This is a genomic window from Halomonas saccharevitans (assembly GCF_032333995.1).
GTDB lineage: Bacteria > Pseudomonadota > Gammaproteobacteria > Pseudomonadales > Halomonadaceae > Halomonas > Halomonas saccharevitans.
In genome coordinates this window covers 977,278-1,033,045 of the sequence record NZ_JAVXUR010000001.1, presented here as the reverse complement: position 1 = coordinate 1,033,045, position 55,768 = coordinate 977,278, and the positions used below count along the sequence as shown (strand labels likewise).

Below are 55,768 nucleotides of genomic sequence, written 5' to 3'. Positions count from 1 at the left end.
CCCTAGGCCGTTGGCTCCTGGGCCTGGCGTTGCTCAACGCCATGCTGCTGACACCCGTGTGGCTGCTGTACGGCGACCCGGCCTCCCGCTGGCTGGCCCTGGAGGCCTGCCTGCTGACGGGGCTGCTGGCGCTGCTGCCGTCTTCCGGCCTCCTTGCCGGGCTGCGCTGGGGGGTGGTGGCCCTGGTCATGGCCTTCCTGCTGGTCGGCCTGGGAGACCTCGCGACCCATCTGGCCTTCGGGCGATCCCTCAACCTCTACCTCGACCTCCCCCTGCTGCCGGCCGTCTTCAACCTGCTCGAGGGCAACCTGGGGTTCCCAGTGGCCTGCCTGGTCGTCCTGGGCGCCGTGGCGCTGCTGGCCCTGGCGGCCTGGCTGCTGGCGAGGCTGGCCGGGAAGCTGCAGGGCACCGCCCGCGGTGGCCCGGCAGTGGTCGGCGCCCTGCTGCTGATGGTGGCGAGCGGCGCGCTGATCGCCGCCGAGCTCCAGCAGGTCCGGCCGCTTCCCGGGGCCCGGGCGCCGCTGGTGGACACACTGCGGTTCCAGGGGCGGCAGCTGGTCGAGACGAGGCGCGCCCACCGCGACTTCGCCGCGCGGATGGTTGCCGAGCCCGACCGGGTCACCGCCATGCCGGGGCTGGCGGGACGCGACGTGCTGCTGGTCTTCGTGGAGTCCTATGGCATCTCGGCGCTGTTCGATGAGCGCTACGCCCGGGTGTTGGAGCCGCGCCTCGACGCCATGGCCGAGCGGTTCGACGCCGCTGGCCTCTCGGCGGCCTCCGGCATCCTCGAAGCGCCGATCCGCGGCGGCCAGTCCTGGTTGGCCCACGCCACGGCGCTCAGCGGCCTGCGGATCGACAACTCGCTCTGGTACCGGCTGATGCTGGACAGCGAGCGCACGACCCTGGTGGATGACTTCCGCGCCACGGGCCACCGCACCCTCGCGGTGATGCCGGCCATCACCATGGCCTGGCCGGAGGGGCGCGCTTACGACTTCGACGAGATCCACGCCGCCGCGGACATCGACTACGCGGGCCCGCCCCTGAACTGGGTGACCATGCCCGACCAGTACACCCTGCACCATTTCCAGACGCGAATCCGCCCGGACGCCGGGGCGTCGCCGCTGTTCGCCCAGATCGCGCTGATCAGCAGCCATGCGCCCTGGACCCCGATCCTGCCGGTGCTCGATGACTGGGACAGGGTCGGCGACGGCAGCGTCTTCGCGCGCTGGGAAGATGCCGGGGAGCCACCCGACGAGCTCTGGCAGGACCTTGAGCGCGTGCGCGACCACTACGCCAGGTCGCTCGACTATGCCCTGGGGGCCGGCGCCCGCTGGACCGCGGACTTCGTGGACGACGAGACCCTGGTCATCCTGCTGGGCGATCACCAGGCGGCGCCCCTGATCACCGGCGACAGCGCCCGCGGGGGCGTGCCGGTACACGTGATCAGCGGCGATGCCGGCCTGCTCGAGCCCTTCCTGGCCCGCGGATTCGTCCCCGGTACCCATCCGCCCGGCCCCGAGCACTATGCCCAGGGCGGGGTCGCCGGCCAGGAGGACCTGCGCGGCTGGCTGCATGAGGCGTTTGGCGCCGACGAGGCGCCGGACACTTCCACGATCCCCTGAGCGCGGACCGACGGGTCCGGGAGGCAAGATGACACGACGTATTCCGAAGAGAGCGGGCGCCCTGTCCGTCGTCCTGCTGTCTGGCCTTCTTGGCCTGACGGGGCCGGCCATGGCCCAGACTCAGACCCAGACTCAGGCACAGGCCTGGGAGCTGGATCGCGATGCCAGCCGGATCGCGCTGATCGCCACGGCCGAGGGCCGCGAGGCGATGACCCGCGTCGAGGACTTCGACATCGACCTCGAGGGCGAGCTCGACCGGCCCGCCGAGGCCGAGCTTACGCTGACGCTCCGGTCGGAGAGCATCACCGGCGGCAACGACATCGTCGATGGCCTGCTGCATGGACGTCACTGGTTCGACGTCGAGGCCTATCCCGAGATCGTCTTTCGCAGCACCGAGATCCAGGCGCCGGCCGAGGGCGAGTGGCGCGTCGAGGGCGAGCTCGAGCTGCGCGGCGACACCTATCCGCTGACGGTGCCGGTGCGCTGGACCCGGCAGGGCGAGCGGGTCCGCGTGACCGGCCGCTTGGCCCTGGACCGCACCGACTTCGATATGGGCCGCGGCGCCTGGCGCTCCGACGGCACGGTGAAGCACGAGGTATACGTCGACTTCGCCCTCGAGCTGCTGGCGCCGTCGGGTTCCTGATCTTTCATTTCCCGGCCTTCAAGGAGACTTGCCCGTGTTCACCCCCGTGATCCTGGCCGGCGGTAGCGGTGTCCGGCTCTGGCCGCTGTCGCGCCGGCAGCGGCCCAAGCAGTTTCTCTCCCTGGACGGCGAGAGCAGCCTGCTGGCCAATACCCTGGCCCGGCTCGAGGGGCTCGACACGGCCCCACCCATCGTCATCTGCCAGGAGGCGCATCGTTTTCTCGCCGCCGAGCAGCTGCGCCAGGCGGGCGCCTCCGAGGCGAGACTGCTGCTCGAGCCCGAGGGGCGCGGCACGGCCCCGGCCATCGCGCTGGCGGCCCTGCTGGCTCGCCGGGAAGGGCGCCGGGAGTCGCTGCTGGTGCTGCCGTCGGACCATCACCTGGCGGACGACGAGGCCTTTCGCTCGGCGCTCGAGCGTGCCGAACGGCTCGCCGGCGCGGGCCACCTAGTGGCCTTCGGCGTGGTGCCGACCCGTGCCGAGACCGGCTACGGCTATCTCCAGGCCGGCGAGGCGCTGGGCGAGGATGGCTTTGCGGTGGCGCGCTTCGTGGAGAAGCCCGACCCGGCCACCGCCGAGCGCTTCCTGGCCGACGGCGACCATTTCTGGAACAGCGGCATGTTCGTGCTGCGCCCCGAGGACTACCTCGATGCCCTGGAGACCCTGGCGCCGGCCACGCTGGCCGCCTGCCGCGGCGCCATGGACGGGGCCGTGGTCGACCTCGATTTCCTGCGGCCCGAGGCGCGGGCCTTCCTGGAGAGTCCCGCCGACTCCATCGACGTGGCGGTGATGGAGCGCACCGACCGGGCGGCCATGGTGCCGCTGGCCGCCGGCTGGAGCGATATCGGCTCCTGGCAGGCGCTGTGGGAGACGCTGCCCCATGATGCCGACGCCAATGTCCTGCGCGGCGACGTGGTCTGCGAGGCGAGCCGCGGGCTGATGGTCCACGCCGAGTCGAGGCTGGTGGCCACCCTGGGGCTGCAGGACCTGGTGATCGTGGAGACCGACGATGCCGTGCTGGTGGCCGACCGCGCCCGCAGCCAGCAGCTGCGGGGCCTGGTCGAGCGACTGGAGGCCGAGGGCCGGGGAGAGACCCGCGTCACGACCACCGTGCATCGCCCCTGGGGCCACTACCGGACCGTGGACGCCGGGCCGCGATACCAGGTCAAGCGCATCACCGTGCGCCCCGGTGCACGGCTCTCCCTGCAGCTCCACCACCACCGGGCGGAGCACTGGGTGGTGGTCCGCGGCACCGCCCGGGTCACCCTGGACGAGGAGGTCTTCCTGGTCGGTGAAAATGCCTCGACCTTCATTCCGATGGGACGCGTGCACTGCCTGGAGAATCCCGGCCTGATCCCGCTGGAACTCATCGAGGTGCAGTCCGGCTCCTACCTGAGCGAGGACGACATCGTGCGCCTGGACGATCGCTACGGGCGTGAGTAGGCCCTCCCGCCCCGAAGGCGCTGGCGGGGAGGTAGCGCGTCATTCCGGCTCGGCGTCCAGAAGCTCGAACCACTCCCTCCGCTCGGGAAGCGTCATCTCGCTGGCGGGCTGGCCACTGGCATACCAGTCGCGGACGTTGCGCAGCTGCCATCGCCGGCGCTCGCCATCCAGCTCGATGCCCAGCCGGAAGGGCCCGACACGGGCGAGGGCGCGGCCCGCCAGATGGGCGTCGCGCAGGGCGACGTTGGCCAGCAGCTCCAGGCGACGGCCGCCCCGCACGGCCAGATCCTCCAGGCGCAGGGTGTCATCGTCGAGCATCATTCGCACCTCGCCGCGCACCTCGCCGAGGGTCAGCCGGTCGCGCAGCCAGCGCCGTTCCCGGGCCGCGTCGAGGAACAGGTTGACCAGCAGGCCGCTGTCGCGCATGGCCAGGTCGAGCCGGGCGTCGAGGGCGAGCGGTGCCACCCAGCGCATCTCTCCCTCGGGGACCTCGAGGCGCGCCCACCAGCCGCGGGTCTGATCGCCGGTAGCGTTCTCCAGGCGCACGTCGCTCATGCGAAGCTCCGAGCCTGCGACGTCGAATCGCAGCGTCTCCAGGTCGCCATCGGAGAGGCGCGTCTCCAGTGCCAGGGTGCCCTCCAGGATCTGCTCATCGAAGGCGAGGCGGGCGTCGGAGGCGTGAAGCGTTAGGCTGCCCTCGGCCCCCAGGCCCTCCAGCCGCAGGTGAGTGGCCATCGTCGCCTGGCCCGAGAGGAAGGCGATGCCGGCATCCTTCGGCAGGTAGTCGTTGAAGGCGGCGAGGTCCGCTATCGCGACATCGGGCATGTCGATGCGCGTGCTGAGTGCCTCCAGGCCCTCGCTGGGGTCGAGTCGCCGCGCCCGGCTGCGGATCTCCAGCAGACGGCCCTCGATCAGAGAGTCGCTCCCCTCCTGGCGCCGTAGGCCGAAGCGGGGCAGGGAGAGGTGCAGCTTGGCGCCGGGGTCGGTGGTCTCCAGCACCAGCGAGCCGTCGCCGAAGGCCTCATAGTGCAGGAAGCGCACGGCGAGCCGTTCGGAGTGCACGCGAAGCTGGCTTTCCGGCATCACCTCGCCGTTCGCCAGGTCGAGGTCGAGGCTCAGGCGTCCGCCTCCCTCGACGCCCAGGCCATGCTCGTCGGGCAGGAAGGCATTGAGGAAGCCGAGCCGGTCGAGCTGGCCATCCAGCTGCAGGGTGCCGGCCAGCGGGCGGCGTGGCGCCTCCCTGCCGGGCCAGTCGAAGCCGCCCTCGAGGCGCGCCCGGGGCAGCACCAGCAGGGTGCGAAGCGTCTCTCCGCGACTCGACGAGGCGGTCAGTGCCAGCCGGCTGCCGGACAGGTCGACTCGCTGGCGGTCGAGAACGATCTCGCGCAGCTCCAGGGTCACGTCCAGCTCGCCTTGGAAGTCCTTTTCCAGCAGGCGGCCCCTGACCTCGTCGCCGGCCAGGGTGATGCTCCCACGGCCCCGGTCGTCCTTGAGCATGATGCGCCCGCGGCTGTCGGCCCATCCGGCCGCCAGCCGCAGCGGCACCGCCTCCGGCAGGTAGTCGTTGAGCACCGCTACGTCGGGAAGGCGCGCGTCGTGCCACGCCACCGTCAATGAGGGCAAGCGCGAAGGTTGCGGTCCCGCACTCGCCGTGCCGGTGAGGGAGAGTTGCTCGGCCTGGAAGAGCCGACGGCCATCCGCGAGGCGGGTGAGGTCCACCTCATTGAAGACGAGCGTGACGTCGGCCTGTGGATAGGGATCATCGGGGCGCAGGGTGAGGTGCGCCCGACCATCGCCGCGCGCCTGGACACCCAGGAAGCGCGCCCCCAGCGCCTCGGAACGCACCGCCAGCTGGCTGCCCGCAAGCGGCTGCCCGTCCCGCAGGTGCAGGGTCCCGTCGAGCCGGCCGCCGCCTTCCAGGGCCAGTCCGCCGCCGAATCGTCCAGTGAGCAGGGGGGCGAGCAAGGGGTCGAGTACGCCGAGGTTGGCCACCCGACCGTGCAGTTCCACCTCCGCCGACCAGGGCGTGGCGCCGCCGAGCAGGGGGGCGTCATCCAGCGCTCGCCAGGCCAGCGGTGACTGAAACCGGGCTGTGGGCAGTCGCAGCTCGGTGGTGAGCGGCTGCGTCTCGCCCGGGGCGGCGGCGTCGATGTCGAGGCGCGTGCCGGAGATGTCCACCCTGCCGCGTTCGAGGTCGAGCTCGGCAATCGGCAGGTGCAGGCCGAGTCGTCCCCGCAGCGGCTGCTCGCCGAGGCGCATGGCCAAGGCCTCGCCGGAGAGGTCGATCCCACCGCTCAGACGCTCGCCATCAAAGGTCAGCTCGCCATGCAGCCGCGCTACGCCCCCTTCCAGTGTCAGGGGCACCTCGGCGGGGAGATAGCGGTCGAGGGCGGCAATGTCGCCCACGTCGGTGTCGAGCCAGCGCAGCCGGGCCCGAACATGACGCGCCTCGAGATCCTGGTCGTAGGGCGCCTGAAGGCGCAGGGCAGGGGCGGTGAGGTCGAGCCGGAAGCCGTCGCCGCGCAGCAGGGGCGCAGACGCGGTGGGAGCGGCGCTATCGGCCATCTCGATGCCGTCGAGATCGACTTTGAGGCGGGTGCGCTCCTGCATCTCGGCCACCACCGAGCCGGAGCCCTCGATGCGGTAGCGCGCCCCCCGCTCCAGCCAGTGGCGCTCGTCGAGACCCACGCTCAGCTGCGGGGAGTCGAGGCGCAGGCGGCTGCCAGGCTGTATCTCGCCGCCTTCGATCGTGACCTCGCCTTGCAGGTCGCCGCGGCCACCGACCTCCAGCCAGCCAAGCGAGGCGAGGTAGGGATTGAAGACGGTGTAGGCATCGCTGCGACCGGCCAGGGTGACGGTGCCCGAGACGGCGCGTCCCGCCACGGCGCCGGTGGCCTCGGCCAGCGCCAGCGGGGCGAGGGTCAGGTCGGCCTCCAGGGTGACGCCTTTCACCAGCCGCGTGTCGTCCTTCAGCACGGCGCCGTCGTCCAGGGACAGCCGAAGCTTCCTCGCGGCCAACGTGCCCGCGTCCCAGTGAAGGCCCGCCAGGTGCAGGCGGCCGCTCCCTTGGAGGCGGTACCCATCCAGGCTGACGTGGCGGATGCCCTCGGCATCGAGGCGGCGAAGCCGGACCTCACGGCCGAGCAGCGGGGCCAGGGAGACCTCCAGCGTGGCGGTCTCCGCCTCCAGCGCGATGCGGTGTTCGGCGGCCGTGCCGGAAAGCTGGAGCTGCCTCACCCGCAGCTGGCCGGGAAAGGCCGTCCAGGCCCGCTCCCAGCTCAGCGTGATGTTCGCCGTGCGCTCGAGCTGGCGGCGCCCCCAGTCGCTGTTGAGCAGGGCGTTGGCGGTGACGAGATAGAGAACATAGAGGGCCGCCAGGAAGAGGGCGAGCCGGGCTAGCGTCCTGAGCGGCGTGGCGCGAATCATGGAAGGCGCTTTGGTGCTAGATGCATGGGGCCACCTTCAGGTCGGACGGCAACGGCCGGGATCAATAGAGCCGGAAGCGCTTCCAGCCGGGTCTGCCCTCGGCCTCCTCGGGGGTCTTGCGATAGCGCTTGTACTCCCACTGGTACTGGGCCGGGTCCAGGGCGATGGTCGACTCCACGCAGGCGTTGACCCCGGTGGCCGAGACGGCCTCGTCGGGATCGTAGACCCGCTCGTCGGCGGCCAGGAAGTGCAGGGCGTAGCCCCGGCCGGGCAGCCGCAGGGCCACGCCGGTGACGACCCGCGCCTCGGTGCGGGCCACCAGCTTGGGCAGCAGGGTGGCCGTGTAGGCGGGCCGGCCGAAGAAGGGCGCGAAGACGCCGCTGCCCCAGCTGGGCACCTGGTCGGGCAGGATGCCCACCGCCTCGCAGCGCTTTAGCGCCTTGAGCAGGGCGGCCACGCCGCGGGGATTGGTCGGCACCAGCCGTGCGCCGCGGCGTTCGCGGCCCTGGCGGATGATCGGGTCCAGCGGGGCGAGCTTGGGGGGCTCGTACATGGCGGTGAAGGGGAAGTGCCCGGAGAGCCAGAAGTTCAGCACCTCCCAGTTGCCGAAGTGGGGCGCCAGCACGATGACGCCGCGGCCCTCGGCGCGGGCGCCGTCGAGAAGCTCACGGCCGTGGACCTCGACGATCGACGCCTCGACCCGCTCGGGGTCGCCCATCCAGGCGAAGCCGAGCTCCAGCATGGTAGCGGTTGAGTGGGTCAGGCTCTCGCGCGCCAGCCGCCGCCGCTCGGCGTCGCTGCGCGCGGGATAGGCCTCGGCCAGGTTGATGCGAGTGACCTTGCGCTCGCGGCGGCTGAAGCGCTCGACCAGCGGGCCGATCACCCGGGCCAGCCGCCACAGGGTCGTCAGGCGCCGATTGGCGAGGCCGCGCCATAGGGTGGCGATGGCGCGCGCCTGGCCGGCAGCCGCGCGGGGTTCATCGTCGCGCATGGCTCACACCCACCAGGTGTCGACGTTGTCCGGCGCACGTCGCTCGTTCAGCGTCTTGAGCCCCTTCACGCAGCGGATCACCAGCCACACCACGGCGGCCAGCCAGGTCAGAAAGCCGATCAGTACCAGGGTGAGCAGGCCGGAGATGCCGAAGTAGAGCAGGGCCAGCCAGAAGGTGCGGATCTGATAGCGGTAGTGCTCGTCGAGCCACGCAGGCCCGTTGCCGCGGTAGACGTAGGCGATCACCACGGCCACCAGCGAGGTCAGCCCGCCGGTGACCATGCCGGCCAGGTGCAGCACGTACACCACGATGGGAATGGTCGTGTCGGGGGCGCCGCCCTGTTCGGCGACGGCCCGGTCGTCATCTCGATGCAGGTTGTCGTTCATGGCTCGTCCCTGATGGTGGCTTGACTGTCGCCAATGATACCGACCGGCGTCGACAATGACACCGGGTCGGCCCTGGCGTCAGTGGCCGGGTGCAGGTTGGGGCTTCACGGGGCGGCTGATCTCGATGAGGTTGCCGTCGGGGTCGCGCAGGTAGAGCGAGGCGAGCTCGCCCGTGGCGCCCTGGCGCGGCACCGGGCCGAGCTCTACTTCCACGTCCAGCGCCTCCAGATGGCGCTGCACCTCATCCAGCGGCAGCAGGCTGCGCACGCAGAGATCCAGGCTGCCCGGCGTCGGTGTGGCGGCGCGGGGCGTGATGTCGGTGGCGGTCCAGTGCAGGCGCAGGGCCATGTCGCCCAGCATCAGGTCGACGCGTTCACGGTCGCGGTAGCGGACCTCGAGCCCGAGGACGCGAGAATAGAAGTCCACGGCGCGGGAAATGTCGGTCACGGTGATGACCAGATGGTCCAGACCTGACAGCATGCATGTCTCCTCGGAATGATGGCCTGGCAAGAGAATACGATGATGCTGATCTGTCCGCTATGTGCGTCGGTCGATGCCGCGCCCTTTCACCGCGACGCACGGCGTGACTACCAGCGCTGCGGGTGCTGTGCGCTGGTCTTCGTGCCGCCGGCGCAGCGCCTCGACCCGGCGGCGGAGCGAGCGGTCTACGACCAGCACGAGAACTCTCCCGACGACCCGGGCTATCGGCGCTTCCTGTCGCGACTCTTCGACCCGCTGCGTGAGCGGCTCGCCCCGGGCGCTCGCGGGCTCGACTTCGGCGCGGGCCCGGGGCCGACCCTCTCGGTGATGTTCGAGGAGGCCGGCCATCCGATGGCCATCTATGATCCCTTCTACGCGCCGGATGCCGCGGTGCTCGAGCGTGGCTACGATTTCATCACCGCCACCGAGGTGGTGGAGCATCTCTTCGCCCCCGGCGAGGAGCTCGACCGGCTGGTCGAGCTCCTCGAACCCGGCGGCTGGCTGGGGCTGATGACCAAGCGCGTCGCGAGCCCCGAGGCCTTCGCCGGCTGGCACTACATCCTCGACCCCACCCACGTCTGCTTCTTCAGCGAGGCGACCTTCACCTGGTTCGCCCGGCGCCACGATCTGCGGCTGCATTTCCCCGCCGCCGACGTGGTATTGCTGCAGCGCACATGACAGGGCACCTTTCGATAACGTGTCGTTATCATTAGGGAAAAGGCCTTGATTCGGCCTCGATAAGGGGATTGGCGGCGCTCGGCGCCGGGCGTATATTCGCTATTACAAGTGCCTCCTGCGCGTCCGCAGCGGCGCCCCTCCCACACCGTTCGTTTCGAGATCCTTGCCCATGTCCCGGCAGCTGCTGCTCATGGCCCTGGCACCCTTGCTGGGGCTCTTCATTCTGGGGATCGGCAACGGTTTCCTGGCCACCGTCATCACCCTTCGCCTGGACGCCGCCGGCGAATCGCCGGTGGTGATCGGCTGGGTCTCCTCCGCCTACTTCGTCGGCCTGGCGCTGGGCGCGATGCTCAACGACCGGCTGCTGCTGCGCATCGGCCATATCCGCGCCTACGGCAGCTTTGCCTCGCTGGTGGCGGTCACCGTACTGCTGCAGGGCCTGGTGGACGAGCCCTGGGCCTGGTTCGCGCTGCGTCTGATCGGCGGCTGGGCCACGGTGGGAGTGTACCTGGTCATCGAGAGCTGGCTGCTGGCCTCCGGTGATGCTTCTGTGCGCGGCCGCCTGCTGGCGCTCTACATGATCGCGCTTTACGCCGCCGGCGTGCTCGGCCAGCTGCTGCTGGGTGTCACCGAGGCCATGGGCGGGCCGGCGTCGTTCATGGTGATCGGCCTGCTGGCCTCGCTCTCGGTGCTGCCCATGGCGATGATCCCGCGGGTCTCGCCGCTGATCGAGAAGGCCGAGCCGCTCTCGCCGCTGCGCCTGATCACCCTGACCCCCACCGGGGTGATGGGTAGTTTCGGCTCGGGGCTGGCGGTGGCCGCCGCCTACTCGCTGCTGCCGCTTTATCTGCAGCGTACCGGGCTGACGGTCGACCGGGTCGGCCAGATGATGGCGGTGGTGGTGCTCGGTGCCATGCTGCTGCAGTACCCGGTGGGGCGCTGGTCGGATCGCCACGACCGCCAGCTGGTACTGATCCTGATAGGCGCCTTCTGCACCCTGATCTCCGCGGCAGTGATCTTTCTGCCGATGAACACGGCGGTGCTGGCGGTGCTGCTGTTCCTGCTCGGCGGCGGCATCTTCTCGCTCTATCCGGTGGCGGTGGGCCACGCCGCCGACCGCGCCCCGGCCGGTGCCCTGGTGCGCATGAGCCAGGGCCTGCTGATGATCAATGCCATCGGCTCGGCGGTGAGCCCGCCGCTGGTCTCGCCGGTGATGAGCCTGCTCGGCGATACCGGCCTGTTCTGGTCCTTCGGGGCCATGGGGCTTTTCCTGGTGCTCTTCTTCGGCTGGCGGCGCAGCGTGCGGCCGGCGCCGGTGCCGGTGGCGCCGTTCTCTGCCTCTACCCCGATGTCCTCGGCGGGCGCCGAGCTCGCGGTGACCGAGGAGTGGGTGCAGGGCGCCCGGGAGCACGAGCACGTGGAGGATCTCTCCGGCGCCGTGGCCGAGGTCGAGGTGGCAGAAGCGCTGATGGGCCCGCCGCCGGAAGATGAGGCGCATATCGCCTACTACGACGAGGAGGCGGATCCCGAGGAGGCGCCCCCCGCGCAGGCGTGATGCCGCCCCTTCGATGAACCGCCGAGCCCGCTGCCCCGCAGCGGGCTTACATGGTTTCGCGATCGAGCGTCGTCGAGATCGGCCGACGCTAAGAGCGAGCAGTTTCGGCATCGACCTTGGGCTAATGGCCAACGAAAAGTAGTGAATCTACTATCGTTGCTATCATTTTTCCCAGAGGTGCTCCATGACCCCCTATGCCGCTCCCGTCCGCGACTTCCGCTTCGTGCTGGAGGAACTGCTCGAGCACGGCTCGCTGGCCCTGCCCGGCTTCGAGGAGGCCAGCCCCGATCTCGTCGAGGCGGTGCTCGAGGAGGCGGCGAAACTCGCCGGCGACGTCTGGGCTCCGCTCAATGCCAGCGGCGATCGCCAGGGGTGCACGCGCCGCCACGACGGCTCGGTCAGCGTGCCCGATGGCTTCATCGAAGCCTACCAGGCCTACGCCGAGGGCGGCTGGAACGGCATCGGCGTGTCCGAGGCGCGGGGTGGGCAGGGGCTGCCCGAGGTGGTGGCCAGTGCGGTGCAGGAGATGCTGCACGGCGCCAACATGGCCCTCGGGCTCTGCCCGATGCTCACCGCAGGCGCGATCGAGGCGCTGGCCCACCACGGCAGCGATGAGCAGCAGGCCACCTACCTGCCGAAGCTGGTCGACGGCACCTGGACCGGCACCATGAACCTCACCGAGCCCCAGGCCGGCTCCGATCTCTCCAAGGTGCGCACCCGCGCCGTGCCCCAGGAGGACGGCAGCTACCGGCTCTTCGGCCAGAAGATCTACATCACCTGGGGTGAGCACGACGCCGCCGAGAACATCCTCCACCTGGTGCTGGCGCGTACCCCGGACGCCCCCGAGGGCAACAAGGGCATCTCGCTGTTCCTGGTGCCGAAATATCTGGTGGAGGCCGACGGTTCGCTCGGCGAGCGCAATGACGTCACCTGCGCCTCCATCGAGCACAAGCTGGGCATCCACGGCTCGCCGACCTGCACCCTGAGCTTCGGCGAGAACGCCGGTGCCATCGGCTACCTGGTGGGCGAGCAGGGTCGCGGCCTCAACCACATGTTCACCATGATGAACGAGGCGCGCCACAAGGTGGGCGTGCAGGGCATCGGCGTGGCCGAGCGGGCCTGCCAGCACGCCTTCGCCTACGCCCTGGACCGTGTGCAGGGCAAGCGCCCGGCCCACCGCGGCGGGGGCGAGTGCGCCATCAGCGACCACCTGGACGTGCGGCGCATGCTGCTCTCCATGCGCGCCCGCACCGATGCGCTGCGCGCGCTGGCGCTCTATTGCGCCGCCCAGCTCGACGTGGCGCGCCACGCCGACGAGGAAAGCGACCGCCAGGCCGCCCAGGCGCGGGCCGAGGTGCTGATCCCGGTGGTAAAGGCCTTCTCCACCGACCAGGCGGTGGAGATCGCCTCGCTCGGCGTGCAGGTGCATGGCGGCATGGGCTTCATCGAGGAGACCGGCGCCGCCCAGCTGCTGCGCGACGCCCGCATCGCGCCCATCTACGAGGGCACCAACGGCATCCAGGCCCTGGACCTGGCCGGGCGCAAGCTGCAGCGCGACGGCGGCCGGGCGCTGGGGGGGCTGATCGATGAGGTGGAAGGCACCGCCCGGGCGCTGTGTGCCGCGCCCGGCCTGGCGCCGCTCGGCGAGGCGCTGGCCGCCGGCGCCGCCGACCTCACCGCGGCGCTCGCCGTGCTGCTCGAGCAGGGCAGCGATCCCGAGCGCGGCCCCGATGCCGTCCAGGCCTACGCCACCCCCTTCCTGAGCCTCGCCGGCCACGTGCTCTGCGCCTGGCAGATGGGACGCTCGGCGCTGGCGGCCACCGCCGCCCGCCAGGCCGGCAGCGACGATCCCGGACGGCCGGACCCCTTCTACACGACCAAGCTTGCGAGCGCCGACTTCGCCCTGCGCCAGTGGCTGCCCGTGGGACGCGCCCAGCGCGCGGTGATCGAGGCCGGCATGGAAAGCCTCGTCGCCTTCGAGCCCGGCGCCCAGTAAGCCCCGAACCGTGAGCCTCTTCGTCGCCGGCCCCGCGCCGGCGACGACCCACCGGAACCTCCGTGGAGCCCATCATGACCCAGAGCATCTTCGAGCAGGGCCTGCCCCAGACGCCGGCCAACCACGTGGCGCTCTCGCCGCTGACCTTCATCGAGCGCAGCGCCAGCGTCTATCCGGACTACCCGGCGGTGGTGCACGGCGAGATTCGCCGCAGCTGGGCCGAGACCTGGGAGCGCTGCCGGCGCCTCGCCTCGGCGCTGGAGCGCCGTGGCATAAAGCCCGGCCAGACCGTGGCCGCCATGCTGCCCAACGTGCCGGCGATGTTCGAGGCGCACTTCGGGGTGCCGCTGGCGGGCTGCGTGCTCAACACCCTGAACATCCGCCTGGACGCCGAGGCCATCGCCTACATGCTCGAGCACGGCGAGGCCAAGGCCGTGCTGGTCGACCCCGAGTTCGCCGACGTGATCGAGGCAGCGGTGGCCGGGCTTGCGCACCCGCCGCTGCTGATCGACGTCGATGACGCCCTCTTCGAGGGCGAGGCGCGCCGCATCGGCGAGGTGGAGTACGAGGCCCTGCTGGCCGAGGGCGACCCCGACTACGCCTACGCGCTGCCCCAGGACGAGTGGCAGGCGATCTCGCTCAACTACACCTCCGGCACCACCGGCAAGCCCAAGGGCGTGGTCTACCACCACCGGGGCGCCTACCTGAACGCGGTGAGCAACATCCTCGAGTGGGCCATGCCCCACCATCCGGTCTACCTGTGGACGCTGCCGATGTTCCACTGCAACGGCTGGTGCTTCCCCTGGACCATCGCCGCCCGGGCCGGCGTCAGTGTCTGCCTGCGCCGGGTCGACCCGAAGCGGGTCATGGACCTGCTCGCCGACGAGGGGGTGACTCACTTCAGCGGCGCGCCGATCATCCTCAACGGCCTGGTCAACCTGCCCGAGGAGCAGAAGCGCGACTTCGACCACCCGGTGAAGGTCACCACCGCCGGCGCGGCGCCGCCCGCCTCGGTGATCGCCGGCGTCGAGCAGCTCGGCATCGAGGTGACCCACGTCTACGGCCTGACCGAGGTCTACGGCCCGGTGACCGTGTGCGCCTGGCGCGAGGCCTGGGACGAGCTCTCCCTGGAGCAGCGCGCCCGGATCAAGTCCCGCCAGGGCGTGCGCTACCACATGCTCGAGGCGCTCTGCGTGGCGGACCCGACCACCATGGAGCCGGTGCCCAAGGACGGCGAGACCATCGGCGAGATCCTGATGCGCGGCAATAACGTCATGAAGGGCTACCTCAAGAACGAGGCGGCCACCGAGCAGGCCCTCGACGGCGGCTGGTACCATACCGGCGACCTGGCGGTCTGGCATCCGGACGGCTACCTCGAGATCAAGGACCGCTCCAAGGACATCATCATCTCCGGCGGCGAGAACATCTCCACCATCGAGGTGGAGGACGCCGTCTATTCGCATCCGGCGGTGGAGGAGGCCGCCGTGGTGGCCAAGCCCGACGAGAAGTGGGGCGAGACGCCCTGCGCCTTCGTCAAGCTCAAGGTGGGCTACGGCGAGGTCACCGAGCAGGAGATCATCGAGCACTGCCGGAAGCACCTGGCCCGCTTCAAGGTACCCAAGACGGTGATCTTCACCGAGCTGCCCAAGACCTCCACCGGCAAGATCCAGAAGTTCGTGCTGCGCGACGAGGCGCGCAAGCAGTAATCCGACAGGAAGCACGGTTCAGTGCTTTCTGCAGCGAGAGGCGCCGGGAACAGGCCGAAGAGGAGGTCTTTTGCCAGGGAAGGCAAAAGTAGCGCCCAGGGACGGGTTTACAGCGCCTCCTTGGAGGCCTGTTGCCGGCAAAGCTTCAAGCGAGTCAGACCGCTGCGTTAGACCTGCCAATGACACCAAGGAGAGTGCAATGAGTGAGCAACCGATCGGCGTGGTCGGCGCCGGCACCATGGGCCAGGGCATCGCCCAGGTGCTGGCGGCGAGCGGCTTCGAGGTCAAGCTCTACGACGTGGCCGACGAGCAGCTCGGCCGCGCCACGGCGGCCATCGACAAGGGGCTTTCCAAGCTGGTGGCCAAGGCGAAGCTCGGTGAGGCCGACAAGGCGGCCGCCATGGCGCGCCTGGACACCACCACCGCGCTGGACGCCCTGCGCGAGTGCGAGGTGATCATCGAGGCCGCGCCCGAGCAGCCGGCGCTCAAGGAGAAGCTGTTCCGCGACCTGAGTCGCCTTACCCACGACGCGATACTGGCCTCCAACACCTCCTCGCTGTCGCTGACGCGCCTGGCGGGCGTCTGTGAGCGTCCCGAGCGGGTCGTCGGCATGCACTTCTTCAACCCGGTGCCGGTGTTGAAGCTCGTCGAGGTGATCCGCGCCGAGCAGACCAGTGACGCCACCGTGGCGCGCATCGAGGCGCTGACCGAGGCGCTCAACAAGACCGCCGTGCCGGTGGGCGACTCCCCGGGCTTCGCGGTCAATCGCCTGCTGGTGCCGATGATCAACGAGGCGGCCTTCCTGGTGCAGGAGGGCGCGGCTACCCCCGAGGCGATCGACGAGGCGATGAAGCTCGGCGCCGCCCATCCCATGGGGCCGCTGGCGCTCGCCGACCTGATCGGCCTGGACGTCTGCCTGTCGATCATGGAGGTGCTGCAGGAAGGCTTCGGCGATCCCAAGTACCGGCCCTGCCCGCTGCTCAAGCGCATGGTCGATGCCGGCTATCTGGGGCGCAAGTCCGGGCGCGGCTTTCACGTCTACGAATAACTCGCCTCGACAAAGAGGGGATTGCCGCCCAACCAAGCGTTCGCTAGGGTTGGGCGGTCTGCTTTCAAAAACGCCTTCCCTCTCAACAACAATCTCAGGAGCCATTCCATGAGCGAGACCCTGATCGAGGTCGCCGACAACGCCGGCATCGTCCGCCTGACCGTCAGCCGCCCCAAGGCGCTGAACGCCCTCAACAGCGCCGTCATCAGTGAGCTGGCCGGCGTGCTGGACGACCTGGAGCAGCGCGACGACCTGCGCGCCGTGCTGATCACCGGGGCCGGCGAGAAGTCCTTCGTCGCCGGTGCCGACATCGCCGAGATGCGCGACAAGACCCCGGAGCAGGCCCGCGCCTTCGCCGGCCAGGCGCTGAAGACCATCAAGCGCCTGGAGACCCTGCCGGTGCCGGTGGTCGCGCTGGTCAACGGCTTCTGCCTCGGCGGCGGCTGCGAGCTGGCCCTGGCCTGCGACTGGGCGGTGGCGAGCGACAACGCCATCTTCGGCCAGCCCGAGGTGCTGCTCGGCGTGATTCCCGGCTTCGGTGGCACTCAGCGCCTGCCGCGCCGCGTCGGCCCGGCCATGGCCATCGACCTGGTGACCACCGGCCGCAAGATTGATGCCCAGGAGGCGCTGCGCATCGGCCTGGTCAACCGCGTGATGCCCCAGGCCGAGCTCGAGGCCTACGCCGAGGAGCTCACCAAGCAGCTCGGCGGCAACGGCCCCGAGGCGGTGCGCGGCGCCAAGCAGGCGGTGCACGACGGCCTGGACCAGGACCTGGACAGCGCCCTGGCGCTTGAGACCAGCCTGTTCGCGCTGTGCTTCGCCGGCGAGGAGCAGCGCGAGGGCATGAGCGCCTTCGTCGAGAAGCGCAAGCCGAACTTCTGATTCTGCTGCCTCTGTCCGGACACAGCGCGGCCGTGGCCTTCCCGCCACGGCCGCGCTGTTTGTCGAGCGCATCGCCCACCGCTACCCGCTGCAGATGAGCGTCGACGCCTACGACCGCTTCTCCCACCAGCCCGATGGCGTGCTCAAGGTTGCCCTCGAGGCATCGTCGATTTTCGCAGCGCTTCTTCGAGTCCGATCAAGGGGCTCAATCACACCCCATAAACTCGAGTGTGAACTCAGAGCGTCTTTCCCCAATCTTGCCGTTTCTGAGCCGCCACTTGCCGATTTTTACGCAGCCTAATTGTCGGTTTCCCCCGCTTCGGGAGCCACCGGATCAGTCTCGAGTTAGGCATTCTAAGCCATTTGCTTAGTAAACCTCTCTTTACAGCTAGCCTGCGGCGTTCCTATTCTTTCGATTAAATCCCGCTGCCGTGATCGAATGTTTTTTCGAGAGCATGGCTGAAATGCTGGCTAAATAATTTAGCTGGCAGGAAGCAGTAGGTTTATGCGTGATAGTGTTAATTGATTATTGAAGGAATGGCCATGTCTACTACAAAAAAGCGTATTCTCGTTGTCGGCGGTGGGATTGGTGGTACGATGACCGCGAATCATCTGGTTGCAAAGTTTTATCCTGAAATTCTCAAGGATGAAATTGAGGTCATGATGCTCTCGAATTCCCCCGATCATGTTTACAAGCCGGCCAACATGTATGTGGCTTTCAATAGCTATCATCCTCATGAACTGGTTCGCAAGCAGCGCTCGCTGTTGCGGCCCGAGATTGTCTTTCATGTAGATGGAGTCGAAAGTTTCGAATTCGATAAAAGTCGCGTCTCTTGTGATAGCGGCAAGCGCTACGATTATGAGTATCTCGTCATTTCAACTGGCTGTATCCCCTCGCCAGAACGCATCGAAGGGTTGAAGGAGGCCGGAGATCATTTTTATCAGACGAGGCCGGCCCAGCAACTCGCCAAAAAGCTGAGTAGCATTAATGAGGGGCGTATCTTTATTACGGTCAATTTCCCGAAGACGCCTAATGTTCCTCACCAGTGCGGCATCGCGCCCATCGAAACCACCTTGATGCTCGATGAGTATTTGCGTAAGCGCGGTGTGCGAGATCGCGTGGAGATCATATATAGCTACCCGACAGTGTCTCAGCTTTTGCGCAACTGCCTGTTCTTGCAAAAGCCGACCTGCGAGATATTACCCGGCATTTTCGATAGCAAGAACATCAAGTATCAACGTGGCTTTACCCTGGACAAGGTCGATCCCGAGTCCAAGATAGCCTATTCGGAGGAAGGGGCTTCCCAGGAGTTTGATATTCTGATGGCGACGCCGCCTATCCGGGCGGTCGATGCCGTCATAAATTCAGGGAAATCACAAGCCCAGAATAATGAAGGCTGGCTGCCCACCGACTTCGAAACGTTGAAGATGTACGGTGCCGATAACGTCTATGTCATGGGAGATACCGTTGACTTGCCTGTGAGTAAGGCAGGAGGCTCATGTCATAACCAGTCGCCCATCGTTGTGGAAAATATAGCCTCGGAAATCCGTCGTGGGTATACCTCTGCTATCTATGACGGGAAGGTTCAGGCAATCGCCCAGATGGGATTGGAGGCCGGCATGCCGCTCTGGTACGACTACAAGAGCGATGTCCAGGTCGCGCCACCTACCAAGCTGGGGGGCTTGATGCGAAAAACGTTCAATCGCGGTATTTATTGGGCCGTTGCACGTGGCATGGTTTGATTAACCAGGAGACTTTCATGTCTGATCAAGAGCAGTTGGCCATGGGCTTGGAAAAACTTGCATCCGAGACGGCCCTTAATGACGATGCCACTATCGACGGCCTCAAGGCCTTGATCGATAAGGCAGCACCATTAGTGCAGGCTGGCCGGTTGAACAATATCATTGATTTGTTATCGGTCATCTCGGACAACATCGAGTTTTTAGACGAAGCGGCATTGGAAAAGACCACCAAGGTGGGTGAGGAGGTCTTGGCCCTGGGCTGGACGACCGGCAACGCCATGCGTATGGCGAATGCCCAAACCCAAGCCTTGGACAAGCCGCCGGGTCTGTTCCAATTGATGAGTTCCCTGAAGGATCCGGATGTGCGCCGTTCCTTGCACTTTCTCATCGGGACGATGCGCATTATCGGCAGACAGATGAAACAGGATTGAGCCCCTCGTTCCCCAGGCCGCCTGGACGCTCGCGTCAGCGCGATGGTGTGCTTGAGGTCGGCCTGGGGGATCCCGAGAGGCCCCCAGCGCCACCATGGCCGTGCAGCGCAAGGCGAGTGCGCGGCCATGAGAGGCAAGCTTGTAAGGTAACGCGCTCCTTCGCCGACTGCCCGGGCGTTTCTGCGGCGCGCGGAATGCGTTCAGGCGATTGGGCAGGTTCAATCCCTGGCAGGGGATCTCGGGGGGATCGCCGCCCCCGAGGAGAGGGCGCCGAGGTATCGTCGGATCCGGCCGTGGCGCAATCGCCACGGCCGTCTTGCGTCTGGCATAGACTTATGGATAATCGCGACCGCAAACGTTTGCGTCCTACGCTGAAGCTCATTATCGCGATACATCGCCTGGATGTGCCATGAAACGCCAAGGCCTTCTCAATGCCCCCCTCGCCAGGCTCATCGCCGAGCTTGGCCATACCGATACCTTCGTGATCGCCGATGCCGGGCTGCCGATTCCGCCGGGCGTGCCCCGGGTCGATCTGGCGCTGCGTCCCGGCCTGCCCGGTTTCCTCGAGGTGTTCGATGCGCTGGCCGACGAGCTCTGCCTGGAAGGGGTAACCCTGGCCAGCGAGCTTTGCGAGGCCAGCCCCGACCTGCATGGCAAGCTCATGGCGCGCCTCGATGCCCTGGACGGCCGAGACAAGGGCCCGCTTGCGCGCCAGCGGGTCTCCCATGAGGCCTTCAAGCGCCTGCTGCCCGCGGCGCGCTTCGTGGTGCGCACCGGCGAGTGCACGCCCTACGCCAACGTCGTGCTGCGCAGCGGGGTGCCGTTTTGAGCTCCTCGGATAACGCGATCGAGGCCGCGCTGCCGCGCATGGCGCTGCAGGGCATCGGTAAGTCGTTCGGCGCGGTCACCGTGCTGCAGGACGTCGACCTCGACCTCTATGCCGGCCACGTGCTGGCGCTGGCCGGCGAGAACGGGGCCGGCAAGTCGACCCTGATGAAGGTGCTGAGCGGCGTCCACCAGGCCGACGCCGGGGCGATTCGCCTGCACGGCCAAGAGGTCCGCTTCACCACCCCGCGCCAGGCCATGGATGCCGGCATCGCCATCATCCACCAGGAGCTCAACCTGGTGCCGACCCTCTCCGCCGGCGAGAACATCTTCCTCGGCCGTGAGCCGCTGACCGCCTGGGGCAGCGTCGACTGGCGGCGCCTGTTTCGCGAGGCGGCGGCCCTGCTCGAGGAGCTCGAGCAGCCCATCGATCCGCGCGCGCCGGTGTCGCAGCTGAGCATCGGCCAGCAGCAGATGGTCGAGATCGCCCGGGCGCTGTCGCTGGATGCCGAGATCATCGTCATGGACGAGCCCACCGATGCGCTGACCGACATCGAGACCGCGGTGCTCGAGCGGGTCGTCGCTACCCTGCGCGCCGCCGGCAAGTCGCTGGTGCTGATCACCCACCGGCTGGCCGAGATATTTCGCATGTGCGACGACGTCGCCGTGCTGCGCGACGGCCGCCTGGTGCATCAGGGCCCTACGGCAGAGTCCAACGAGGATCGGCTGATCCAGCAGATGGTCGGCCGGGAGCTCGCCGACCGCTATCCCTACGAGCCGCCCCAGGCCGGCGACGTGGTGCTCGAGGTCGAGCACCTGGTGGCGCCGGGCGTCGAGGACGTCTCGTTCACGGCCCGCGCCGGCGAGGTGCTCGGCTTCGGCGGCCTGATGGGCGCCGGGCGCACCGAGATGTGTCGGGCGCTTTGCGGCGACGTGGCGCGCCGCGCCGGCCGGGTCAAGGTCAAGGGGCGCGAGGTGCGCTTCACCTCGCCCCAGCAGGGCCTGAAGGCCGGCCTGGTCTATGTGCCCGAGGACCGCAAGCAGTCGGGCCTGGTGCTCGAGCACTCGGTGGCCGACAACATGTCGCTGACCGCGCTGCCGGCCTTCTGCGGCCCGCTGGGCGTCATCCGCCACGGCCGCGAGACCAGCGCCATCGACCACTACATCGAGGCCTTTCGCATCAAGCTGAGCGACGCTGGCCAGCCCGTGAAGACCCTCTCCGGCGGCAACCAGCAGAAGGTCTCGCTGGCCAAGGCGCTGATGCCCGAGCCCGAGATCGTGATCCTCGATGAGCCCACGCGCGGGGTCGATGTCGGCGCCAAGCGTGAGATCTATCTGTTGATCAACCGGCTCAAGCGCGAGGGCAAGTGCGTCCTGCTGATCTCCTCTGAGATGCCGGAACTGATCGGCCTGTCCGATCGCATCCTCGTGCTGGCCAACGGGCACATCAGCGGTGAGTTCGACCGCGATGAGGCCACCCAGGAAAAGATCATGACCGCGGCGGCACATGTCGCCACGTCGATGGAGACTTGAGAGACCATGACTGCTACTCCCATGAAGCGATCGGCGGTGCGCCTGCTGATCGATAACAAGGCCTTCCTGGCCCTCGTGCTGCTGGTCGTGGTCAGTGCCGCCATGAGCGACAACTTCCTGACCGGGGACAACCTGCTCAACGTCCTGCGCCAGACCAGCATCAACGCCATCATCGCGATGGGCGTGACCTTCGTGATCCTGACCGCCGGCATCGACCTCTCGGTAGGCGCCGTGCTGGCCTTGAGCGGTGCCTTCGCCGCCTCGATGACCGCCTCGGGGCTGGCCCCCTGGATCAGCGTACCCGGCTCCATCGCCGCCGGGGCGGCGATGGGCATGGTCTCCGGCCTGTTCGTGGCCTTCGGCCGGATCCAGGCCTTCGTGGTCACCCTGGTCGCCATGACCGTGGTGCGCGGGGCCACCCTGGTCTACACCGACGGCCGGCCGATCTCGATCGGTGGCGGCGACGTCGCCGATGCCTTCTGGCAGCTCGGCGGCGGCTACTGGATGGGCATCCCCATTCCCATCTACCTGATGTTCTTCGTCTTCGTGCTCTGCTGGGCGGTGCTGCACCACACTCGCTTCGGCCGCCACGTCTACGCCGTGGGCGGCAACGAGCAGGTCGCGCGGCTGTCGGGCATCAACGTCAACCGCATCAAGGTCAGCGTCTACGCCATCGCCGGGGCCTGCGCCGCCCTGGCCGGCGTGGTGCTGACCGCGCGCCTGGGCTCGGCCCAGCCCACCGCCGGCATGACCTATGAGCTCGACGCCATCGCCGCCGTGGTCATCGGCGGCACCAGCCTGATGGGCGGTCGCGGGCGCATCTTCGGCACGCTGGTCGGGGCGCTGGTGATCGGGGTGCTCAACAACGCCCTGAACATCCTCGGCGTCTCGTCCTACTTCCAGATGATCGCCAAGGGTGCGGTCATCCTGCTGGCGGTATTGATCGACAGCCGCTCGCAGTCCTCGTCCTGATTCGCGCCGAGTCCGGACATCCGACAACAAGACCTCAGGAGCCTTGCCACATGAAAAAGCTGATTCTGGCCACCGCCGTCGCCGCCACCGTGGGTCTGGGAACCGCCCAGAACGCCATGGCCGACCGTATCGCCCTGGTGATCTCGACGCTCAACAACCCCTTCTTCGTGACCCTGCAGGAGGGCGCCCAGGCCCAGGCCGAGGAGCTTGGCCACGAGCTGATCGTGCTCGACTCGAGCAACGACGCCGCGCGTGAGCTCTCCAACGTCGAGGACGCCCTGTCGCGCGACATCGACGTGCTGCTGATCAACCCCACCGACTCCGATGCCGTGGTCTCCGGGGTGCGCACCGCCAATGCCCGCAACGTGCCGGTCATCACCCTGGATCGCAGCGCCAACGGCGGCAACGTGGTCTCGCACATCGCCTCCGACAACGTGGCAGGCGGCGAGCTGGCCGGCGAGTTCATCATCGAGCAGCTCGGCGGTGAAGGACAGGTCGTGCAGCTCGAGGGCGTGCCCGGTGCCTCGGCGACGCGCAACCGCGGCGAAGGCTTCATGAACGCCATCGGGATGATGGACGGCATCGAGCTGGTGGCCACCCAGCCGGCCAACTTCAATCGCAGCGAAGGCCTCAACGTCATGGAGAACCTGCTCCAGGCACACCAGGGCATCGACGCGGTGTTCGCCCAGAACGACGAGATGGCCCTCGGCGCCCAGCGTGCGCTGCAGGCGGGCGGCCTCGACGACGTCGTGCTGGTCGGCTTCGACGGCACCGACGACGGCATCCAGGCGGTCAACGACGGCAAGATGAGTGCCACCATCGCCCAGCAGCCGTCGCGCATCGGCGAGTTCGGCGTGATCGCCGCCGATCGCCTGCTCAACGGTCAGGAAGTGGACGCCAACATTCCGGTGCCGCTTCAGCTGGTGGCTGAGGAATAACACGGGTGACCCAGGCGTAACGGCGGCCAAGCCATGATTCGTCTCAAGGACGTCGCCCGGCAGTCGGGCGTATCGGTGACCACGGTATCGCACGTGGTCAACGGTACGCGGCGCGTTGCCCCCGCCACCCAGGTGCGGGTGCAGCGCGCCATCGCCGAACTCGGCTATCGGCCCGACAGCATCGCCCGGGCCCTGAAGTCGAACCGCAGCCGCACCATCGGCATGATCGTGACGGCCGCCAACAACCCCTTCTTCGCCGAGATCATTCGCGGCGTCGAGGATCACTGCTTCGCCCACGGCTACAGCCTGATGCTGTGCAACACCGGCGATGCCGACGCCCGGCAGCTCTCCTACCTGCAGGCCCTGCGCGACAAGCGCGTCGACGGCCTGATCGTGATGACCGCCCATAGCGGGCCCGATTTCCTGGCGGCGCTGGCGCGCCAGCCGCTGCCCACCGTGCTGATGGATGCCGATCCGACCAGCGGCGAGGACATCGCCGTGGTCAACGACGACTCGCGCCTGGGCGCGAGGCTCGCCATCGAGCATCTTCTTTCGCGCGGCCTGACCGACATCGCGCTGCTGACCGGCCCGGCCTCGCACCCGCGTTCACGCGAGCGCCTGGCCGGCGCCCTGGCCGCGTTGGAGGCGGCGGGGCTTCGCCCGCCGGCATCGCGCATCGTCGCCACCAACCTGATGGCCGACGGTGGCCATGACGCCATGCGACGGCTGCTCGCAGGATCGTCGCCTCCCCAGGCGCTGTTCGCCTTCAACGACCTGGTGGCCATCGGCGCCATGCGGGCGGCCCGCGAGCATGGGCTCTCGCTGCCCGACGACCTGTCGGTGGTGGGCTACGACGACATCGAGCTGGGGCGCTATCTCACTCCGGCCCTGACCACCGTGCACCAGCCGGTCTACGAGCTGGGCGCGATGGCCAGCGCCCAGCTGATCGAGCGCCTGGAGCACGGAAGGCCCCTGGAGCCGGTGCTGCGGCTCGATCCCTGCCTGGTCGTGAGGGAATCGGTAAGAGAGTCGTTAGGGGAGCCGTTAAGAGAGTCGGTAGGCGAGCCGGTGCAAGAGTCGGCGGTCGAGTCGGTCAATTCTCCCTCTTCCTCTCTCTCTCCCTCGCCCTCTCACTGAGGTCTCGTCGCCTCAGGTGCTCCACCCGTGCTTCCATCCGCGAGACATGGCTGCCGTGCCAGTAGAGCCGGCCGCACGCCTCACACTCGAGAAACGTCTCCACATGGCGCCGCGTCAGCGGCTCCAGCCGGTGGATCACCGACGCCTTGTCGACGCTGGCCAGCCGACCGTTGCAGCGCGCGCAGCGGGTGAAGGGGGCAAGGGCCGGGACGAGGTCGAACTCGTCGCACACCTCCTCGACCTGACGCCAGGGATCGGTGTGACGTACCCAGTGGGCGAGACGGATCCGCTTGCGCTTGAGCAGGGGGCGGTCGCGGGTCAGCGCCACGCGGGTCTCCCGCTCGGCGATGGCGGCCAGTTCGGCATCGCCGATGTCGGGGCGGTAGTGGCAGTCGAAGCCGAGCAGGCGCAGGTAGCGGGCGAGCCGGCCGAGGTGGGCATCCAGCACGAAGCGCGGGCATGTTGGGGGAGCGGGGCGCAGGTGGCGGGCCGCTCGCGGAGCGCGGGGCCAGGGGTAGACCTCGACCCGCTCGCCGCCGGAAAGGATGTGCCCGAAGCCCACCGAGTCGCCATCGACCAGGATGACGTCGACCTCGGTATGGGGCACGCCCAGCGACTCGATCAGGTCCTTGATCGCGGCCCGCCGCGTCACGTCAGGGGTGAGCGGTCGGCCGCGCCGAGCCGGCGGCAGCAGGTCGTTCAGCCGATCGTGGAAACGGATCTCGACGGTGGCCATGGCGTCTCCTGTCCGCGGGGTCTGTTCCCGGTCAGTCTATGCTATCGCCCGGCGGCGCAGCCGGATCATCCGCGTGGCGATGGCGGTGCCCGCCAGGGTGATCGCCATGCCGGCGAGGATCTGCAGGCTGAGCCCCTCGTCGAGCAGCAGGTAGCCCCATAGCAGGGCGCTGACCGGCACCAGGAAGGTGACGGTGGAGGTCGCGGTGGCCCCCGCACTGGCAATCAGGCCGAAGTAGAGCAGGAAGGCCAGCGCGGTGCTGAGCACCGCGAGCGCCAGGCCATTGCCCCAGGCCAGGCCGCTGATCGGCTCCGCCGGCCACAGCACGAGCCCCGGCACCAGCAGGATCAACGCCGAGGCGCTGGTGCTGCCGGCCGCCAGCACCCGCACCGGCAGGTGGGCGAGGTGGCTCCTGGCGTAGTTGCCGGCCACGCCGTAGCAGAAGGTGGCGCCCAGCACGGCGAGGATGAACCAGCCATCGCCGCCCAGCGCGAAGTCCAGCCGGTCCGCCGAGAGCACATAGACGCCGAACAGCGCCAGGGCGAGCCCCAGGTACTGCTGGCGCTGAATCGGGGTGGCGAAGAACAGTGCCCCGATCAGCGCGGTGAAGATCGGCGTGGTGGCATTGATCAGCGAGGTGAAGCCCGCCTCCAGCCGGGTGGTGGCGAGCGCCAGCAGCGAGAAGGGCAGCACGTGGTTGATCAGGCCGAGCAGCAGCAGCCGGCCCGCGTGGTCCCACACCAGGCGCAGGTAGCGGGCGCTCAGCAGCAGCGGCACCAGCAGCAGCGCCCCGACGCCCATGCGTAGCAGGATCAGCGGCACGGGGCCGAACTCGGGCACCGCCACGCGCATGAAGATGAACGACATGCCCCACAGGGTGGAAAGCAGGATCAGGCGAAGGGTATCGGCCGCTGACATTCGACGTCCTTGAGGTTGGCAGAGATCAGGTGGTAACACGGGAGACGCGTCGATGCTTCCTTGACGTGCATCAAGGGCAAGAGCGGCGTGTGGCTGCTATAGCTTAACCGCTTGTATTCTAATGCATGCCAGGAGCCCTTCATGCCCACCATGATGAAAGCCGCCGTCTTCGTCGAACCCGGCCGCATCGAGATCGACGACAAGCCGCTGCCGGAGATCGGCCCCAACGATGCCCTGATCCGGGTGACCACCACCACCATCTGCGGCACCGACGTGCACATCCTCAAGGGCGAGTACCCGGTGGAGCGGGGCCTGACCATCGGCCACGAGCCGGTGGGGGTGATCGAGAAGCTCGGTGCCAATGTCCAAGGCTATGCCGAGGGCCAGCGGGTGATCGCCGGGGCGATCTGCCCCAGCTTCACCTCCTACGCCTGCCAGGACGGCTGCAGCGCCCAGGACGGCGGCCATCGCGGCCATGGCTACAAGCCCATGGGCGGCTGGCGCTTCGGCAACACCATCGATGGCGCCCAGGCCGAGTACCTGCGCGTGCCGGATGCCCAGGCCAATCTCTCGCCGGTGCCCGACGGCCTCACCGACGACCAGGTACTGATGTGCCCGGACATCATGTCCACCGGCTTCGCCGGGGCGGAATCCGCCAACATCAAGATCGGCGACAGCGTGGTGGTCTTCGCCCAGGGGCCCATCGGCCTGTGCGCCACCGCCGGCGCCCGGCTGCGCGGCGCCGGACTGATCATCGCCGTGGACGGGGTCGACGAGCGCCTCGAGATGGCCCGCAAGATGGGCGCCGACGTGGTCATCGACTACCGCAAGGTCGACGTGGTCTCCGAGGTCCTCAAGCTTACCGGCGGGCGCGGCGTGGATGCCTCCATCGAGGCGCTGGGCCTGCAGCAGACCTTCGAGTCCGCCCTGCGGGTGCTCAAGCCCGGCGGCACCCTGTCGAGCCTGGGCGTCTACTCCGAGGACCTGACCCTTCCCCTGGACGCCTTCAGCGCGGGCCTGGGCGACCACCGGATCGTCACCTCGCTCTGCCCCGGCGGCAAGGAGCGCATGCGCCGGCTGATGCAGATCATCGACAGCGGCCGCCTGGATCTCGGCCCCATGGTCACCCATCGCTACCCGCTGGAGCAGATCGTCGACGCCTACGACCTCTTCTCTCACCAGCGCGACGGCGTGCTCAAGATCGCCCTCGAGGTGTCCTGAGCCTCGAGGGGGCGATCGCTGACGTTCGCGCCTCGTCGGCGGTGTTCAGCCCCGCGGCAGGGGGGTACCATGCCCCCCTTCGCAGGGCCACTTGTCGGCAGAGACGCCGAGTCGAAACGATGCCGCCCGAGCCCCCCAGGGGGCTCGGGCGGCGCGCGCATCGACAAGGGGTCGAACTTTCTCGTAGCGAACGGTGTGTCACACGTGGTCGATTATCTGGTAGAACTGGATCCGGTCTGGCAAGCGCTTCTCGCCACCCTCTTCACCTGGGGCGTCACGGCGGCCGGTGCCGCCCTGGTATTCTTCACCCGCACCGTCAATCCCCGGTTCATGGACTGCATGCTTGGCTTCGCCGCCGGCGTGATGATTGCCGCCAGCTTCTGGTCGCTGCTGGCCCCGGGAATCGACATGGCAGAGCAGCTGGGGCAGGTCGCCTGGCTGACCGCCGTCATCGGCTTCATGAGCGGCGGGATCTTCATGCGGCTGGCCGACCGAATCCTGCCGCACCTGCATCCCGGCCTCGGCATGGACAAGAGCGAGGGCATCAAGACGACCTGGCAGCGCAGCACACTGCTGGTGCTGGCGATCACCCTGCACAACATCCCCGAGGGGCTGGCCGTGGGCGTGGCGTTCGGCGCGGTGGCCGCCGATCTTCCCTCGGCTACCCTGGGCGGCGCCCTGGCACTGGCGATCGGCATCGGCATCCAGAACTTTCCCGAGGGCACGGCCGTGGCCATGCCGCTGAGGCGCGAGGGCATGAGCAAGCGCAAGAGCTTCTTCATGGGGCAGGCCTCCGGCGCCGTCGAGCCGATCGGCGCCGTCATCGGGGCGCTGTTCGTCTTGAACATGCAGAGCATTCTGCCCTACGCGCTCTGTTTCGCCGCCGGGGCGATGATTTTTGTCGTGGTCGAGGAGTTGATTCCGGAATCTCAGCGTCAATATGAAAATATCGACCTGGTGACCATGGCCACCATGGCCGGCTTCACGATCATGATGATGCTGGACGTATCGCTGGGGTGACGCCGCCCCGATGAATCAACCTGCCGCATGCGCGCGGCCTACGGAGCAACGATGGAAACAGAACTGAGCGAATTCGAACAGGTGATGCGTCGCCAGATCGAGGACTTCATGAGCCCCAAGCAGGGCACGGTGAAGGGCCGCGATGCCAAGTCGGCGCCTGCCGCCGCGGCGGCACCCAAGGCGCCTCGCAGCAAGGCCGCCGGCGCGCCGAAGACCGGCCACCTGGTCAAGCTGGCGGTGCGCACCAAGCCGCTGGAGATGGATACCGTGTTCGAGCACGCCTCCACCAGCATCTCCAAGATCGAGGCCCAGCTCGAGGCCGAGAAGGCCGCCAAGAAGGCCGGCTACCCGATCATCGGCTACGTGATCGAGACCCAGCGCCTCTGAGGCCGCTTCCTCGGGGGCACGTCGACACCCGCCTCGTCGCCCCACGCCGACCCGCCCGTTGACGCACCCGCGCCGCGAGCCCCTTTGCCCGGCCGCCCCGGCACGGCACGATAGGGGCCCCATCGGCGAGAGGCACGACCCGTGAAGATCACCCAGCTCAATATCTACCCGGTGAAGTCGCTGCGCGGCATTCCCCTCGAGCGCGCCGAGCTGACCGAGCGCGGCCTGGCCCATGATCGGCAGTGGATGGTGGTCGACGACATCGGCCGCTTCGTCACCCAGCGCCAGCTCCCCGGTATGGCCCAGATCGGCGTGCGCCTGACCGACGAGGCGCTGGTGCTCGAGCATCCCGACGCCGCGCCGCTCGCCATTCCGCTCGACCGCGCGGACCAGCCGCGCCTGCCGGTGCACGTCTGGGACGACCAGTGCCAGGCGCTGGACGAGGGCGCTGAGGCCGCCGCCTGGCTCGGCGCCGTGCTCGGCGACGTCAAGGGCAGCGGCCTGCGCCTGGTACGCTTCGCCCCGGACCAGCGTCGCGACGTCGAGGCCCACTACCTGGCCCCCGACGAGCGAGCCCATACCGCCTTCGCCGACGGCTACCCCTTCCTGGTGGTCACCGAAGGATCGCTTGACGAGGTCAACCGCCGCCTCGCGGCCAAGGGCCTAGCGCCCGTGCCCATGGCGCGCTTCCGGCCCAGCATCGTGGTGGACGCCGCCGAGCCCTTCGCCGAAGACGGCTGGGGCGAGTTCGCCCTGCACGAGGGCGCGGTGCGCCTGGGCCTGCGCAAGCCCTGCCAGCGCTGCAAGATCACCACCGTCGACCAGGCGACCGGCGAGATCGCCGTGCCCGGCGAGCCGCTGCGCACCCTGGTGGAGATGAACACCCGCCTCGCCCCGGGCGGCTACTTCGGCCAGAACGCCATCCTGCTGGCCGGCAGCGGCCGCTCGCTCGCCGTCGGCGATGCCCTGGCGCCGAGCCCGCGGTGAGTCGGCAGTAACTCTGGAGTAAGCCGCTCGGTCCCGCCACCGTTTCCTTCCTCGGGGCCGGGCTATACTCGGAATGTGGGCGGGCAACGTGACGTCCGCCGCTTCCTATCGACGCCCGCAGCCCGCCTGCCCCCGTTCTCATCGGGGGTAGATAGGGGAGGGCGCACGATGAATGACACACCGATGACTCAGGAGATCGAGGCGGCCCGCGCCTATGAGGCGCTCTTCGTGCCAGCGCTCTTTCGGCAGTGGGCCACGCCGCTGCTCGACCTGGCGCGGGTCGCGACCGGCGATCGCGTGCTGGACGTGGCCTGCGGCACGGGGATCCTCGCCCGCGAGGCCCAGCCCCGCGCCGCCCCCTGCGGGCTGGTGGTCGGCCTGGATGCGACGGGCGGCATGCTCGAGGTGGCCCGCGAGCTCGCCCCGGAGATCCTCTGGCGCCAGGGCGACGCCCAGCAGTTGCCCTTCGAGGACGAAGCGTTCGACGCCGTGCTGTGCCAGTTCGGGCTGATGTTCTTCATCGACCCGCGGGCGGCGCTTGGCGAGATGCACCGCGTGCTGGTGCCGGCGGGGCGGCTCGCCGTGGCGGTGTTCGAAGGCCTGGACGGCAACCCCACCTACGCCCGCGAGGTCGCCCTGCTGGAGCGCATCGCCGGCCCCGCCGCCGCCGAGGCGCTGCGCGCCCCCTTCGTGCTCGGCGACGCCGCGGCGCTTTCGGCCATGGCCCGCGAGGCCGGCTTCGAGGACGTGGCGGTGACCACCCGTCAGGGTATTGCCGACTTCCCCAGCATCACCTCCCTGCTCGAGGCGGACCTGCGCGGCTGGCTGCCGGTGATGGGCGTGCACCTCGACGAGGCCACCATCCAGCGGGTGCTCAGCGAGGCCCAGGTCGAACTGGGCGACGTCATCGATCCTCGCGGCCGCGCCGTGTTCGAGGTCTCCGCGCACCTGCTCAGCGCCCGCCGCAACTAGCGCCACCTTCTTCTAAGCTGGCAACCACCGCACGCTGAAACACTCCCTTCTAAGACCTATGCATTAGCCACTTCTCACACAGCCGAAGAAATCTTTGGTAGCCTATGTGTTACCAGATGTTTCCGCGCGGATGTCTGCTGTCTCAGGATGGAGACGCTTCTTTCCCATAGCGGCCAGGAAGGCGGCACCTCACGGGCCTGTCGTGGCGGTAGCGTGGCTCGTACTTTTAATGCCAGCTACGTTGGCCCACGCGTGTGTGGGCAATGTTTCTCGCCAGGCTTTGGCATTACGGCATTACAAGCTGCTATCACCCTAGATATGTCGTTTCGAAAATAGCGGTAGGTACGTTAGCACTTATATGGTTTTTCCTTATTTTGTTAAATGACTAAAAATTTGCATTGGCTTTCGGAAGAAAACCTTTGATGGGAATTTGTGTCGTAGCGCTATTTAAAATATAAGAGCGTGCTTCATGTTGATTTTTATATTAATTGTAAAGGGGTGGGTTAATGACTATTAGTCATCGAGCTGAAATCAACCCAGAACTTTTAGTATGGGCTAGAGAAAGTATACGGATGGATGTGGCCTATGCCGCCAAGAAATTAAGAATTACAGAGGAAAAGCTTAAGAATTGGGAGGCAGGTGTTGAGCGGCCAACAGTAAGGCAGTTAAGAGGTGTTGCTAAATCTTATAAGATAAACTTTGGGGCGTTTTTTCTTCCTGAGCCGCCAGAATTATTCAAATCACCAGTAAAGGATTTTAGAAGGCATCACGGAAGCACTGCTTTAGATATTAATCCGGAAATATATATTGACCTAAGGAGTAATTTAAACTCAAGAGAGATTGCTGTGGAGCTTGAGTCTGAGCTTGGTGAAAATCAAGAAAGTTTCCAGTTGTTTTGCTCTTTAGAAGAAAGTCCGAGCGAAGTGGCAAAGCGAATTCGGAAATCAATAGGAATGTCGTTTTCTAAACAGAAAACTGCAAGAACCAGTCGCCAAGCATTTAACATGTGGCGGGAATTAATTGCTGAACTTGGTTGCCTTGTTTTGCAGTCAACTAAGATTGATTTGAATGAAATGCGTGGTTATTCAGTGTTTTTCGATTACAAACCTCTGCTAGTGGTTAATAGGAAAGACGCTTATTCAGCCAGAACATTTACTCTTCTTCATGAGCTCACCCATATTCTTCTGCGATCAAGTGGGTTGTGCGACTTGAGCAGCAATACTAGTATGCCACCTCATGAGCAAAAACTTGAGGTGTTTTGTAATAAAGTGGCATCACAAGCTCTAGTTCCTGATGAGTACTTGCTATCTTATCCTGCTATTAGAAACACTGAACCTGAAGGATGGAACGATCAGATACTTTCTCCTATTTCGAGAGACTTTGGTGTTAGTAGGGAAGTGATTCTGAGAAAATTACTAGATCATAATCTAACCACTCAATCGTTTTATGAAGAAAACAGAGAAAGATATCGGCAAGATGCAGAGATTGCTAAGAAAAAGAGTAAAGGTGGGTTTGTTACACCTTCAGTTGATACTGTGAGTTCTAAAGGAAAACAGTTTGTATCGCTTGTTTTTGATGCGATGAATTCTTCATTGATCACATCAAGCGATGCTTCTGATTACCTTGGTGTCAAAGCAAAGCATTTTCCAAAGATTGAATTAAGTGTGGAGAGCTAGTATGAACGATGCAAGATATGTAATCGATACTTGCTCTTTAACAAAAATGAGGCATACTTATCCTAAAGACGTTTTTCCAACGGCATGGGCTAAGTTAACAGAGATTTCTGAAGCTGGAGTAATAATATCAGCAGAGGATGTGTTAGAGGAGTTAAGTGCTTTTGATGATGAGGTTCTTGAATGGGCGCAAGGCCAATCTGAATTTTTTTATCCCCTTGATCAAAAAGTTCAAAGGGCGGCTACCGATATATTAGGAAAATATCCTGGGTTGCTCGATTTAAAGAAAAACAAATCAAGTGGCGATCCATTTATAATAGCTACTGCCTTATGTAATAAGTGTTCAGTGGTTACTGAGGAGAAGTTTAGTAATTCACCAGTTAGACCTAAGATCCCCAATGTTTGCAAAGCAGTTGGAGTAGAGTGTATTACCATTGTAGATATGTTTCGGAGAGAAGGGTTGCGAGTTTAGCCAATTATAAATATAAAACCATATTAATTGGCTAAGTGAATTCCTCTTAGTGTTTGTTAGGTGCATTGATCAAGGAGGAGAAAAACGACAGCTCCAGTATTAACGATGAAGCAGCTACTGAGCGGAGTGGGAAAATGCAAAGCGTGAGTCCGTCATTGACGGCAAACTTTGAATAGAGTTGACAGGTTTTTATTGATTTCTGGTGAATCATACCCTCTGAAGTAAGCTTATGCTCTAGCAGCCAATTTCCCACCTGCAAAATATACCACGAATCAAATGAAGGCGGTCTTGAAAAAGCTTTCAGTAGAGTTTTTGAGTATGAAGCAGCAAAAAATATAAACAATTGGAGCAGATCCAATAAACGTTGAAGAGTGAAATGAGGCTCTGTCCCCTATTTTCCTCCATGCAGCTCCTCGTCATCAGGGGATATTATGTTAGGTATTTGTATTCGTTGCCCTTCTAAAGATTGCGAAAAATCGGAGGTGGGCACATTTGAATTTTGCCAATACGGTGTTGCGTTTTACAATACTGGGAGTGTTATCAAGAAGAAAGAAGAATCTGTTACTTTAAGGCATATATCTCATAATTTAAGGCATGAGTTAAACAAAGTTCTTCAAGCGATTGTTGCAGAAGCGTCTCTCATAGACCCTACGGTAAGCACTAAAAGGATTGATCTTGAAAACCCCGCTAGTAAAATTGTTGGTGCGACGGTAATAATTGATCAATTTATAGAAATGATTGCAGGAGTCAATGAGTTCCATCCAAGCTCTCATTACTCCGCAAACCTGGATAAAAAGGTCAATCTTTTAAAGGTTTTGGATAAGTACTCAAAAGTGTTTTCTTTGATTGTTAATACTCGCAGGTCTAAAAATATTAATTTCCAATTTGATGTTGATGAGAAGACCAATATAACCTTTGCCTCACACATGATTGAGTATATAGTCTCGATAATGATGGATAATATTTGGAAATATAGTATTGATGAAAGCACTGCAACTATTAGTGCCAAGGAAAACAAAAACCATGATATTGAGCTAAGGTTCACTAATGTATCTAGGCCAATTATCGATCCAGGGGTTATTTTTGAAAAAGGCTTTCAATCAAAAGAGGAGTCTGAAGGCTTTGGTTATGGTTTATATTGGGCGCAAGTACTTATCCAGCACTATAACGAGCTTAGCAAAAGAACTTCTGACCTCTTAGAGCTTGTGCATGAGCAAGAGCTCATGGATGACGAGAAAGCAAAGCAGGTATTTATAATCAGGAATTTAAGAGCATGAAGCATAAGCCACTGAAAGGGTTTGGTAAGTTTCTGATGAGAATAAACAATGTAAATATTTGCATTGTGGATGATGAAGATATCTATTTCAACCCAAGAATGTTGGGTATAGCCAAAAATGCGGGTTTTGGTAAAATTGAAAGGTACTCAAAAATAGATACTCCACTGCTCAATAAGCTGCAGAACAAACCTTATGATATTGTAATATTAGATGTGCAAGGGATTACGGAACCTGACGTGGCCAAAGACGGAATGCAAATAGCTTCTTTGCTAAGTAGAACCACTAGCAGTTATATCGTAGTGACATCAGCACATCAGTTCCATTTGGTGAACGATATGACTAAAGTTGACTACATAATGGAAAACAAGATTCAAACCACGGTAGATTTTGTTGATGAGTTAATCGAGATAGTAGACGATTTTCTGGATAAAAAATCTTCTTTTTATAAAAAGTCTCTATTTAAAGCTGGTTTTTTCTTGGTTAAGAGGAGTGCTGCATGACGAGTTTTTTAATATAATCCAAAATTTTCCTCTTGCTCCGCTGTTTTATCTGGCAATTATTTTTCTTTGAATGACGTGTTTTAGTAGTGCTGAACTATTGTTTGTGCCCGTTTATGGTCTCGTTCTCATATGCGGCTTCGATAACGAGGCTGCTACTTAGTTTAAAGACCGTGGGGTGGCCCAATATTCTTTCGATGCGATTCAATCGAGTTGCTGTGCCGCTCACTGACCGACGGCACTATGCACTTCGAACGCTCCCCGCCTGCTCAAACGAGCGTCGACGACGACCCACCAATACACAAAAGGGCCCGCGATCTCGCGGGCCCTTTTCGTTGCGGTACCGAAGCGTCTGTCTAGGCGACGTCGGCAGCCGTCTGGAAGTGCGCCCTGGCGTGGTGGTAGAGCACGCCGGCGTAGCCGTTGCGCTGCATGACCTTGAGGATCTTCGCCGGGTTGTTGTCCTCCAGCGCCTTGTGCAATTTTGCCCGCTGCTCGGCATCGAGGGCTTCGTACCAGTGGAAGGGCTCGCCTTGCGCGTCGCCTTCCTCGGCCTTGGCGATGAGGTCCATCTCGACGCGTCCACCGAGGCGGTAGAGGATGTCGTAGCCCTCCTGCAGGAGAGTCGACGGCACGTCGCTCGGCTTCTCGAGACCTTCCAGCACGTTGTAGTAGTAATAGCTCAGCGGTTGCATTTGGCTCCTCCGGGGGTAGGCCATGGATCCGTCCCTGGCGTGTTCTCCTGAGTCTTCATCCTGCCTGAGCCATGGCGAGGCGCTCAATAGAAAAATGCGCCTGTCTCTGCCCCCATTGCCTCACCCCCCGAAGATATCCGGCCAGTGCGCGTCGGCCGCCTCGATCTTGCCGGGAATGTCGCGCTCCCAGCGCCACTGAATCCACTTGCTGTAATTCAGGTAGAGCCTGTCGTCGACGATCTTCCACGCCTCGGGCACGGTCGAGGCGGCCTCGCCGTTGGCCGCCGCCCAGGCGCACCAGCCGCCGTACTGCGGGGCATAGGCCTCGGGGTCGGCCTGGAACAGGTCGCGATGCTCGGCCGAGGCGAACTGCCAGGTGGCCTCGTGCCACTCCCACTGGAACTCGGGGGAGCCCGCCACCGGCTCGCCCTGGGTGAAGTAGGCCACCGGGTCGGTGCCGCCGATGGCCAGGCCATCCCGGGTGAAGATGCGCCCGTCGGCGGCTGCGCCCAGCGACCAGGCCAGGCCGATCGACAGGGCGAAGGCCATCCACCAGCGTTTGAGATTCATGATCGGTCTCCTCTCGCGTCTGCGTGCATGGCGCTCTGTCGCGATGCGGCTCCCGGCCTTACAGGCGGGCTCGGTGAGGCGCCTCTCATATATGGAAGGGATTTCCACTCGCACCACGGCTGGGCTACCATGGCGGTCACACTTCCCTGTCCTGGAACCCGCATGAGCTTTTACGTCTATCTCTCCGGCGAGATCCACACCGACTGGCGCGACGAGATCCAGCGCGGCGCCGAGGCCGCCGGCCTCGATGTCGTCTTCACCGCGCCGGTCACCGATCACGACGCCAGCGATGCCGCCGGCGATCACCTGGGCCCGCAGAGCGAGGGCTTCTGGCGCGACCACAAGTCGTCCAAGGTGAACGCCATCCGTACCAAGACGCTGATCGAGCAGAGCGATCTGGTGGTGGTGCGCTTCGGCGACCAGTACAAGCAGTGGAACGCGGCCTTCGATGCCGGCTACTGCGCGGCGCTGGGCAAGCCCTACGTCACCCTCCACGGCGAGTCGATCATCCACCCGCTGAAGGAGGTCGACGCCTCGGCCATGGCCTGGGCCACCACCACCGAGCAGGTGGTCGAGATCCTGCGCTACGTCCTCAAGGCCTGAGGCCGCGAGAGCCACGCGCTCGGCCGGGCCCCGCCTGGCCGAGCGCGTGCGCTGTGCTAGCTTGAAGGGACCGGGCAGGGCCACCTGCCGCTCACCGCGAGGTGGCCCTTCATGCTGTTCATCACCAATCGCTTTCCCACCCAGAGCATCCGCACCCGGGCCAATCGCCCCTTCGCCTTCGATCTCAAGAACAACGCGGCCAGCAACTCCGTCTTCTACTGCGAGGAGGTAGGTTTGGGGCAGTATCAGGAGGTCGGCAGCACGGCGTTTCTGCGCCGCCTCAAGGAATCCAACGCCCGGCAGGTGCTGATCTATCTCCACGGCTTCTCCAACCTGCCCGAGGACGTGTTCGTCGCGGTACGTGAGTTCCAGGCCCTGTGCGATGCCAGCGCCCCCGGCGAGGTGCTGGTGGTGCCGCTGATCTGGCCCTGCGACAACGACCTGGGTGTCGTCAAGGATTACTGGGACGACCAGGAGTCGGCCGACATGAGCGCCTTCTCCTTCGCCCGGGTGCTGCAGCGCTTCCTGGATTGGCGCGAGGGCGATCAGTTCGCGACGGACCCCACACCCTGTCTCAAGCGTATCAACGTGCTTGCTCACTCCATGGGCAACCGGGTGCTGAGAGAGACGCTGCGGCTGTGGCGCAAGTACTACCTGCCGGGTGGGGTGCCGCTGCTGTTTCGCAACACCTTCCTGATTGCCGCCGATATCGTCAACGAGTCGCTGGAGGAGGGGAACGCCGGCGAGCCCATCACGCATGCCTCGCGCAACGTCACCGTCTACTTCGCCTCCGATGACCTGGCGCTGCGCGCCAGCAAGGCCTCGAACCTGCGCAACCGCATTGCCTCGCGGCGCCTCGGCCACTCCGGCCCGGAGGACATGGCGAAGGTGGGGCGCAACGTCTTCGCCGTGGACTGCGACGACGTCAACACCCGCTACGACTACCCCAAGGGGCACTCCTACTTCCGCTCGGGCGAGGTCTTCGGCGAGCCCGGCGTGGTCTTCCTGCACCTCTTCGCCGCGCTGAAGACCGGCCGCGTCTTCCCCGAGGACGAGACCCGCCGCATGACCATACTGCGCGACTGACGCGCGCGTCGGCTCAGAGCTTGGCCGCCTGCACGTGCATCCAGTCGAAGTTGCGCGTGCGGCCGAGGCTGACCCAGCCCTCTTCCTCCCAGATCTGCCACCAGGTGTCGTAGTCCGGCCGCGCCATTCGGGCGCGGTCGCGCCCCCACTTGAGCTTGTTATGGGCGGGGTCCCAGTCGATGGCGATGCCCCAGGCGTGGGTCGACCAGGCGGTGCCGCCCCGCTTGCGCCGCTTGTTGTAGCAGCCGCCGTAGCGGTGCAGCCCCAGCTCTCTGAGTCGCTCGGGGCCGTAGTGATCGTTCACTCTCGAAAGGATGCGGGTCAGGCTCTCCGCCACCATCTCGTGGCAGCCGATCCCGCTCGCGCGGGTGCCGAGGTCCCAGGCGAGGCAGAGTTGCCAGGGGCAGGGCACCACCACCATCGGCGGCCTGCGGGTCGGTGAGCCCAGCGCCGTCTTGAGCTCCGCCTCGCGGACCCAGCCGTTGGGGTTGGTATCAAGCGGCTGGTGATCCCGCCAGGGGGTGGGCGGCTGGCCGGTCTCCTGGATGGTGGCCAGCACCTCGGCCGCGTACTCGGTCTGCGGGCCCCACAGGCCATCGATCGGACCGACCTCGATCTTGTGCAGGCGACAGGCGATCTGCAGGCAGGTGACGGCGCGTCGCCTGTCGCTCCAGGCGTCGACCTCTGCCGGCACCAGGTCGGCATGGGCGTGGAAGGCGTCCTTCATCGCGGCGTGGGTCTTCGGGCCGCGCAGGCCGTCGATCCTGCCTCGGTAGGTGCCGCTCCTGGCGAGAAACCGTTGAAGGGTCCTGACGTCCGTCCTGTTCATCTCGGCCTCTCCCTTGCTCAGTCAACGCATCCACGTTTCGCGGGATGCCTGATGGCAGTGTAGGTAGGGATGTCGTTGCCAACCTCGTAAGGGCTGCCGGGACGGGAGGCAGCACGTCAGACCGGATGGTGTATGCTGTGGTGCCGCTAAAGGGCATGTTAATTTAGGGGCCGTGCCAGGCAACAGGCGCCAGGGAAAACAAGAGCAGCGGAGTAAAGGCCATGGATTTTGCAACCATCATCGGCATGCTGGGCGCCACCGCCCTGATCGCCGGCGCGATAGGGCTCGGCGACTCGCCGATGATATTTATCAACCCCATTAGCCTGCTGATCGTGTTTGGCGGCAGCCTGATGGTGGTGCTGTCACAGCTGCGCTTCAGCGAGTGCCGCATGGCGCTGACCGCGGCGAGCCGCGCCTTTCGCAATACGCTGCCGGATACGTCCCAGACCATCGAGGAGATGCTCGAGGTCGCCCACCTGGCGCGCAAGGGTGGCCTGCTGGCGCTGGAAGATTTCGAGACGCGCTCGCGCTACCTCCAGCAGGGCCTGCAGATGCTGGCAGATGGGTTCGATCAGAAGGTGATCAAGGAGATGCTCGACAAGGAGCGCCTGATGACCCTGGATCGCAACCAGACGGGGGCCAAGGCCTTTCGCCTCCTGACCGATGTGGCGCCGGCCATGGGCATGGTCGGTACCCTGATCGGCCTCATCCAGATGCTCTCGAACATGGACGATCCCTCTTCCATTGGCCCGGCCATGGCCGTGGCGCTGTTGACCACGCTCTACGGCGTCTTGCTGGCCAACATCGTCGCCAAGCCCATCGCCGAGAAGCTGGAAACCCGCATGGATCATCAGGAGAAGCTTCAGTCGCTGTGGACGGATGCCCTGATGGCGATCCAGGACGGCAAGAATCCGCGGATCGTGGAGCAGATGCTGCTCACCTACCTGCCGGATGACGTGCGGGATCGGCGCAAGCAGGGCGGCGAAGGCGATGCCGCGACGTCCGGTGACTCGGCGGCCCAGCAGGGCACGTCCAATGGCTAGGCAGAGATCGCGTAGCAAGAACGAGATTCCGGCCTGGATGGTGACCTACGCCGACCTGATGTCGCTTCTCCTCTGCTTCTTCGTGCTGCTGCTGTCCTTTGCCGAGATCGATCTTGAACGCTTCGAGCAGCTGGCCGGGGAGATGTCCAAGGCGTTTGGCGTTCAGCGTGAGGTGCCGGCCGAGACCATCCCCAAGGGGACCAGCGCGGTGATGGATCGCTTTTCGCCGGCCGAGCCTGAGCCGACCCTGCGAGACGAGGTGCGCCAGACGACGACGCGCGAGCGCCCCATGCTCGATACCCATCGAATGCGGCTGGAGCAGCGATTGAAGGCGCTGCAGCGAAACCTGGAAGATCGGCTGCAAACTGCCATCGATGAGGGCGGCGTCGACGTCGAACGTGATGCCAGCAGCGTGGTGATTCGCGTCAACGAGCAGGGCTCCTTTCCCTCGGGGTCGGCGGCGGTGACGCCCTCCTTTGCCGAGCTGCTGGGCGATCTGTCCGACACCCTGGCGGACGCCCCGGGCAGCATCGCCGTGCGCGGCCACACCGACAACGTGCCGGTGCGGAGCTCACGCTATGCCAGCAACTGGGACCTCTCGGCGATGCGCTCGGCGGTGGTGGCGAACCTGCTGCTGGAGAATGAGGCGCTGGCGGCCGGACGGGTGACGGTGACCGGGCACGCCGACACGCGACCGATCGCCTCGAATGACATCGCCGAGGGGCGTGCCCGCAACCGTCGTGTGGAGATCATCATCAAGCTGGGCGACGGCCGGGAGGCGGTCGTGCCGCCTTCACTTTCGGGCCCGGCCATCTTGGATCAGGCCCTCCCGAGTCAGACCCTTCCGGATCAGGCTCTCTCTGATCAGACCGTTTCGGATCAGCTCCCCTCGGGATAGCGGCTCACCAGCTCAAGCGCCACGCAGAGCCGCACCAGCTCGGCCAGGTTGGCCGCGCCCAGCGCCTTCATGGCGCGCAGGCGGTAGACCTCCACCGTCTTGGCGCTGATGCCGAGCTCGGCGGCGATCTCGCGGCTGGTCAGGCCCTCGGCCACGTGCACGAGGATCTGGCGTTCCTTGGGCCGCAGGCCGGCGTAGCGCTCGCGCAGCGCCTCGAGGCGCGCCTGAGCCTGGCGGTGGCGACGGTGCTGGGCCAGGGCCTGCTGCACGGTGTCGATCAGCTGCTGGTGGTTGAAGGGCTTCTCGATGAAGTCGCAGGCGCCCGCCTTGAGCGCCTGCACGGCCATGGGCACGTCGCCGTGGCCGGTCATGAAGATCACCGGGGTGTCGTCGCCGCGCTCGGCGAGCCGCTGCTGCACCTGCAGCCCAGAGAGGCCGGGCATGCGCACGTCGAGCAGGATGACGTCGTGGCGCTCGGGGGCGGCGTCGAGCAGCGCCTCGCCGTCGCCGTAGGCCAGGGTCGAAAGGCCCACCGAGTCGAGCAGCCAGGTCAGGGAGTCGCGCAGGGCCTGGTCGTCGTCGACCACGGCGATACAGGGCTTGTCGGGCACGGGCCCCTCCAGGTGGGGTGAGCAAAGGACGCGGGTGAACGGAAGCCGGGTGAACGTAAGCGGAGTGAATTAAGCCGCTCAGCGGGCCGGCGGCAGCGGCCCGGGCTCGGCGAGCAGTGTACCGGCAAAGGTGGCGCCGCCGGAACCGCCGGCCGGGGCCAGCTCGAGCCGCCCGCCCATCGCCTCCATCAGCGAGTGGCTGATGGCGAGCCCCATGCCGAGGCCCTCGGGGCGCCCCGAATGGAAGGGCGCGAAGATCCGCTCGCGCTCGGCCTCGGCCACGCCGGGGCCGCGATCACTGATGGTGAAACGCACCTCCCGCGGGCCGCTCTGCCGGGCGCTGAGCGTCACCCGGTCGGCGCCGGGATGGGGGCGGCTCGCCTCCAGGGCGTTCAACAGCAGGTTGACCAGCACCTGCTCCAGCGCCACCGGATCGGCCTGCACCCGCGGCAGCGCCTCGGGCAGCGCAGCGTCCAGGGCGATGCCGGCCTGCTGGAACTGCCATTCGCAGAGCCGGCAGGCGGCCTCGACGACCTCGCTCAGCGCCACCGGCCGCGGCCGGGTCTGACCCTTGCGCACGAAGGTGCGGATGTGGCGCAGCCGCTCGGCCAGGCGCTGGACCTGTTCACTGATCCGCTCCAGCGGCACGGTCAGTTCGCCGGCCGGGCCCGTCGGATCGGCCTCGAGGCGCAGCAGGGCGCCGCTGGCGTAGTTGGCGATGGCGCCCAGCGGCTGGTTGAGCTCGTGGGCGATGTTGGAGGCGAGCTCGCCGGTGGTCGCCAGGCGGTTGGCGTGGGCGATCTGCTCCTGGTGGCGGCGCTCCTGGGCCTCGGCGGCCTTGCGCAGGCCGATGTCGCGGTTGATCAGCGACAGATGATCGGGCGCGGCGGCGGGGCCATGGTGGGCCATCACCACGCTGAGCACCGGCACGGGGCCGCGCGGGCCGCGCATCGCGAGCTCGCCGCTCCAGGAGCCGTAGCGCGCCACGGCGGGCAGCACGACCTCGCGCAGCACGGCAAGCGACTCGGGAGTATAGGCCGCGTCGAGATGCAGCGTGTCGGGCCGCTTGTCTGCGGCGCGGGCCAGCAGGCGGCGGGCGGCCTCGTTGGCGGTGAAGATGCGCTCGTCGCCGTCGAGGAACAGCACGTAGTCGGTGGTCGACTCCACCACCCGGGCGAGGCGCTCACGGTGGGCCTCGGCCTGCAGGCGCCGGCTGACGTCCCGGGAGACGCAGAGCACGTCCAGAAGCTCGCCGGTGGCGGGGTCGCGGCGGGTGCGGCTGGTGGTCTCGAACCAGACGTAGTGGCCGTCCTTGGCCCGGAAGCGGTAGGTCTGCTGGTAGAAGCCGTCGTGGTAGTAGATGCGCGGCGACTTGTTGATCAGGTCGGCGAGGTCCGCGGGATGGAAGAGGTCGTAGGCCGAGACGCCGACCAGCTCCTCGGGCGCGTAGCCGAGCAGTTCCCGGGCCGCCGCCGAGGCGTAGAGGAAGGTGCCGTCCCGGGCGTGGCGGGAGATCAGGTCGGTGGTGCTGTCGGCCAGCCACCGGTAGTGGCGCTTCTCCTCCTCCAGCGCCGCGTTCTGTGCCTCGAGCTCGGCTTTTTCCGCTTCCAGCTCGGCTTTTTCCGCTTCCAGCGCTGCGTTGTCCGCTTCGAGCTCGGCTTTTTCCGCTTCCAGTGCCAAGCAGCGCGCCCTGAGTCGCTCGTTCTCCCCCTTGTCGGCCGCGCTCGCCATCAGCGCGCCGGGTCCACCAGGCCACCCAGCGAGGCGTTGCGCCGGAACCAGCCGGCGATGCTCGCCCGCGGCAGGCGGGTCGGCAGCACCTCGTGGGGCACGCGGTCGGAGAGGAAGCAGGCGAAGGTACCTGCCCGCGGGCGCACCCGGGCCACCTCGCGCTCGGGATCGTCGGCGGCGAAGATCACCATCTCGCCGCCGCCGTCCTCGGGCCAATCGGGGTTCAGGTAGCCCACCGTTGAGATCACGCGGTTGGCGCGGCCGCGGAAGCTGTCGAGGTGGCGGCGATAGAAGGCGCCGGGCGGGTAGTGGGCGAAGTGCGCCTCGTACTCGAAGAGCCCCAGGAAGAGCGCCTGGTTGAGCTCCTGCTGCAGCTCGGCCATGGCCTCCAGATACTGGCGGCGGGCCTGGCTCTCGCGGTCCAGCCAGCGGATGGCGTCGCCGCGGATGTCCCGGCGCAGGGCGTGCTCCTGGCCGCGGCCGATGCCGGCGGCCTCCAGCGCCTCGTGGTCGGCCATGGCGTCGAGCTCGTGGTGCAGCGCCGCGCACAGCTCGGCGGGGATGAAGTCCTCGCCGACGTAGAAGCCCTGTTCCACCAGGGCATCGACCAGTTCGGCCAGGCGGGCGCGGGGCAGGGCGGTGGCGAAGGCCTCGCGTGTCGGCATCATGGGCGGGAGACTCCGCGTTCGGGAAGGTGGATCAATTCGCCCGGCGGGCGCTCGAAGAGGCTGATGGGCATGGCGAAGCCCTCGGCGAGCAGCTCCACCAGCATCATCGCCGAGAGTCCCCAGATTACCTGGCCATCGGCCCGGTAGCTGGGCACGTAGTAGTCACGGCCGTCCACCCGGATCACGTCGGTGTGGGTGCGCTGATCCTCCAGGAAGTGCGTCAGCGGCACCTCGAAGATGGCATCGAGCTCGCCGGGATCGGCGATCAGCGGCAGGTCGGGCGGAATCAGCCCCACCCAGGGCGTGACCCGCAGACCGTGCAGCGAGATCACATCCGAGAGCCGTCCGAGCAGCTCCACGCGCTCGGAGGGCAGGGCGATCTCCTCGCGGGATTCACGCAGCGCCGTGGCCAGCAGGTCGGCATCGCCCGGCTCGCGCTTGCCGCCGGGGAAGGCTACCTGGCCGCTGTGAGTATTGAGGTGGCCGGCGCGTCGCGTGAACAGTAGGGTCGGCTCGGGGCGGTCGACAATGGGCAGCAGCACCGCCGCCTCGGGCAGGCGCAGTCTGATCCGGCGCGGGCGGTGTGCTTGCAGGCGTTCACGAAGGTTCTCTAACATGGGGCTTCCATCGGGTTTGATTCCTTCTACTCGGCCGCCATGAGCGGCGTCAAGCCCTGACCGGGCGGCCGCCATGCCGCCCTCCGGCCTGCCAGGGAGCGCCATGAACTTCTGCAGTCACTGTGGCCATACCGTGCGCTTCGCGATTCCGGACGGGGACGATCGTCCTCGCCACTGCTGCGACGAGTGCGGCACCATCCACTACCAGAATCCGCGCATCGTCGCCGGTACCCTGCCGGTGAGCGGCAGCCGGGTGCTGCTGTGTCGCCGCGCCATCTCCCCGCGCAAGGGCTTCTGGACCCTGCCGGCGGGCTACATGGAGAACGCCGAGACCACCGTCGAGGCGGCGGCCCGCGAGACGTGGGAGGAGGCCTGTGCCGAGATCGAGATTCACGGCCTCTACACGCTGATCAACCTGCCGCACATCGACCAGGTCTACATGATCTTCCGGGCCGATCTCGCCGGCGGCTTCGACGCCGGCCCCGAGAGCCTGGAGGTGGCGCTGTTCGAGGAGCACGAGATTCCCTGGGACGAGCTCGCCTTCCCGACCATCGAGCGCACCCTGCGCCACTTCTACGATGACCGGCGGGAGGCGGCCTTTCCGCTGCACGTCAGCGACATCACCGCCGAGGATCGCGAGCGCTATTTCGGCAGCGCTTAGGTTCGGAGGCGCCCAGGCTCGCAAGCGTCTAGATCGACCGCGCCTAGGTTCGGCAGCGCCCCGCCCCGGGGCGCTGCTCGATCTACCGTTCTTCTCGACGGCCTCAGTCGCGCTCGACGTGAGTCGGCGACCAGCTCTGCCGCGTCGGCATGATTTCCAGGAAGTTGATGTTGATATGCGCGGGCAGCGTCGCCACATGGACGATCTGTTCGGCGACGTCCTTGGCCTGCAGCGGCGTGGTGTCGCCGTAGAGCGCCTCGGAGGCGGCCTCGTCGCCCTTGGTGCGCACCAGGGTGAACTCGGTCTCGGCCAGGCCCGGGGCGATATCGGTGACCCGCACGCCGGTGCCCTTGAGGTCGCAGCGCAGGTTGTAGCTGAACTGCTCGACGAACGCCTTGGTGGCGCCGTAGACGTGGCCGCCGGCGTAGGGCCACTTGGCCGCCGCCGAGCCGATGTTGATGATGCTGGCCCCCGCGCCGGTGGCAATCAGCAGCGGCAGCATGGCGTGGGTCACGTTGACCAGGCCGGTGACGTTGGTGTCGATCATGGTGTGCCAGTCGGCCAGGTCGACCTGCTGCGACGGCTGGGGCGCCAGCGCCAGCCCGGCGTTATTGAGCAGGCAGGTGACTCCGCGAAACGCCTCGGGAAGCGACTCGACGGCGTGTTTCACCGCCTCGGCATCGCGCACGTCCAGGGCCAGGGTCAGCATCTCGACGCGCTCGGCGAGCTCCTGCTCCAGGGCGTCCAGCCGCTCCTGGCGGCGACCGGTGAGGATCAGCGACCAGCCGGCGTCGGCGAAGCGCCGGGCGGCGGCGCGGCCGAAGCCGGACGTGGCGCCGGTGATCATGGCGATGGGCATGGGGGTAACCTCCTGAGTGTGAACGGAACATGCGGCCTCGCATCATAGGCCGAGCCGCGGCGCGTCTCCAGCCGCCGGCTTCCTTGGCAGGGCTATCGCAGTTAACTGTCTATCCTATCCGTCCCGTCGACAGGTCTTTGAGGGGGCGCTGTGAACCCCTCCCTGGGCGCTACCGACGCCCTGCTGCGCTCTCGCGTCCCGCTCCGCTTGCAGGTCCGGTGCTGGCCATCCATGGCCAGCCCGTTCGGAGCAATGCTCCTCACCCCTGGCGTAGGCCCCCCTCTTCGACCTGCCCCCGGAGCCCCTTGTCAGATCTAACCGGGATGCCTTGCCTCCTCTGAGGGTGCATGTCGTTCACCAGGTCTCCAGCCGCCAGACGTCGAAGGCCGGCTCCTCGTAGGGGTGGGCCTGCCGCAGGGCGGCCACCGCCTCGCGGATCAATGCATCCTCGCAGACCAGCTCCACCTTCAACTCCTCGACGCGCTCCAGATCGCCGACCCGGCCGATGTGCGGGTCGGCGCCCGGCAGCGGGCGAAACTGCCCGGTGCCCGGGGTCTGGAAGCAGCACGCCTCGTAATCGCCGATGCGCCCCGCGCCGGTGGCGAAGACGGCTTCCTTGACGCGCTCGGCGTCCGCCATCGGCACGAAGAAGGCCAGCTTGTACATGGTCGTGACTCCTCTCTGCTGGGGGATGCCTCTCCTTGTGCCATATCGCGCCGGCGTCGTCAGCCATGATGTTGCCGAGAATGTTGCGGAGAAAAAGAGGCCCCGGAGAAAAATAATACTTGTCCAATATCTATACAGGGTCTAATTTCTGTATAGGTTGAGGCGGAGAGGCCTCCGCCGGGTGTTCCAAGCCAATAGTGAGTTACTTCCGCCGGGCGAGAAGCGTCCGCGGTAAAACAAGAGGAAAGTGCCCCATGAAGACCCTAACCACCTCCATCACTGCCCCTCTTACCACGCCCATGGCCCGCGCCATCGGTGCCGGCATGCTGGGCCTGATGCTCGCCAGCGGCGTGCAGGCCGACAATCACGGCATGAAGAAGGACATTGTCGATACCGCCGTGGGCGCGGGACAGTTCGAGACGCTGGTTGCCGCGGTACAGGCTGCCGAGCTGGTCGAGACCCTCAAGGGTGATGGTCCCTTTACCGTCTTCGCCCCCACCGATGAGGCCTTCGCCGCGCTGCCGGAGGGTACCGTCGAGGACCTGCTCAAGCCCGAGAATCAGGCGACCCTGCAGGCCGTGCTCACCTATCACGTGGTGCCCGGCATGATCATGGCTGAGGACGCCATGGCGGCTGACAGTGCCACCACCGTCCAGGGCCAGGACATCACCATCACCACCATGGACGGCAGCGTGATGATTGATGATGCCACCGTCATCCAGGCGGATATCGAGGCGAGCAACGGTGTCATCCACGTGATCGATGGGGTGCTGATGCCGGAGTAACTTTCCTCCGATCTATCCGCCGAGCCTTTGCCGTTCTTAATCCCGCGCTTGTGTTCTTTGGCCGCCCTCCGGGGCGGTCTTTTTTGTTGGCCTTCCCATTGCTTTGAAAGCGCCGGGTGCTTTGACAACGTCGGCCGGGCTGGCGACCCTCGGGGCCATCGGTACGGAAAAGGAGGCATGACCCCATGGAGCGAACACTGGCGCGACTGCTGGACTCGGCGGCCCTCACGCCGCGAGGAGAGCCCGTTCCCCTCGGCGGTGGCGATATTGCCGAGGTCCAGCGCCTGATGACCGACCAGGGGGCGGTGGTGATCAAGCGCGATGATCCCGCGCGGCTGGCCGGCGAGGCCGACGGCCTGCGCGCCCTGCGCCAGGCCGGCACGCGACTGATCGTGCCTGAGGTGCTGGCCGAGGGCGATGGCTGGCTGGTGATGGAGGCGCTGGAGAGCGGAGGCGGACGCTCCGGGGGCGACGCGGCGTGCCTGGGAGAGGGCCTGCGGGCGCTGCACGCCGATGTCGGCGACGCCCATGGCTGGCCTCACGACAACGCCTGTGGCCTGACGCCCCAGCCCAATGCGCCACTCGTCGACGGTCGCGCCTTCCAGCGCGAACGGCGGTTGCTGCCGCTCGCCGAGGTCTGCCACCAGCGCGGCCTCATGGATAGTGGGCTGCGCCGTCGCCTCGAGGCCATCGCCCAGGGGCTCGAGGCCTGGCTGCCGGATGCCCCGGCGAGCCTGGTGCATGGCGACCTCTGGTCGGGCAACGTGCTCTTCACACCCAAGGGGCCGGCGATCATCGACCCGGCGGTCTATCGTCACTACCCGGAGGTAGACCTGGCCATGCTGACGCTGTTCGGCGCGCCGGGTGACGCCTTCTTCGAGGCCTACTGGAACGGCCGCGCCCCGGCCGACTGGCCGAGGCGCGAGACACTCTTCCAGCTCTATCCGCTGCTCAACCACCTGCTGCTGTTCGGAAGCGGCTACCGCGGGGCGGTCGAGCGGGCCGTGGCGAGGCTGGAATCTGAAACGCGCTGAACGCTACTGTAGCGAGCGCCGCAGACGCGATAGCGCCAGCAGGAAGACAGTGCCACCGATGGCGGCCAGCGCCAGCAGTTGCGGCCAGATCACCGCGATACCGGCGCCTCGGAACAGTACCGCCTGGGCCAGTTGGATGAAGTGGGTCGTGGGTGCGACCAGCATGATCTGTTGCACCAGCTCTGGCATGCTCTCCCGCGGGGTCATACCGCCGGAGAGGATCTGCAAGGGGATCAGCACCAGGATGATCAGCAGCCCCAGCTGAGGCATGGAGCGGGCGATGGTGCCTAACAGTATGCCCATCGAGGTGGTAGCGAAGAGGTGCAGCGCGGCGCCGAACAGGAACAGCTCCACCGAACCGCTCACGGGGACCTCGAGCCAGCCTTGCACGACCAGGCGCAAGGCCAGTGACGAGGCTACCAGCACCACCAGGGCCATGGACCACACCTTGGCCAGCATGATCTCCATCGGGGTGACCGGCATCACCAGCAGGTGTTCTATGGTCCCGTGTTCTCGTTCGCGTATCAGGGCGGCACCGGTCAGGATGATCGACAGCATGGTGATCTGGTCGATTACCGCGTTGATGGCGCCGAACCAGGCCCGGTTCAGGTTGGGGTTGTAGGCAGAACGGACGACCGCCTTCACTGGCATGGCGAGTTCGGCGCGATGTCGGGTCAGAAATTCTCGCACCTCGCTGGAGATGATCTGCTGGATATGTGCGGCGCCCGTAAAGGCCTGAGAGACCTGGGTGGCATCGACATTCAACTGTATCTCGGCGCCCCGGCCACCGAGTAAGTCGCGCTGGAAGTCGGGTGGAATATCCAGGGTGAAGGTGTAGCGTCCGCTATCCATGCCGCTGTCCATTTGTTCCCGGGTGATCGGCTCAGGGGGCAGGAAATAGGGCAGCTGGAAGGCGTCGATCAGTCGCCAGGAGAGCGTTGAGGCATCCTCGTTGACCACGCCGATGGTGGCGCGATGAGGCGACTCGGGAACCGCCGTGGCGCTGATGTAGATGCTCATGCTGAACGCATAGAGGATCAGCAGCAGCATGGCCGGGTCTCGAGCCAGACTGCGCAGTTCCTTGATGCCCAGTTGCAGGATTTTCTCCAGTGATGACATCTCAGCGCTCCTGATCACGGAGACCGGCCACGCTGGCCAGGGTCAGCAGCGGAATAGCCACCAGCAGCGGCAAGAAGTAGGTCCATAGATCGGCGAAGCCCAGGGCCTTGGAGAACACGCCGCGGGTAATGATCAGGAAGTGTGAGGTGGGATAGGCCTGGCCGATCAGGGCGCTGACGCCTTCCATGGCGGAAATCGGGTGCAGCATGCCAGAGAACTGCACTGCGGGAACCAGGGTGACCACGGCGGTACCGAAGATGGCGGCGATCTGGCTGTTCAGCAGCGAGGAGATGAGCAGTCCCATGCCGGTGGCGCACAGCAGGTAGAGCAGGGCGGCCAGGCTCAGGGTCACCAGGCTGCCGCTGACCGGCACCCGGAAGACCCACACCGAGAGCGCTACCAGGGTGGCGAAGTTGATCATGCCCATGGCCACATAGGGCAACTGCTTGCCGAGCAGGAACTCGGTGCGTGTCACCGGTGTGACATAAAAGTTGGTGATCGAGCCCATCTCCTTCTCGCGCACGACGCCCAGTGCCGTCAGCATGGCGGGAATCATCATCAGCAGCAGCGGGATGACGGCCGGGACCATGGCGGGCAGGCTCTGGACATCGGGGTTGTAGCGATAGCGCAGGGCGATCTCCACCCCCGGGGAGCCCTCGGCGGTCCCCGACTCCCGGGCCAGGGTCGTCAGATAGTGGAGGTGCAGCCCCTGCGCGTAGCCCTTGATGGTATCGGCCCGAGTCGGCATGGCGCCGTCGACCCAGAAGGCGATCTCGGGAGTGGCACCGCGCTTGAGGTCACGTCCGAAGCCGGGTGGAATTTCCACGGCCAGGCTGATGTCGCCGCTGCGCATCCGGGTGTCCATATCGGCCTGGCTGGACAGCGGCGGGCGTTCGGTGAAGTAACGGGAGCCAGCCAGGTTGAGGCCGTAGGCCTGGCTGGTGGTGGTCTGGTCGTGGTCAAGAACCGCATAACGCAGGTTCTCCACGTCCAGGCTGATCCCGTGGCCAATGATGAACATCAGGATCACGCTGCCCAGGAGCGCCAGGGTCCCGCGCAGCGGGTCGCGGCGCAACTCCATGGTTTCCCGGCGGGTATAGCTCATCAGGCGCTTGAGGCTGAAGGCGGACGGCTTGCGGTGTGTGAGCTCGACGGGCGTTGCTGGCTGAGCAGGGGCGGCAGTGTCGACCGAGGGTTCGTCGGCAGCCTCCTCCAGCCAGGCGATGAAGGCCTGCTCCAGGGTATCGGTGCCGCGACGCTTGCGCAGGGCGTCGGGGGTATCGCAGGCCAGCACCCGCCCGGCATGCATCAGCGAGATGCGGTCGCAGCGCTGGGCCTCGTTCATGAAGTGGGTGGAGATGAAGATGGTGACGCCTTCTTCCCGCGAGAGCCTGACCAGCTCGCGCCAGAAGGCATCCCGGGCCACCGGGTCGACGCCTGAGGTGGGTTCGTCGAGGATCAGGATCTCGGGTCGGTGCTGGACCGCTACCGCCAGGGAAAGGCGCTGGCGGATGCCCAGCGGCAGCCCGCCAGACAGGCTTTCCGCCACTGTGTTCAGGTCGAAGCGGTCGAGCATCTCCTCGATGCGAGCCTGCCGCTCGGCTTGGGGGAGTTGGAAGAGGCGTGCATGGAGGGCAAGGTTCTGGCGCACGCTGAGCTCGCCATAGAGAGAGAACGCCTGGGACATGTACCCCACCCGGCGTCGGGTCGCCAGGTCTCGCGGATCGATCGGCTGACCGAACAGGTCGGCTTCGCCTTCGCTGGCCGGCAGCAGGCCGGTCAGCATCTTCATGGTGGTACTCTTGCCGCAGCCGTTGGAGCCCAGAAAGCCGAAAATTTCACCGCGGGCGATACGGAAGTCGACTCGGTCTACGGCGGTGAAGTCGCCGAAGCGCTTGGTCAGGCCGCGCGCCTCGATGGCGATGGTATCGCTTTGCCTTTGCGGCGGGATGGTCACCGACCGGTGCTGGCGCTGCCTGGCGTCGGGCAGCAATCGGATGAAGGCGCTCTCCAGATCATGGGTCCCGGTGCGTTCCAGCAGTTCTGCGGGCGAGCCGCTGGCCAGCGGCTGTCCGGCATCCATGGCCACCAGGAAGTCGAATTGCTGAGCCTCGTCCATGTAGGCGGTGGCCACGATCACGCTCATCCCGGGCCGTGTGTCCCGTATACGCGAGATCAGGGTCCAGAACTGGCTGCGCGACAGTGGATCGACGCCCGTGGTGGGTTCATCCAGAATCAACAGATCCGGGTCGTGGATCAGCGCGCAACAGAGTCCCAGCTTCTGCTTCATGCCGCCGGACAGCTTTCCCGCCGGGCGCTCGGTAAAACGGCCAAGCCCGGTCGCCTCAGTCAGAGCGTCAATGCGTCGTGCTCGCTCGGCACTGCTCTGGCCGAACAGCCGTCCGAAGAACTCGAGGTTCTCGCGTACTGAAAGGGTCGGGTAGAGGTTCCTGCCAAGCCCTTGGGGCATGTAGGCAATGCGTGGGCAGCTGATCCGGCGGTGGTGGACGTCGCTCATGTCGCCGCCCAGCACTTCCACTCGACCCTCTTGCAAGCGCCGCGCACCGGCGAGCAGTGCCAGCAGACTCGACTTACCCACGCCGTCCGGGCCGATCAGGCCGACCATCTGCCCGGCGGGAAGCGTCAAGGTGACGCCATCCAGGGCGAGGGTGTCAGCGTAGCGCAGCGTGACATCACTGATGAAGGCGATCGACGACGTGGCAGACTGGCTCATGGCGCGATCCGGATCTCGAGATGTGCTGGCCAGGTAGTCTCTGGGTCGAGTTTGAGATAGGCCATGCCCGGCAGCCCGGTCTTGACCTGCTCAATATGGCGGCGCAGTAGCTCGGGATCGATCCTGGCGCGAACGCGGAACATCAGCTTCTCGCGTTCACTCTCGGTCTCTACGCTCTTGGGCGTGAACTGGGCGACGCTGGCCACGTAGTTGACGCGGGCGGGAATCACATAGTCAGGCACCGCATCCAGCACCAGACGGACGTCGTCGCCGATGGCCGCGCGGCCCGCTTCCCGGGTAGGGAGGAAAAAGGTCATGTAGACGTTGGTGAGGTCGACCAGGTTGAGTACCTTGCCCCCGGCACCCAGCACTTCCCCCGGCTCCGTTATCCGGTACTGTACCCGAGCAAGGCGATCTGCAGTGAGTTCGCTGTCGTCGAGATCGGCCTGGATGCGTCCCAACGTCGCCACGGCCGCCTCCACCTGGGCCTGGGCTTCGGTGATCTGCGACTCGGCAGCACGGATGGCGGCCCGCGCGGAGAGTACATGGGCGTTGGCTGATGCCAGGGCAGCTTGCTGGCTCTGCCACACGGCGAGGCTGTCATCGAATTGCTGCCGCGAAATGGCGTTACGTTCCACCAGGCTGGCGGCACGTTCGTAACGCTTGCGCGCCGCCTCGAGCTCGGCCTGGCGCTGGCTGACCACGGCTTCCGCGGCGGCCAGCTCGCTTTCTCTCAGTGCGACCATGGCGCGTGCGGTCTCCAGGGCGCTTTCGGCTTGATGCCGTTGCGCCCGGGCTTGGGCCATTTCCGCCTCCAGAGTGGCGGTATCCATGCGCGCCACGACCTGGCCGGCTTCCACAAACTCGCCTTCATCGACCAATACCTCGATCAGCCTGCCGGGCATGCGCGTGGCCACATCGATCTCGGTGGCTTCGATTCGGCCGTTCCCCACCGCCAGGCCGGGGTGCTCCGCTTCCGGCTTCAGTACCCACCAGCCGAACCAAGCCAGAAGCATGACAACCGCCACGATCACGATCATCTTGAGTCGGCGATTGACGACGCCCTTGTCCATGCGTGCTCTCCTGTTAGAAAACGTTCCCATTGTGCGCGAAAGGGCGGTGGCTCAGTTGAGCAATATCAAGCAGTGATGACATTTGCTTGAATTGCCATTAATCGAGCGTCGACAGCGTCCAGTCGACCACCTCGACGGCCAGCTGATCGGCGGCGCGACCGAAGGCCGCGACCACGGCGTCGAGGCTCTCGTCGTTGCTTGTCACCACCGCCTCGACGCGACGGCTCGCTCGTACCTCGCGGCTGCGGTCGTCGAGCAGCTGGACATCGAGGCGCACCACTACCTCGGGCGTGCCCTCGCGATAGCGGACGTGAAAGGCCCCCAGGTGGCTAGTCAGCGCCGCCTCACTGCGCGCCCGGCCGGTATCGTCGATCACGGCGGCCAGGCGGCCATCGCGGCGCAAAGCCTCGATCAGGTGATCGCGCAGCAGCCGCGGGGCGTCGTCGCGCCAGCGCGCCCCGCCGTAGGCCTGGAACTCCCCGGGGGTGGGCATGATCAGCAGGCGTCGACCATCCAGCGGCGCGCTGGCACCGGGCGTGTCGACCCGCAGGGTCAGCTCGCGGATAGTCTCATTGGAGGCCGGTAGCGTCGGGGCGGGCAGCGTGAACAGTCGCACCGGCTCGCTCTTGGGAATGACGCTGCACCCGGCGAGCAGCCCGGCCAATAGCGCGGCCAGTATCAGGGGCATCATCGGGGCTTTCAGGGACAGCAGGCGTCGCGGCCGGGCAAGTCCAGAACGGCGGGGGGCGGCGACGGATAAAACGCGAGTCTGGTTCATGGGCGGAACTCCTGGATCTCATCGCGGCCCAGCAGGGTCTCGGCGGGATTTTCCTCGAGGCGCTGGATCAGGCGGTTCAGGGTGCGCAGCGTGGCGTGCAGTTCGCGCATCGCCGGGTCGAGCTCGCCGACGCCCTGCAGACCGCGATCCAGAGAGCCCTCGTGGCGCGCGGTCAGGCGATCAAACCGCGCGGCGATAGCGGCCAGCGACTGCATGGCGCCCCGGGCGTCCTGCAGCGCGGCGGCTCCCTGGTCGTCGAGCAGCCGGTTGGCTCGCTCGCCCAGGCGGTCGAAGCGCTGCAGGGTCGTCGTCAGCTGCTCGCTGGCGCGCCCGATCCCAGTCATGGCCTCGCCGACGCTGTCACGCTGATCGACCAGTGTGCCCGACAGCGTCTCCAGATGGCCGAGGGTCCGCGTCAGGCTCTCGGTGTTCCGATCGGAAAGCAGCCGATTGGCGTTGGTCAGCAGCCGATCCACCTTGGCGAACAGCGCCTCGCTGCCGGAGAGCAGCGAGCTCAGTGGCGAGGGCTCGGCCTGGATCAGCGGGGGATCGCCGCGGTCGCCCGTCAGGCGCGGGCTCTGCGGGCTGCCGCCGGAGAGTTGGAGATTCTTGGTGCCGGTGATGTTGGCCAGCGCCAGGCTGGCGCGGGTGTCCTGCTTGATCGGCACCTCGCTGTCGACGCGAATCAGCGCCCGTACCCGTCGCGGATCCTGGGGATCGAGGCGCAGCCGCACCACGTCGCCGACCTCGATGCCGCTGTAGAGCACCGCGTTGCCCTCGGAGAGCCCGCCAACGTCGCGATTGAAGCCGATCTCGTACCAGGCGTAGTCGCGATCGACGCTCGACTTGCCGAGCCACAGGGCGAACAGCAGCGCGCTGCCCAGGGTGATCACCGTGAACAGTCCGATCAATACATGATGGGCGCGGGGTTCCATCGTCAGGCGTCCTCTGCCGGGTGGGCCGCCCGCCGGGCGGCGCGGCCACGGGGGCCGTGGAAATAGTCGTGGATCCAGGCGTCGTCGGTGGTCTCGACCACCGCGAGACGATCGGCGACGCGTACCTGTCGATTGGCCAGGACGGCCACGCGATCGCAGGCGGTATAGAGGGTGTCCAGGTCGTGGGTGACCAGGAAGACGCTCAGGCCCAGGGCGTCGCGCAGGGTCAGGATCAGGCGATCGAAGGCCGCCGCGCCGATCGGATCGAGGCCCGCGGTCGGCTCGTCGAGAAACAGCACCTCCGGGTCCAGCGCCAGGGCGCGGGCCAGCGCGGCCCGTTTGATCATGCCACCCGAGAGCGCAGCGGGATACTGGGTGGCGGCCTGCCCGGGCAGCCCGGCGAGGGCCAGCTTGACCCGCGCCAGGGCCTCGGCATCGGCGCGGCTGAGCCCGGCATGCTCGATCAGCGGCAGGGCGACGTTCTCCTCGAGGGTCAGCGAGGTGAAGAGCGCACCGCGCTGGAAGAGCACCCCGAAGCGGCGCTCCAGCCGCGAGCGGGCCGATGAGGAAAGCCGCTGCAGGTCCTCGCCGAACACCTCGATGCGCCCTTCGCTGGGCCTCAGCAGGCCGACGATGCTGCGCAGCAGCACCGACTTGCCGGTGCCAGAGCCGCCCACCACGCCGAGGATCTCCCCCGAGTAGAGATCGAGGTCGAGGTCCTCGTGGACGACGTGGCGACCGAAGCGGTTGGACAGCCCGCGGACGCGAATCAGCGGCGCTCGATCCAGGGGTTCCTGGCCCAGGGGTTCCTGGTGACGGGGCCCCTGGCTTCGTGGCGCTTGGCGCCGTGATGCTCGCATCGACTCGCTCACCAGCCCATCTCCATGAAGAACAGCGCCGCCACCGCGTCCAGCAAAATCACCATGAAGATCGACTGCACCACGCTGGAGGTGGTGTGTTCGCCCACCGACTGGGCGCTGCCGCTGACCTTGAAGCCCTCCAGGCAGCCGATCACCGCGACCAGGAAGGCGAATATCGGCGCCTTGGCCAAGCCCACCAGGAAGTGGTTGAGGGGGATATCGCGCTGCAGGATGGAGACGAACTGGATGAGCGAGATATCCAGCGCCAGCCCGCAGATCAGGGCGCCGCCGAGGATGCCGCTGAGCATGCCGACGAAGG

General features: G+C 65.9%; 54 protein-coding genes (2 of these 54 running past the window's edge). 32 read left to right on the top strand and 22 right to left on the bottom strand.

From position 1 onward, the window contains the following. The 3 genes from RSO68_RS04785 to RSO68_RS04775 form a co-directional block, all read left to right on the top strand. Nucleotides 1–1,622: the 3' portion of an alkaline phosphatase gene (locus RSO68_RS04785; RefSeq protein WP_315585629.1), read on the top strand. 13 nt of this gene lie to the left of the window's left edge; only the last 1,622 of its 1,635 coding nucleotides appear in the window; its start codon lies beyond the left edge, outside the window; the stop codon is at nt 1,620–1,622. A 109-nt stretch (nt 1,623–1,731) separates the two neighbouring features. Further along, nucleotides 1,732–2,265 carry a YceI family protein gene (locus RSO68_RS04780; protein ID WP_315585628.1) on the top strand — a complete coding sequence of 178 codons (534 nt, stop codon included), beginning with the start codon at nt 1,732–1,734 and terminating at the stop codon, nt 2,263–2,265. A gap of 34 nt (nt 2,266–2,299) precedes the next feature. Continuing rightward, a complete protein-coding gene (locus RSO68_RS04775) occupies nt 2,300–3,706 on the top strand; it encodes a mannose-1-phosphate guanylyltransferase/mannose-6-phosphate isomerase (protein WP_315585627.1) in 1,407 nt (468 codons plus the stop codon). A 39-nt stretch (nt 3,707–3,745) separates the two neighbouring features. On the opposite strand, the gene RSO68_RS04770 is transcribed toward RSO68_RS04775, so the two are convergent. The 4 genes from RSO68_RS04770 to RSO68_RS04755 form a co-directional block, all read right to left on the bottom strand. Beyond that, the gene (locus RSO68_RS04770; RefSeq protein WP_315585626.1) at nt 3,746–7,132 is read right to left on the bottom strand and encodes a hypothetical protein; all 3,387 of its coding nucleotides are present in this window, start codon (nt 7,130–7,132) and stop codon (nt 3,746–3,748) included. 61 nt (nt 7,133–7,193) lie between these two features. Then, complete coding sequence (locus RSO68_RS04765; protein WP_315585625.1) at nt 7,194–8,123, bottom strand: lysophospholipid acyltransferase family protein; 930 nt, start codon at nt 8,121–8,123, stop codon at nt 7,194–7,196. Nucleotides 8,124–8,126: 3 nt separating this feature from the next. Beyond that, a complete protein-coding gene (locus RSO68_RS04760; protein ID WP_089852044.1) occupies nt 8,127–8,510 on the bottom strand; it encodes a DUF4870 family protein in 384 nt (127 codons plus the stop codon). 78 nt (nt 8,511–8,588) lie between these two features. Further along, nucleotides 8,589–8,990, bottom strand: a complete 402-nt coding sequence (locus tag RSO68_RS04755; RefSeq protein WP_315585624.1) for a VOC family protein — start codon at nt 8,988–8,990, stop codon at nt 8,589–8,591. Nucleotides 8,991–9,029: 39 nt separating this feature from the next. Between RSO68_RS04755 and RSO68_RS04750 the strand changes: the two genes are divergently transcribed. The 13 genes from RSO68_RS04750 (at nt 9,030) to RSO68_RS04690 (ending at nt 24,434) form a co-directional block, all read left to right on the top strand. Further along, entirely contained in the window at nt 9,030–9,668 is a 639-nt protein-coding gene (locus tag RSO68_RS04750; protein ID WP_315585623.1) for a class I SAM-dependent methyltransferase, read from the top strand. Nucleotides 9,669–9,837: 169 nt separating this feature from the next. Continuing rightward, nucleotides 9,838–11,223, top strand: a complete 1,386-nt coding sequence (locus tag RSO68_RS04745; protein WP_089852039.1) for an MFS transporter — start codon at nt 9,838–9,840, stop codon at nt 11,221–11,223. A 184-nt stretch (nt 11,224–11,407) separates the two neighbouring features. After that, the gene (locus RSO68_RS04740) at nt 11,408–13,219 is read left to right on the top strand and encodes an acyl-CoA dehydrogenase (protein WP_315585622.1); all 1,812 of its coding nucleotides are present in this window, start codon (nt 11,408–11,410) and stop codon (nt 13,217–13,219) included. Nucleotides 13,220–13,293: 74 nt separating this feature from the next. Continuing rightward, nucleotides 13,294–14,925, top strand: coding sequence for an acyl-CoA synthetase (locus RSO68_RS04735; RefSeq protein WP_315585621.1), 1,632 nt, complete (start codon nt 13,294–13,296; stop codon nt 14,923–14,925). Nucleotides 14,926–15,124: 199 nt separating this feature from the next. Beyond that, nucleotides 15,125–15,973, top strand: coding sequence for a 3-hydroxybutyryl-CoA dehydrogenase (locus RSO68_RS04730; RefSeq protein ID WP_315585620.1), 849 nt, complete (start codon nt 15,125–15,127; stop codon nt 15,971–15,973). A gap of 108 nt (nt 15,974–16,081) precedes the next feature. Next, nucleotides 16,082–16,855 (top strand): enoyl-CoA hydratase-related protein, encoded by a 774-nt coding sequence (locus RSO68_RS04725; RefSeq protein WP_315585619.1) that lies wholly within the window; start codon nt 16,082–16,084, stop codon nt 16,853–16,855. A 543-nt stretch (nt 16,856–17,398) separates the two neighbouring features. After that, complete coding sequence (locus RSO68_RS04720; protein ID WP_315585618.1) at nt 17,399–18,598, top strand: NAD(P)/FAD-dependent oxidoreductase; 1,200 nt, start codon at nt 17,399–17,401, stop codon at nt 18,596–18,598. A gap of 17 nt (nt 18,599–18,615) precedes the next feature. Further along, on the top strand, nt 18,616–19,029 hold the full coding sequence (locus tag RSO68_RS04715) for a DUF1641 domain-containing protein (RefSeq protein WP_315585617.1): 414 nt from the start codon (nt 18,616–18,618) through the stop codon (nt 19,027–19,029). Nucleotides 19,030–19,438: 409 nt separating this feature from the next. Continuing rightward, nucleotides 19,439–19,858 (top strand): D-ribose pyranase, encoded by a 420-nt coding sequence (rbsD, locus tag RSO68_RS04710; RefSeq protein ID WP_315585616.1) that lies wholly within the window; start codon nt 19,439–19,441, stop codon nt 19,856–19,858. Beyond that, nucleotides 19,855–21,387, top strand: a complete 1,533-nt coding sequence (locus RSO68_RS04705; RefSeq protein WP_245781581.1) for a sugar ABC transporter ATP-binding protein — start codon at nt 19,855–19,857, stop codon at nt 21,385–21,387. Before rbsD ends, RSO68_RS04705 begins: the two co-directional genes overlap by 4 nt. A 6-nt stretch (nt 21,388–21,393) precedes the next feature. Further along, complete coding sequence (rbsC, locus tag RSO68_RS04700) at nt 21,394–22,359, top strand: ribose ABC transporter permease (protein WP_089852219.1); 966 nt, start codon at nt 21,394–21,396, stop codon at nt 22,357–22,359. Nucleotides 22,360–22,409: 50 nt separating this feature from the next. Next, on the top strand, nt 22,410–23,297 hold the full coding sequence (gene rbsB / locus RSO68_RS04695) for a ribose ABC transporter substrate-binding protein RbsB (RefSeq protein ID WP_089852218.1): 888 nt from the start codon (nt 22,410–22,412) through the stop codon (nt 23,295–23,297). A gap of 33 nt (nt 23,298–23,330) precedes the next feature. After that, nucleotides 23,331–24,434, top strand: a complete 1,104-nt coding sequence (locus RSO68_RS04690) for a LacI family DNA-binding transcriptional regulator (protein WP_315585615.1) — start codon at nt 23,331–23,333, stop codon at nt 24,432–24,434. Here RSO68_RS04690 and RSO68_RS04685 read toward each other — a convergent pair. Continuing rightward, entirely contained in the window at nt 24,391–25,170 is a 780-nt protein-coding gene (locus RSO68_RS04685; protein WP_315585614.1) for a Mut7-C RNAse domain-containing protein, read from the bottom strand. The genes RSO68_RS04690 and RSO68_RS04685 overlap by 44 nt on opposite strands. A gap of 36 nt (nt 25,171–25,206) precedes the next feature. After that, nucleotides 25,207–26,088 carry a DMT family transporter gene (locus tag RSO68_RS04680; protein ID WP_315585613.1) on the bottom strand — a complete coding sequence of 294 codons (882 nt, stop codon included), beginning with the start codon at nt 26,086–26,088 and terminating at the stop codon, nt 25,207–25,209. A 141-nt stretch (nt 26,089–26,229) separates the two neighbouring features. Between RSO68_RS04680 and RSO68_RS04675 the strand changes: the two genes are divergently transcribed. From RSO68_RS04675 to RSO68_RS04635, 9 genes are all read left to right on the top strand, one after another. Then, nucleotides 26,230–27,309, top strand: coding sequence for an NAD(P)-dependent alcohol dehydrogenase (locus RSO68_RS04675; protein ID WP_315585612.1), 1,080 nt, complete (start codon nt 26,230–26,232; stop codon nt 27,307–27,309). Between the two features lie 204 nt (nt 27,310–27,513). After that, the gene (locus tag RSO68_RS04670) at nt 27,514–28,329 is read left to right on the top strand and encodes a ZIP family metal transporter (RefSeq protein ID WP_089852207.1); all 816 of its coding nucleotides are present in this window, start codon (nt 27,514–27,516) and stop codon (nt 28,327–28,329) included. Between the two features lie 51 nt (nt 28,330–28,380). Beyond that, nucleotides 28,381–28,716 carry a hypothetical protein gene (locus tag RSO68_RS04665; RefSeq protein ID WP_089852205.1) on the top strand — a complete coding sequence of 112 codons (336 nt, stop codon included), beginning with the start codon at nt 28,381–28,383 and terminating at the stop codon, nt 28,714–28,716. Between the two features lie 141 nt (nt 28,717–28,857). Continuing rightward, on the top strand, nt 28,858–29,703 hold the full coding sequence (locus RSO68_RS04660; RefSeq protein WP_315585611.1) for an MOSC domain-containing protein: 846 nt from the start codon (nt 28,858–28,860) through the stop codon (nt 29,701–29,703). Between the two features lie 168 nt (nt 29,704–29,871). Beyond that, complete coding sequence (locus tag RSO68_RS04655) at nt 29,872–30,675, top strand: methyltransferase domain-containing protein (RefSeq protein ID WP_315585610.1); 804 nt, start codon at nt 29,872–29,874, stop codon at nt 30,673–30,675. Nucleotides 30,676–31,181: 506 nt separating this feature from the next. Then, nucleotides 31,182–32,351, top strand: coding sequence for an ImmA/IrrE family metallo-endopeptidase (locus tag RSO68_RS04650; RefSeq protein ID WP_315585609.1), 1,170 nt, complete (start codon nt 31,182–31,184; stop codon nt 32,349–32,351). A 1-nt stretch (nt 32,352) separates the two neighbouring features. Continuing rightward, nucleotides 32,353–32,820, top strand: coding sequence for a DUF4411 family protein (locus RSO68_RS04645; RefSeq protein WP_315585608.1), 468 nt, complete (start codon nt 32,353–32,355; stop codon nt 32,818–32,820). Between the two features lie 431 nt (nt 32,821–33,251). After that, nucleotides 33,252–34,097, top strand: a complete 846-nt coding sequence (locus tag RSO68_RS04640; RefSeq protein ID WP_315585607.1) for a hypothetical protein — start codon at nt 33,252–33,254, stop codon at nt 34,095–34,097. Next, nucleotides 34,094–34,597 (top strand): hypothetical protein, encoded by a 504-nt coding sequence (locus RSO68_RS04635; RefSeq protein ID WP_315585606.1) that lies wholly within the window; start codon nt 34,094–34,096, stop codon nt 34,595–34,597. The genes RSO68_RS04640 and RSO68_RS04635 overlap by 4 nt, the downstream gene beginning before the upstream one ends. Nucleotides 34,598–34,950: 353 nt before the next feature. Here the strand turns inward: RSO68_RS04635 and RSO68_RS04630 are convergent, their stop codons facing one another. Both RSO68_RS04630 and RSO68_RS04625 read right to left on the bottom strand, forming a co-directional pair. Further along, nucleotides 34,951–35,289, bottom strand: coding sequence for a hypothetical protein (locus tag RSO68_RS04630; protein WP_315585605.1), 339 nt, complete (start codon nt 35,287–35,289; stop codon nt 34,951–34,953). A gap of 120 nt (nt 35,290–35,409) precedes the next feature. Next, nucleotides 35,410–35,859, bottom strand: a complete 450-nt coding sequence (locus RSO68_RS04625; protein ID WP_315585604.1) for a YHS domain-containing (seleno)protein — start codon at nt 35,857–35,859, stop codon at nt 35,410–35,412. Nucleotides 35,860–36,021: 162 nt separating this feature from the next. Between RSO68_RS04625 and RSO68_RS04620 the strand changes: the two genes are divergently transcribed. After that, the gene (locus tag RSO68_RS04620) at nt 36,022–36,462 is read left to right on the top strand and encodes a YtoQ family protein (RefSeq protein WP_138180687.1); all 441 of its coding nucleotides are present in this window, start codon (nt 36,022–36,024) and stop codon (nt 36,460–36,462) included. 111 nt (nt 36,463–36,573) lie between these two features. Beyond that, the gene (locus RSO68_RS04615) at nt 36,574–37,548 is read left to right on the top strand and encodes an alpha/beta hydrolase (protein WP_315585603.1); all 975 of its coding nucleotides are present in this window, start codon (nt 36,574–36,576) and stop codon (nt 37,546–37,548) included. A 13-nt stretch (nt 37,549–37,561) separates the two neighbouring features. Here RSO68_RS04615 and RSO68_RS04610 read toward each other — a convergent pair whose 3' ends face one another. After that, on the bottom strand, nt 37,562–38,377 hold the full coding sequence (locus RSO68_RS04610; RefSeq protein WP_315585602.1) for a peptidoglycan-binding protein: 816 nt from the start codon (nt 38,375–38,377) through the stop codon (nt 37,562–37,564). A gap of 221 nt (nt 38,378–38,598) precedes the next feature. On the opposite strand from RSO68_RS04610, the gene RSO68_RS04605 reads away from it, so the two are divergent. Further along, nucleotides 38,599–39,420 (top strand): MotA/TolQ/ExbB proton channel family protein, encoded by an 822-nt coding sequence (locus RSO68_RS04605; RefSeq protein ID WP_315585601.1) that lies wholly within the window; start codon nt 38,599–38,601, stop codon nt 39,418–39,420. Further along, nucleotides 39,413–40,318 (top strand): flagellar motor protein MotB, encoded by a 906-nt coding sequence (locus RSO68_RS04600; RefSeq protein WP_315585600.1) that lies wholly within the window; start codon nt 39,413–39,415, stop codon nt 40,316–40,318. Before RSO68_RS04605 ends, RSO68_RS04600 begins: the two co-directional genes overlap by 8 nt. Here RSO68_RS04600 and RSO68_RS04595 read toward each other — a convergent pair. The 4 genes from RSO68_RS04595 to RSO68_RS04580 form a co-directional block, all read right to left on the bottom strand. Next, nucleotides 40,300–40,929 carry a response regulator transcription factor gene (locus RSO68_RS04595; protein ID WP_315585599.1) on the bottom strand — a complete coding sequence of 210 codons (630 nt, stop codon included), beginning with the start codon at nt 40,927–40,929 and terminating at the stop codon, nt 40,300–40,302. The two genes, RSO68_RS04600 and RSO68_RS04595, sit on opposite strands and share 19 nt — an antisense overlap. Before the next feature lie 78 nt (nt 40,930–41,007). Continuing rightward, complete coding sequence (locus RSO68_RS04590; RefSeq protein WP_315585598.1) at nt 41,008–42,660, bottom strand: PAS domain-containing sensor histidine kinase; 1,653 nt, start codon at nt 42,658–42,660, stop codon at nt 41,008–41,010. After that, nucleotides 42,660–43,328: a 2OG-Fe(II) oxygenase gene (locus RSO68_RS04585; RefSeq protein ID WP_315585597.1), complete on the bottom strand. Its 669-nt coding sequence runs from the start codon at nt 43,326–43,328 to the stop codon at nt 42,660–42,662. Before RSO68_RS04585 ends, RSO68_RS04590 begins: the two co-directional genes overlap by 1 nt. After that, complete coding sequence (locus RSO68_RS04580) at nt 43,325–43,945, bottom strand: CoA pyrophosphatase (protein ID WP_089851698.1); 621 nt, start codon at nt 43,943–43,945, stop codon at nt 43,325–43,327. Before RSO68_RS04580 ends, RSO68_RS04585 begins: the two co-directional genes overlap by 4 nt. Before the next feature lie 103 nt (nt 43,946–44,048). On the opposite strand from RSO68_RS04580, the gene RSO68_RS04575 reads away from it, so the two are divergent. Beyond that, nucleotides 44,049–44,606, top strand: a complete 558-nt coding sequence (locus RSO68_RS04575; protein ID WP_315585596.1) for an NUDIX hydrolase — start codon at nt 44,049–44,051, stop codon at nt 44,604–44,606. 103 nt (nt 44,607–44,709) lie between these two features. On the opposite strand, the gene RSO68_RS04570 is transcribed toward RSO68_RS04575, so the two are convergent. Next, a complete protein-coding gene (locus RSO68_RS04570; protein ID WP_315585595.1) occupies nt 44,710–45,465 on the bottom strand; it encodes an SDR family NAD(P)-dependent oxidoreductase in 756 nt (251 codons plus the stop codon). Nucleotides 45,466–45,819: 354 nt separating this feature from the next. Further along, nucleotides 45,820–46,131, bottom strand: a complete 312-nt coding sequence (locus RSO68_RS04565) for a Nif3-like dinuclear metal center hexameric protein (RefSeq protein ID WP_089851692.1) — start codon at nt 46,129–46,131, stop codon at nt 45,820–45,822. 254 nt (nt 46,132–46,385) lie between these two features. Here RSO68_RS04565 and RSO68_RS04560 point away from each other — a divergent pair, with 254 nt between their 5' ends. Further along, a complete protein-coding gene (locus RSO68_RS04560; RefSeq protein WP_315585594.1) occupies nt 46,386–46,916 on the top strand; it encodes a fasciclin domain-containing protein in 531 nt (176 codons plus the stop codon). Nucleotides 46,917–47,101: 185 nt separating this feature from the next. Beyond that, nucleotides 47,102–47,950: a fructosamine kinase family protein gene (locus RSO68_RS04555; protein ID WP_315585593.1), complete on the top strand. Its 849-nt coding sequence runs from the start codon at nt 47,102–47,104 to the stop codon at nt 47,948–47,950. 3 nt (nt 47,951–47,953) lie between these two features. Here RSO68_RS04555 and RSO68_RS04550 read toward each other — a convergent pair whose 3' ends face one another. The 7 genes from RSO68_RS04550 to RSO68_RS04520 form a co-directional block, all read right to left on the bottom strand. Continuing rightward, entirely contained in the window at nt 47,954–49,069 is a 1,116-nt protein-coding gene (locus RSO68_RS04550) for an ABC transporter permease (protein ID WP_315585592.1), read from the bottom strand. Nucleotide 49,070: 1 nt separating this feature from the next. After that, nucleotides 49,071–51,803: a ribosome-associated ATPase/putative transporter RbbA gene (rbbA, locus tag RSO68_RS04545; protein WP_315585591.1), complete on the bottom strand. Its 2,733-nt coding sequence runs from the start codon at nt 51,801–51,803 to the stop codon at nt 49,071–49,073. Beyond that, nucleotides 51,800–52,876: an HlyD family secretion protein gene (locus RSO68_RS04540; protein WP_315585590.1), complete on the bottom strand. Its 1,077-nt coding sequence runs from the start codon at nt 52,874–52,876 to the stop codon at nt 51,800–51,802. Before RSO68_RS04540 ends, rbbA begins: the two co-directional genes overlap by 4 nt. A gap of 97 nt (nt 52,877–52,973) precedes the next feature. Further along, nucleotides 52,974–53,567 carry an ABC-type transport auxiliary lipoprotein family protein gene (locus RSO68_RS04535; RefSeq protein WP_315585589.1) on the bottom strand — a complete coding sequence of 198 codons (594 nt, stop codon included), beginning with the start codon at nt 53,565–53,567 and terminating at the stop codon, nt 52,974–52,976. Between the two features lie 83 nt (nt 53,568–53,650). Beyond that, the gene (locus RSO68_RS04530; protein WP_315585588.1) at nt 53,651–54,589 is read right to left on the bottom strand and encodes an MlaD family protein; all 939 of its coding nucleotides are present in this window, start codon (nt 54,587–54,589) and stop codon (nt 53,651–53,653) included. Between the two features lie 2 nt (nt 54,590–54,591). Further along, nucleotides 54,592–55,461, bottom strand: a complete 870-nt coding sequence (locus RSO68_RS04525) for an ABC transporter ATP-binding protein (RefSeq protein WP_390882379.1) — start codon at nt 55,459–55,461, stop codon at nt 54,592–54,594. Further along, nucleotides 55,458–55,768, bottom strand: partial view of an ABC transporter permease gene (locus RSO68_RS04520; RefSeq protein ID WP_390882378.1) — the final stretch only. Its footprint extends 841 nt past the window's final position; the window shows 311 of its 1,152 coding nt (coding positions 842–1,152); its start codon lies off the right edge, out of view; its stop codon occupies nt 55,458–55,460. The genes RSO68_RS04525 and RSO68_RS04520 overlap by 4 nt, the downstream gene beginning before the upstream one ends.

What these genes read in the sequence shown, in the direction of transcription:
- RSO68_RS04725 (WP_315585619.1), top strand. Translation starts at nt 16,082, where the DNA reads ATGAGCGAGACCCTGATCGAGGTCGCCGACAACGCCGGCATCGTCCGC.
- RSO68_RS04735 (WP_315585621.1), top strand. Translation starts at nt 13,294, where the DNA reads ATGACCCAGAGCATCTTCGAGCAGGGCCTGCCCCAGACGCCGGCCAAC.
- RSO68_RS04720 (WP_315585618.1), top strand. Translation starts at nt 17,399, where the DNA reads ATGTCTACTACAAAAAAGCGTATTCTCGTTGTCGGCGGTGGGATTGGT.
- RSO68_RS04650 (WP_315585609.1), top strand. Translation starts at nt 31,182, where the DNA reads ATGACTATTAGTCATCGAGCTGAAATCAACCCAGAACTTTTAGTATGG.
- RSO68_RS04770 (WP_315585626.1), bottom strand. Translation starts at nt 7,132, where the DNA reads ATGATTCGCGCCACGCCGCTCAGGACGCTAGCCCGGCTCGCCCTCTTC.
- RSO68_RS04550 (WP_315585592.1), bottom strand. Translation starts at nt 49,069, where the DNA reads ATGTCATCACTGGAGAAAATCCTGCAACTGGGCATCAAGGAACTGCGC.
- RSO68_RS04645 (WP_315585608.1), top strand. Translation starts at nt 32,353, where the DNA reads ATGAACGATGCAAGATATGTAATCGATACTTGCTCTTTAACAAAAATG.
- RSO68_RS04760 (WP_089852044.1), bottom strand. Translation starts at nt 8,510, where the DNA reads ATGAACGACAACCTGCATCGAGATGACGACCGGGCCGTCGCCGAACAG.
- RSO68_RS04620 (WP_138180687.1), top strand. Translation starts at nt 36,022, where the DNA reads ATGAGCTTTTACGTCTATCTCTCCGGCGAGATCCACACCGACTGGCGC.
- RSO68_RS04630 (WP_315585605.1), bottom strand. Translation starts at nt 35,289, where the DNA reads ATGCAACCGCTGAGCTATTACTACTACAACGTGCTGGAAGGTCTCGAG.
- RSO68_RS04715 (WP_315585617.1), top strand. Translation starts at nt 18,616, where the DNA reads ATGTCTGATCAAGAGCAGTTGGCCATGGGCTTGGAAAAACTTGCATCC.
- RSO68_RS04765 (WP_315585625.1), bottom strand. Translation starts at nt 8,123, where the DNA reads ATGCGCGACGATGAACCCCGCGCGGCTGCCGGCCAGGCGCGCGCCATC.
- RSO68_RS04605 (WP_315585601.1), top strand. Translation starts at nt 38,599, where the DNA reads ATGGATTTTGCAACCATCATCGGCATGCTGGGCGCCACCGCCCTGATC.
- RSO68_RS04600 (WP_315585600.1), top strand. Translation starts at nt 39,413, where the DNA reads ATGGCTAGGCAGAGATCGCGTAGCAAGAACGAGATTCCGGCCTGGATG.
- RSO68_RS04780 (WP_315585628.1), top strand. Translation starts at nt 1,732, where the DNA reads ATGGCCCAGACTCAGACCCAGACTCAGGCACAGGCCTGGGAGCTGGAT.
- RSO68_RS04540 (WP_315585590.1), bottom strand. Translation starts at nt 52,876, where the DNA reads ATGGACAAGGGCGTCGTCAATCGCCGACTCAAGATGATCGTGATCGTG.
- RSO68_RS04690 (WP_315585615.1), top strand. Translation starts at nt 23,331, where the DNA reads ATGATTCGTCTCAAGGACGTCGCCCGGCAGTCGGGCGTATCGGTGACC.
- RSO68_RS04535 (WP_315585589.1), bottom strand. Translation starts at nt 53,567, where the DNA reads ATGATGCCCCTGATACTGGCCGCGCTATTGGCCGGGCTGCTCGCCGGG.
- RSO68_RS04565 (WP_089851692.1), bottom strand. Translation starts at nt 46,131, where the DNA reads ATGTACAAGCTGGCCTTCTTCGTGCCGATGGCGGACGCCGAGCGCGTC.
- RSO68_RS04635 (WP_315585606.1), top strand. Translation starts at nt 34,094, where the DNA reads ATGAAGCATAAGCCACTGAAAGGGTTTGGTAAGTTTCTGATGAGAATA.
- RSO68_RS04570 (WP_315585595.1), bottom strand. Translation starts at nt 45,465, where the DNA reads ATGCCCATCGCCATGATCACCGGCGCCACGTCCGGCTTCGGCCGCGCC.
- RSO68_RS04730 (WP_315585620.1), top strand. Translation starts at nt 15,125, where the DNA reads ATGAGTGAGCAACCGATCGGCGTGGTCGGCGCCGGCACCATGGGCCAG.
- RSO68_RS04665 (WP_089852205.1), top strand. Translation starts at nt 28,381, where the DNA reads ATGGAAACAGAACTGAGCGAATTCGAACAGGTGATGCGTCGCCAGATC.
- rbbA (WP_315585591.1), bottom strand. Translation starts at nt 51,803, where the DNA reads ATGAGCCAGTCTGCCACGTCGTCGATCGCCTTCATCAGTGATGTCACG.
- RSO68_RS04680 (WP_315585613.1), bottom strand. Translation starts at nt 26,088, where the DNA reads ATGTCAGCGGCCGATACCCTTCGCCTGATCCTGCTTTCCACCCTGTGG.
- RSO68_RS04755 (WP_315585624.1), bottom strand. Translation starts at nt 8,990, where the DNA reads ATGCTGTCAGGTCTGGACCATCTGGTCATCACCGTGACCGACATTTCC.
- RSO68_RS04655 (WP_315585610.1), top strand. Translation starts at nt 29,872, where the DNA reads ATGAATGACACACCGATGACTCAGGAGATCGAGGCGGCCCGCGCCTAT.
- rbsB (WP_089852218.1), top strand. Translation starts at nt 22,410, where the DNA reads ATGAAAAAGCTGATTCTGGCCACCGCCGTCGCCGCCACCGTGGGTCTG.
- RSO68_RS04585 (WP_315585597.1), bottom strand. Translation starts at nt 43,328, where the DNA reads ATGATGCCGACACGCGAGGCCTTCGCCACCGCCCTGCCCCGCGCCCGC.
- RSO68_RS04750 (WP_315585623.1), top strand. Translation starts at nt 9,030, where the DNA reads ATGATGCTGATCTGTCCGCTATGTGCGTCGGTCGATGCCGCGCCCTTT.
- RSO68_RS04740 (WP_315585622.1), top strand. Translation starts at nt 11,408, where the DNA reads ATGACCCCCTATGCCGCTCCCGTCCGCGACTTCCGCTTCGTGCTGGAG.
- rbsC (WP_089852219.1), top strand. Translation starts at nt 21,394, where the DNA reads ATGACTGCTACTCCCATGAAGCGATCGGCGGTGCGCCTGCTGATCGAT.
- rbsD (WP_315585616.1), top strand. Translation starts at nt 19,439, where the DNA reads ATGAAACGCCAAGGCCTTCTCAATGCCCCCCTCGCCAGGCTCATCGCC.
- RSO68_RS04560 (WP_315585594.1), top strand. Translation starts at nt 46,386, where the DNA reads ATGAAGACCCTAACCACCTCCATCACTGCCCCTCTTACCACGCCCATG.
- RSO68_RS04555 (WP_315585593.1), top strand. Translation starts at nt 47,102, where the DNA reads ATGGAGCGAACACTGGCGCGACTGCTGGACTCGGCGGCCCTCACGCCG.
- RSO68_RS04675 (WP_315585612.1), top strand. Translation starts at nt 26,230, where the DNA reads ATGCCCACCATGATGAAAGCCGCCGTCTTCGTCGAACCCGGCCGCATC.
- RSO68_RS04685 (WP_315585614.1), bottom strand. Translation starts at nt 25,170, where the DNA reads ATGGCCACCGTCGAGATCCGTTTCCACGATCGGCTGAACGACCTGCTG.
- RSO68_RS04745 (WP_089852039.1), top strand. Translation starts at nt 9,838, where the DNA reads ATGTCCCGGCAGCTGCTGCTCATGGCCCTGGCACCCTTGCTGGGGCTC.
- RSO68_RS04640 (WP_315585607.1), top strand. Translation starts at nt 33,252, where the DNA reads ATGTTAGGTATTTGTATTCGTTGCCCTTCTAAAGATTGCGAAAAATCG.
- RSO68_RS04590 (WP_315585598.1), bottom strand. Translation starts at nt 42,660, where the DNA reads ATGGCGAGCGCGGCCGACAAGGGGGAGAACGAGCGACTCAGGGCGCGC.
- RSO68_RS04580 (WP_089851698.1), bottom strand. Translation starts at nt 43,945, where the DNA reads ATGTTAGAGAACCTTCGTGAACGCCTGCAAGCACACCGCCCGCGCCGG.
- RSO68_RS04615 (WP_315585603.1), top strand. Translation starts at nt 36,574, where the DNA reads ATGCTGTTCATCACCAATCGCTTTCCCACCCAGAGCATCCGCACCCGG.
- RSO68_RS04610 (WP_315585602.1), bottom strand. Translation starts at nt 38,377, where the DNA reads ATGAACAGGACGGACGTCAGGACCCTTCAACGGTTTCTCGCCAGGAGC.
- RSO68_RS04575 (WP_315585596.1), top strand. Translation starts at nt 44,049, where the DNA reads ATGAACTTCTGCAGTCACTGTGGCCATACCGTGCGCTTCGCGATTCCG.
- RSO68_RS04530 (WP_315585588.1), bottom strand. Translation starts at nt 54,589, where the DNA reads ATGGAACCCCGCGCCCATCATGTATTGATCGGACTGTTCACGGTGATC.
- RSO68_RS04625 (WP_315585604.1), bottom strand. Translation starts at nt 35,859, where the DNA reads ATGAATCTCAAACGCTGGTGGATGGCCTTCGCCCTGTCGATCGGCCTG.